Annotated in this window: 54 protein-coding genes and 1 tRNA gene (1 of these 55 cut by a window edge); 24 read left to right on the top strand and 31 right to left on the bottom strand. The window is 70.3% G+C overall.

Annotation, left to right across the window (positions count from 1 at the left end):
- On the bottom strand, positions 1-483 hold the beginning of the coding sequence (locus D8Y23_RS05770) for an alpha-ketoacid dehydrogenase subunit alpha/beta (protein WP_128217213.1). It extends 1707 nt beyond the left edge of the window; the window shows 483 of its 2190 coding nt (coding positions 1-483); its start codon is at positions 481-483; the stop codon falls past the left edge of the window.
- A gap of 149 nt (positions 484-632) precedes the next feature.
- Between D8Y23_RS05770 and D8Y23_RS05765 the strand changes: the two genes are divergently transcribed.
- Both D8Y23_RS05765 and D8Y23_RS05760 read left to right on the top strand, forming a co-directional pair.
- Positions 633-1157, top strand: a complete 525-nt coding sequence (locus tag D8Y23_RS05765) for a VOC family protein (protein ID WP_128217212.1) — start codon at positions 633-635, stop codon at positions 1155-1157.
- On the top strand, positions 1154-1834 hold the full coding sequence (locus D8Y23_RS05760) for a GntR family transcriptional regulator (RefSeq protein WP_128217211.1): 681 nt from the start codon (positions 1154-1156) through the stop codon (positions 1832-1834). The genes D8Y23_RS05765 and D8Y23_RS05760 overlap by 4 nt, the downstream gene beginning before the upstream one ends.
- A gap of 120 nt (positions 1835-1954) precedes the next feature.
- Here the strand turns inward: D8Y23_RS05760 and D8Y23_RS05755 are convergent, their stop codons facing one another.
- From D8Y23_RS05755 to D8Y23_RS05715, 9 genes are all read right to left on the bottom strand, one after another.
- Positions 1955-3178, bottom strand: coding sequence for a hypothetical protein (locus D8Y23_RS05755; protein WP_128217210.1), 1224 nt, complete (start codon positions 3176-3178; stop codon positions 1955-1957).
- Positions 3179-3554: 376 nt separating this feature from the next.
- Entirely contained in the window at positions 3555-4259 is a 705-nt protein-coding gene (locus D8Y23_RS05750; protein WP_128217209.1) for an SDR family NAD(P)-dependent oxidoreductase, read from the bottom strand.
- On the bottom strand, positions 4256-5161 hold the full coding sequence (locus D8Y23_RS05745) for an NAD(P)-dependent oxidoreductase (RefSeq protein WP_128217208.1): 906 nt from the start codon (positions 5159-5161) through the stop codon (positions 4256-4258). The genes D8Y23_RS05750 and D8Y23_RS05745 overlap by 4 nt, the downstream gene beginning before the upstream one ends.
- Positions 5161-6543: a M24 family metallopeptidase gene (locus tag D8Y23_RS05740; protein ID WP_128217207.1), complete on the bottom strand. Its 1383-nt coding sequence runs from the start codon at positions 6541-6543 to the stop codon at positions 5161-5163. The genes D8Y23_RS05745 and D8Y23_RS05740 overlap by 1 nt, the downstream gene beginning before the upstream one ends.
- A 56-nt stretch (positions 6544-6599) precedes the next feature.
- Positions 6600-9110, bottom strand: coding sequence for an ATP-binding cassette domain-containing protein (locus tag D8Y23_RS05735; RefSeq protein ID WP_128217206.1), 2511 nt, complete (start codon positions 9108-9110; stop codon positions 6600-6602).
- Positions 9110-10288 carry a substrate-binding domain-containing protein gene (locus D8Y23_RS05730; protein WP_128217205.1) on the bottom strand — a complete coding sequence of 393 codons (1179 nt, stop codon included), beginning with the start codon at positions 10286-10288 and terminating at the stop codon, positions 9110-9112. Before D8Y23_RS05730 ends, D8Y23_RS05735 begins: the two co-directional genes overlap by 1 nt.
- 104 nt (positions 10289-10392) lie before the next feature.
- Positions 10393-11418, bottom strand: coding sequence for an ABC transporter permease (locus tag D8Y23_RS05725; protein ID WP_128217204.1), 1026 nt, complete (start codon positions 11416-11418; stop codon positions 10393-10395).
- Positions 11415-12794 carry an amidohydrolase family protein gene (locus D8Y23_RS05720; RefSeq protein ID WP_128217203.1) on the bottom strand — a complete coding sequence of 460 codons (1380 nt, stop codon included), beginning with the start codon at positions 12792-12794 and terminating at the stop codon, positions 11415-11417. The genes D8Y23_RS05725 and D8Y23_RS05720 overlap by 4 nt, the downstream gene beginning before the upstream one ends.
- A 134-nt stretch (positions 12795-12928) precedes the next feature.
- The gene (locus tag D8Y23_RS05715) at positions 12929-14374 is read right to left on the bottom strand and encodes an amidohydrolase family protein (protein ID WP_128217202.1); all 1446 of its coding nucleotides are present in this window, start codon (positions 14372-14374) and stop codon (positions 12929-12931) included.
- A 124-nt stretch (positions 14375-14498) separates the two neighbouring features.
- Between D8Y23_RS05715 and D8Y23_RS05710 the strand changes: the two genes are divergently transcribed.
- Both D8Y23_RS05710 and D8Y23_RS05705 read left to right on the top strand, forming a co-directional pair.
- On the top strand, positions 14499-15539 hold the full coding sequence (locus D8Y23_RS05710) for a ketopantoate reductase family protein (protein WP_128217201.1): 1041 nt from the start codon (positions 14499-14501) through the stop codon (positions 15537-15539).
- Positions 15540-15658: 119 nt separating this feature from the next.
- Complete coding sequence (locus tag D8Y23_RS05705) at positions 15659-16351, top strand: helix-turn-helix domain-containing protein (protein WP_240663803.1); 693 nt, start codon at positions 15659-15661, stop codon at positions 16349-16351.
- Positions 16352-16372: 21 nt separating this feature from the next.
- Here D8Y23_RS05705 and D8Y23_RS05700 read toward each other — a convergent pair whose 3' ends face one another.
- The 3 genes from D8Y23_RS05700 to D8Y23_RS05690 are packed head-to-tail and all read right to left on the bottom strand — an operon-like array spanning position 16373 to position 19227.
- Positions 16373-17434 (bottom strand): zinc-dependent alcohol dehydrogenase, encoded by a 1062-nt coding sequence (locus D8Y23_RS05700; RefSeq protein WP_240663804.1) that lies wholly within the window; start codon positions 17432-17434, stop codon positions 16373-16375.
- Between the two features lie 5 nt (positions 17435-17439).
- Positions 17440-17751, bottom strand: coding sequence for a Dabb family protein (locus tag D8Y23_RS05695; protein WP_128217198.1), 312 nt, complete (start codon positions 17749-17751; stop codon positions 17440-17442).
- Positions 17752-17760: 9 nt separating this feature from the next.
- Positions 17761-19227: an amidohydrolase family protein gene (locus D8Y23_RS05690; RefSeq protein WP_128217197.1), complete on the bottom strand. Its 1467-nt coding sequence runs from the start codon at positions 19225-19227 to the stop codon at positions 17761-17763.
- 144 nt (positions 19228-19371) lie between these two features.
- Between D8Y23_RS05690 and D8Y23_RS05685 the strand changes: the two genes are divergently transcribed.
- Positions 19372-20376 (top strand): ketopantoate reductase family protein, encoded by a 1005-nt coding sequence (locus D8Y23_RS05685; protein WP_128217196.1) that lies wholly within the window; start codon positions 19372-19374, stop codon positions 20374-20376.
- A gap of 4 nt (positions 20377-20380) precedes the next feature.
- Here D8Y23_RS05685 and rlmB read toward each other — a convergent pair whose 3' ends face one another.
- A complete protein-coding gene (gene rlmB, locus D8Y23_RS05680; RefSeq protein WP_128217195.1) occupies positions 20381-21379 on the bottom strand; it encodes a 23S rRNA (guanosine(2251)-2'-O)-methyltransferase RlmB in 999 nt (332 codons plus the stop codon).
- Positions 21372-22757, bottom strand: coding sequence for a cysteine--tRNA ligase (gene cysS / locus D8Y23_RS05675; RefSeq protein WP_128217194.1), 1386 nt, complete (start codon positions 22755-22757; stop codon positions 21372-21374). The genes rlmB and cysS overlap by 8 nt, the downstream gene beginning before the upstream one ends.
- A gap of 68 nt (positions 22758-22825) precedes the next feature.
- Between cysS and D8Y23_RS05670 the strand changes: the two genes are divergently transcribed.
- On the top strand, positions 22826-23287 hold the full coding sequence (locus D8Y23_RS05670) for a GNAT family N-acetyltransferase (RefSeq protein ID WP_128217193.1): 462 nt from the start codon (positions 22826-22828) through the stop codon (positions 23285-23287).
- On the opposite strand, the gene ispD is transcribed toward D8Y23_RS05670, so the two are convergent.
- Both ispD and D8Y23_RS05660 read right to left on the bottom strand, forming a co-directional pair.
- Positions 23284-24486 (bottom strand): 2-C-methyl-D-erythritol 4-phosphate cytidylyltransferase, encoded by a 1203-nt coding sequence (gene ispD, locus D8Y23_RS05665; RefSeq protein ID WP_128217192.1) that lies wholly within the window; start codon positions 24484-24486, stop codon positions 23284-23286. The two genes, D8Y23_RS05670 and ispD, sit on opposite strands and share 4 nt — an antisense overlap.
- A 41-nt stretch (positions 24487-24527) precedes the next feature.
- Entirely contained in the window at positions 24528-25010 is a 483-nt protein-coding gene (locus tag D8Y23_RS05660) for a CarD family transcriptional regulator (protein WP_056229249.1), read from the bottom strand.
- 157 nt (positions 25011-25167) lie between these two features.
- On the opposite strand from D8Y23_RS05660, the gene D8Y23_RS05655 reads away from it, so the two are divergent.
- Complete coding sequence (locus D8Y23_RS05655; RefSeq protein WP_240663801.1) at positions 25168-25746, top strand: DNA modification methylase; 579 nt, start codon at positions 25168-25170, stop codon at positions 25744-25746.
- A gap of 59 nt (positions 25747-25805) precedes the next feature.
- Here the strand turns inward: D8Y23_RS05655 and D8Y23_RS05650 are convergent, their stop codons facing one another.
- Together D8Y23_RS05650 and D8Y23_RS05645 are read right to left on the bottom strand one after the other, a co-directional pair.
- Positions 25806-26489, bottom strand: coding sequence for a response regulator transcription factor (locus D8Y23_RS05650; protein ID WP_128217190.1), 684 nt, complete (start codon positions 26487-26489; stop codon positions 25806-25808).
- Positions 26486-27703 (bottom strand): sensor histidine kinase, encoded by a 1218-nt coding sequence (locus tag D8Y23_RS05645; protein WP_128217189.1) that lies wholly within the window; start codon positions 27701-27703, stop codon positions 26486-26488. The genes D8Y23_RS05650 and D8Y23_RS05645 overlap by 4 nt, the downstream gene beginning before the upstream one ends.
- 171 nt (positions 27704-27874) lie before the next feature.
- On the opposite strand from D8Y23_RS05645, the gene phoU reads away from it, so the two are divergent.
- On the top strand, positions 27875-28549 hold the full coding sequence (gene phoU, locus D8Y23_RS05640; protein WP_128217188.1) for a phosphate signaling complex protein PhoU: 675 nt from the start codon (positions 27875-27877) through the stop codon (positions 28547-28549).
- A gap of 64 nt (positions 28550-28613) precedes the next feature.
- Here the strand turns inward: phoU and D8Y23_RS05635 are convergent, their stop codons facing one another.
- Positions 28614-29360: a phosphoglyceromutase gene (locus D8Y23_RS05635; RefSeq protein ID WP_128217187.1), complete on the bottom strand. Its 747-nt coding sequence runs from the start codon at positions 29358-29360 to the stop codon at positions 28614-28616.
- A gap of 59 nt (positions 29361-29419) precedes the next feature.
- Here D8Y23_RS05635 and D8Y23_RS05630 point away from each other — a divergent pair, with 59 nt between their 5' ends.
- Complete coding sequence (locus D8Y23_RS05630) at positions 29420-30208, top strand: class I SAM-dependent methyltransferase (protein WP_128217186.1); 789 nt, start codon at positions 29420-29422, stop codon at positions 30206-30208.
- A gap of 1 nt (position 30209) precedes the next feature.
- Here D8Y23_RS05630 and D8Y23_RS05625 read toward each other — a convergent pair whose 3' ends face one another.
- The 4 genes from D8Y23_RS05625 to D8Y23_RS05610 form a co-directional block, all read right to left on the bottom strand.
- Complete coding sequence (locus D8Y23_RS05625; protein ID WP_205796875.1) at positions 30210-31319, bottom strand: FUSC family protein; 1110 nt, start codon at positions 31317-31319, stop codon at positions 30210-30212.
- On the bottom strand, positions 31316-32419 hold the full coding sequence (locus tag D8Y23_RS05620) for a YgfZ/GcvT domain-containing protein (protein WP_128217185.1): 1104 nt from the start codon (positions 32417-32419) through the stop codon (positions 31316-31318). Before D8Y23_RS05620 ends, D8Y23_RS05625 begins: the two co-directional genes overlap by 4 nt.
- Complete coding sequence (locus D8Y23_RS05615; protein ID WP_128217184.1) at positions 32419-33018, bottom strand: FABP family protein; 600 nt, start codon at positions 33016-33018, stop codon at positions 32419-32421. The genes D8Y23_RS05620 and D8Y23_RS05615 overlap by 1 nt, the downstream gene beginning before the upstream one ends.
- Positions 33019-33152: 134 nt before the next feature.
- The gene (locus D8Y23_RS05610) at positions 33153-33443 is read right to left on the bottom strand and encodes a hypothetical protein (RefSeq protein WP_128217183.1); all 291 of its coding nucleotides are present in this window, start codon (positions 33441-33443) and stop codon (positions 33153-33155) included.
- A 139-nt stretch (positions 33444-33582) separates the two neighbouring features.
- Between D8Y23_RS05610 and D8Y23_RS05605 the strand changes: the two genes are divergently transcribed.
- Genes D8Y23_RS05605 through D8Y23_RS05590 form a run of 4 tightly spaced genes read left to right on the top strand, consistent with a single transcriptional unit; the run spans position 33583 to position 37925 of the window.
- Entirely contained in the window at positions 33583-34275 is a 693-nt protein-coding gene (locus D8Y23_RS05605; RefSeq protein ID WP_128217217.1) for a response regulator transcription factor, read from the top strand.
- 43 nt (positions 34276-34318) lie between these two features.
- Positions 34319-36487, top strand: coding sequence for an RNA degradosome polyphosphate kinase (locus D8Y23_RS05600; RefSeq protein ID WP_128217182.1), 2169 nt, complete (start codon positions 34319-34321; stop codon positions 36485-36487).
- Complete coding sequence (locus tag D8Y23_RS05595) at positions 36484-37422, top strand: NUDIX hydrolase (RefSeq protein ID WP_128217181.1); 939 nt, start codon at positions 36484-36486, stop codon at positions 37420-37422. Before D8Y23_RS05600 ends, D8Y23_RS05595 begins: the two co-directional genes overlap by 4 nt.
- Positions 37419-37925 (top strand): 4'-phosphopantetheinyl transferase superfamily protein, encoded by a 507-nt coding sequence (locus tag D8Y23_RS05590; RefSeq protein ID WP_205796872.1) that lies wholly within the window; start codon positions 37419-37421, stop codon positions 37923-37925. The genes D8Y23_RS05595 and D8Y23_RS05590 overlap by 4 nt, the downstream gene beginning before the upstream one ends.
- 16 nt (positions 37926-37941) lie before the next feature.
- On the opposite strand, the gene D8Y23_RS05585 is transcribed toward D8Y23_RS05590, so the two are convergent.
- Complete coding sequence (locus tag D8Y23_RS05585) at positions 37942-39240, bottom strand: M1 family metallopeptidase (protein WP_128217179.1); 1299 nt, start codon at positions 39238-39240, stop codon at positions 37942-37944.
- The gene (locus tag D8Y23_RS05580) at positions 39237-43172 is read right to left on the bottom strand and encodes a Pls/PosA family non-ribosomal peptide synthetase (RefSeq protein WP_428844467.1); all 3936 of its coding nucleotides are present in this window, start codon (positions 43170-43172) and stop codon (positions 39237-39239) included. The genes D8Y23_RS05585 and D8Y23_RS05580 overlap by 4 nt, the downstream gene beginning before the upstream one ends.
- 164 nt (positions 43173-43336) lie before the next feature.
- On the opposite strand from D8Y23_RS05580, the gene pstS reads away from it, so the two are divergent.
- From pstS to pstB, 4 genes are all read left to right on the top strand, one after another.
- Complete coding sequence (gene pstS, locus D8Y23_RS05575; protein ID WP_128217178.1) at positions 43337-44449, top strand: phosphate ABC transporter substrate-binding protein PstS; 1113 nt, start codon at positions 43337-43339, stop codon at positions 44447-44449.
- Between the two features lie 77 nt (positions 44450-44526).
- On the top strand, positions 44527-45471 hold the full coding sequence (gene pstC, locus D8Y23_RS05570; RefSeq protein ID WP_128217177.1) for a phosphate ABC transporter permease subunit PstC: 945 nt from the start codon (positions 44527-44529) through the stop codon (positions 45469-45471).
- Between the two features lies 1 nt (position 45472).
- On the top strand, positions 45473-46582 hold the full coding sequence (pstA, locus tag D8Y23_RS05565; RefSeq protein WP_128217176.1) for a phosphate ABC transporter permease PstA: 1110 nt from the start codon (positions 45473-45475) through the stop codon (positions 46580-46582).
- 33 nt (positions 46583-46615) lie between these two features.
- Entirely contained in the window at positions 46616-47395 is a 780-nt protein-coding gene (gene pstB / locus D8Y23_RS05560) for a phosphate ABC transporter ATP-binding protein PstB (protein ID WP_128217175.1), read from the top strand.
- 54 nt (positions 47396-47449) lie between these two features.
- Here pstB and D8Y23_RS05555 read toward each other — a convergent pair whose 3' ends face one another.
- The 4 genes from D8Y23_RS05555 to sigK all read right to left on the bottom strand — a co-directional run bounded on the left by D8Y23_RS05555 (position 47450) and on the right by sigK (position 50732).
- Positions 47450-48334, bottom strand: coding sequence for an aminodeoxychorismate lyase (locus D8Y23_RS05555; protein WP_128217174.1), 885 nt, complete (start codon positions 48332-48334; stop codon positions 47450-47452).
- Positions 48335-48635: 301 nt separating this feature from the next.
- On the bottom strand, positions 48636-49274 hold the full coding sequence (locus tag D8Y23_RS05550; protein ID WP_128217173.1) for a DNA-directed RNA polymerase subunit beta: 639 nt from the start codon (positions 49272-49274) through the stop codon (positions 48636-48638).
- Between the two features lie 52 nt (positions 49275-49326).
- The gene (locus D8Y23_RS05545; protein ID WP_128217172.1) at positions 49327-50133 is read right to left on the bottom strand and encodes an anti-sigma factor; all 807 of its coding nucleotides are present in this window, start codon (positions 50131-50133) and stop codon (positions 49327-49329) included.
- Positions 50130-50732, bottom strand: coding sequence for an ECF RNA polymerase sigma factor SigK (gene sigK, locus D8Y23_RS05540; RefSeq protein WP_205796878.1), 603 nt, complete (start codon positions 50730-50732; stop codon positions 50130-50132). The genes D8Y23_RS05545 and sigK overlap by 4 nt, the downstream gene beginning before the upstream one ends.
- Before the next feature lie 321 nt (positions 50733-51053).
- Here sigK and D8Y23_RS05535 point away from each other — a divergent pair, with 321 nt between their 5' ends.
- From D8Y23_RS05535 to panB, 6 genes are all read left to right on the top strand, one after another.
- Positions 51054-51716, top strand: a complete 663-nt coding sequence (locus D8Y23_RS05535; protein WP_128217170.1) for a fasciclin domain-containing protein — start codon at positions 51054-51056, stop codon at positions 51714-51716.
- 157 nt (positions 51717-51873) lie between these two features.
- Positions 51874-51949 (top strand) — tRNA-Lys (locus D8Y23_RS05530).
- Positions 51950-51969: 20 nt separating this feature from the next.
- Positions 51970-52458, top strand: a complete 489-nt coding sequence (locus D8Y23_RS05525; protein WP_128217169.1) for a hypothetical protein — start codon at positions 51970-51972, stop codon at positions 52456-52458.
- 275 nt (positions 52459-52733) lie between these two features.
- On the top strand, positions 52734-53495 hold the full coding sequence (locus tag D8Y23_RS05520; RefSeq protein ID WP_128217168.1) for a DUF2520 domain-containing protein: 762 nt from the start codon (positions 52734-52736) through the stop codon (positions 53493-53495).
- A complete protein-coding gene (panC, locus tag D8Y23_RS05515) occupies positions 53492-54382 on the top strand; it encodes a pantoate--beta-alanine ligase (RefSeq protein WP_128217167.1) in 891 nt (296 codons plus the stop codon). Before D8Y23_RS05520 ends, panC begins: the two co-directional genes overlap by 4 nt.
- Entirely contained in the window at positions 54379-55263 is an 885-nt protein-coding gene (gene panB, locus D8Y23_RS05510) for a 3-methyl-2-oxobutanoate hydroxymethyltransferase (protein WP_128217166.1), read from the top strand. The genes panC and panB overlap by 4 nt, the downstream gene beginning before the upstream one ends.
- A gap of 1 nt (position 55264) precedes the next feature.
- Here the strand turns inward: panB and D8Y23_RS05505 are convergent, their stop codons facing one another.
- A complete protein-coding gene (locus tag D8Y23_RS05505; protein ID WP_128217165.1) occupies positions 55265-55720 on the bottom strand; it encodes a hypothetical protein in 456 nt (151 codons plus the stop codon).
- Between the two features lie 169 nt (positions 55721-55889).
- Between D8Y23_RS05505 and D8Y23_RS05500 the strand changes: the two genes are divergently transcribed.
- On the top strand, positions 55890-56443 hold a 554-nt coding region (locus D8Y23_RS05500), incomplete at its 3' end, for an ABC transporter ATP-binding protein (RefSeq protein ID WP_164878150.1).

The following is a 56443-nucleotide window of genomic DNA, read 5'->3' as shown; positions in this document are numbered from 1 at the left end:
CCCGCCGACGATCGCGTTCGTGCCCAGCGCTCCGGCCTTGAGCCACTGCAGGTGCATCGAGCCGCCGCGGCCGCCCGAGAAGCCCGAGGCCAGCCCGAGGATCTCGGCGAGCGTGCGATCGAGCAGCGTCTGCACGTCCGGCGTCACGAGGGCGGCCGGGTCGAGCGCACCGCCGGAGACGTACGCGAGCGTCTTCGCGAGGAACTGGTGGTGTCCGCGGTGCGAGCCGTTCACGGCATCCTCGGGTCGAAGCGACACGATCGAGCCGACCGCGCCGCCCTCCTGACCGATGCTGGAGTGCGCGGGGCCGTGCACGAGGCCCGCGCCCGCCAGGTCGAGCACCGCCTCTTCGAAGGCCCGGATGAGATGCAGCTGGCCGAGCATCGTCCCGAGCAGTTCCGGGTCGGCCGCCTTCCAGTCGGCGGCCGTCGTCTCCAGCTGCACCCACTCGACTCCGGTGTTCAGCCGTTTCCGCTTGGCCATGTCGCTCCTCACGCGTCGTTGCGTCCACCTATACAGACCGTTCGCTCACACTGTACGATCCGATTGTCTCCAATACAAGACGTCGACGCCGCGAGATACTGTCGAGAGGTGTCTTCATCGGCACTAATGGATCCAATGAAGGATGCAACATGGGACTTCCGGGACTGCGCGGCAGCGACCACATCGGCTTCACCGTGCCCGATCTCGACGAGGCCGAGGCTTTCCTCGTGGGCGTCCTCGGCGCGGTGCCGGTGTACACGCTCCCCGGCCGCAGCGGAGAGGGCGACTGGATGACGCGGCAGCTCGGCGTGCACCCGCGGACGGCGATCCGTGAGATCCGGTTCTACCGCCTCGGCAACGGCACGAACCTCGAGGTCTTCGCCTATGACGCGGCCGACGGTCAGGCGCCTCCCCCGCGCAACAGCGACATCGGCGGCCATCACCTCGCCCTCTACGTCGACGATCTGGATGCCGCGGTCGCCCACCTGCACGCCCACGGCGTCGACGTCATGGGCGAGCCGGTCGTCAGCGGTTCCGCGTCGGCGGGCCAGCGGTGGATCTACTTCCGTGCCCCGTGGGGCATGCAGTTCGAACTCGTCAGCTACCCCGACGGCAAGGCCTACGAGCAGAATGCCGAGACGTTGCTGTGGCACCCCGCGAGGCCCGCCGAATGAGCGGCCCGCTCGCCGTCGCCCGCGACCACGGACGCGCCGGATCGGGGATCGCCGACACGCTGCGCGACGAGATCCTCCGTGGCATCCACCTGCCCGGAACCCGGATCCGACAGGAAGACCTCGCGGCCCGGCACACGACGAGCCGCATCCCGGTGCGCGAGGCGCTGCGCATCCTGCAAGCCGAGGGACTCGTGACGCTCGTCGCCAACTCGGGCGCGTGGGTGTCGCGTCTTACCCTCGCCGAGTGCGAGGAGCTCTACCTCGTGCGCGAGCGCATCGAACCCGTGCTGCTCGGGATGAGCGCTCCCCTGCTCTCCGCGGCCGATCTCGACGCTCTCGACGCGCTCGCCACGCGCATGGAGCACGCCGATGCCGAGGACTTCCTGCGCGATGACCGGGAGTTCCACTTCGCCACCTACGCGCCGGCGCGCACGGTGATGCTCGGTGACACGGTCGTGGGCCTGTGGAACCGGACGCACCACTACCGCCGCGCCTTCGTCACGGCGGCGCACGCCAGGCACGACGGCACCGCGCACCTCGACCACCGACTGCTCGTCGCCGCCCTCCGCCGCGGCGACGCCGAGGAGGCCGCCCACGTGCTCGCGCGGCACATCCGGCGCACGCGCATCGAGCTGGAGCGGCATCCCGAGATCTTCGGCGAGAGCGGAGCACACTGAGGGAACGTTGGAACTCAGAGGCGTGGAGCAGGACCGCTGCAGCTACCAGGGCGCGCAGTCGTCGACCTGCCTGCGCTATTGGATACCCGAGTCGGCCTGACCATGAGATTCGCGTCCGATCTATGAGTCGCGCCGGATCCGATTCAGGATGTCGGGATCGTGGAGCTCCTGGAGCCAGATATCGCGCACACGATTGGCGCTGCGGCGGTTTGGCACCCGGGCGATGACCGCTCCCGCTTCGGAGTCATACATGATCGACTGCCGAAGGCCGCGGGAGCCACGTAACGCCACTGCACGGCGAAGTGTCTGTTCCACTTCCTCGGTCGAGGGGAGATCGAACTCGTCAGGGCTGAGGGATGCGGCGAGGTGATTCCACTCGTCGAAAGTGACTTCGTAGGCGCCACCGTCCCAGGCCTCCGAGATACGAATGATTTCCGCCGGTTTGGAGACCGGGCTCACCGACCAGGTGAGCCCCAGTTCCTTCGCCCTACGAATCAGGGCGGGATCCAGGGCAGGGGTTCCCCATGCATGCACACCGCTGTGGTCCAGGGCGAGCAGCCTTTCCGGCTCCTCCAGTTTGGTGACAAAGGCCATCTGCACCTCTCTCAAGGACGGCAGCTGCCTCAGCCCCTCCACACCCGTCACACGTTTGCACAGGCGCAAGGACAAATTCTCCAGCGAGATGAGTTCCGGCAAGGTGTTCAGGTCGACGTGACGAGCTCTCTCGACCTGGAGGGTACGAAGTCCGCTCGAGTTCTCGAGAATCTTCGCATCGAAGCGCGCGACGTCGAGGACCGCGTATGCCACGGCAGGCCCCGTGCGGATGCCGTCAGGCAAACTATTGCCCATGTAATGGAGGTCCTCCAGCCGCGGCAGCCCAAATCCGCTGAGGAACGCAGTCTCACCGGTCACGAGCTTGCGCAGCTCGATCAAGCCGGAGACATCGATCACGCCGTCGACACCGACGAACGGCGTCATGAGACACCTGAGCGATGAAGCCTCCTCAACCCGTTCGAGGTGGCCCGTCCCTTCAGCCGCCGGAGAGCACACGAGGGCGGTGATGTACCGGATGTCGGAACCGAGCCACTCGAGATCGAAGTACGACCCCCACGCGACCCCCACCCCCATTCTCGCCGCCTCCCGCACCTCGTCCAACGAGGGAGATCCTCCCGGAGTCCACCCGTCCGGGAGGCGCATCACGATGCCCCCAAAATCCTGACTGGGAAGCTCAAACGGGTCCCAAAGGAGCTCGATGACGCTGTCCGGAAGACCACGCAGCCTGGAAACAAGGGACTCGAGAGAGAACATCTCTTCGTCGCCAGGTACATTCATCGGAGCATTCATCCTGACAACCCCAAATCCATCCCAGGCAAAATACCTCCTCGCATGAGACTCCTCTCCAGCCGAGTGGGACCCGCGGCATCCAGAATGGTCGAGCAGGCGACGCCGGGCGCCACGGCTGTGACCTGAAGAGCCCTGGGTCTTATGGAGACTCGCGCTATTCGATTCCCACCAGCTAATCGTGGTCAGCATAGAGCGGGTACTCGAACTCGACTGGCGGGAAGTCGCCGATGTAGCCGAGGAGCCGCCCTGCGTCGTGCCCGCGCACCGGGCCGAGCGTCGCTAATTCGACGGCGATCTGCCGGAGATCCACAGCGAAAGAGCCCCCGACGACCCTTCAGGCGACAGGGGTTCCAACGGGACTTACCCGACCAGGGCCTCAGGTGATGCGCCACCCGCGGTCGACGTAGAGGTTGGTCGCCGAGACACCCTCGTTGTGGAGCAGGAACCGGGTGGCATCCACGACGTCGCGCATCGTCGCGAGCTCGCCGCCCGGGGTGCGGGAGGAGTAGCCCTCGAGGACTCCCGCGGGCTTCCCGGCCCAGAACGGGCTGTCGCCGATGATGCCCGGATGCAGCGCGTTCACGCGCAGCGGGGCGAGTTCGAGCGCGAGCGCCGTGGTGAGCCCCTCGACGCCGCCGTTGATGGTCGAGACCGTGATCGACCCGGGGTACGGCGCGTCCTTCGCGCGGCCGCCGAACAGCACGATGCCGGTCGAGCGCTGCGGCACGAGCCGGTCCAGCAGCGTGTGCACGGTCTCGGTGTACCCCACGAGCTTGAGGGTCACCAGGCGCCGGGCGCGGGCGATGTCGTAGTCGCGCACGGTGTTCGCGTCGCGCTCGATCGCGGCGAGCACGAGGCCGTCGAGTTCGCCGACGTCGGCGAGCGCGGGCGCGATGTCTTCCGGCTCCGAGATGTCCACCGAGATGCCGCGGACGTTCGGCCCGATCTCGCGGGCGATCGCCTCCGCCGCCACCGCGTCACGGCCCGTGAGCGTGACCTCGTGACCGTCGGCGGCGAGCGAGGTGACGATCTCCCGTCCGATCCCCGATGTGCCCCCGACCACCAGATACCTGCGGCTCATGCCGCACCTCCCTCTCGTTCTTCTGCGGATGCCGGCAGGAGACCCCGCCGGGTGACTTCGGCGGCCGCGCCCCAGTCGAGGCGGGCGAGGTCGGGCTCGGCCAGTGCGCGCTCGAACACCGCGGTGAGCGCGGCGAGGGTCGGCAGATGCGTGCCGGTCTCCCCCGCGATCTCGGCGCTCAGCCGCAGATCCTTGTACCCGAGGGCCACGTCGAACCCCGGCGGGTCGTAGGACTGCCGGGCGATCATGCCCCCGTAGCCGCTGTACACGACACCGGCGAACAGCGTCGAGGTCAGGATCTCGATGAACAGGGTCGGGTCGACGCCCCGCGCCTCCACGAGGGCGACCGATTCCCCCATCGCCTGGATGGCGTGGATGATGTCGTAGTTCACCGCGATCTTGACGGCGTTCGCGGTCGACGGCTCCTCACCGAGCGGCCACAGGCGCGCGGCAAACAGGTGCAGGAACGGCTCGACCTCGGCGACGTCGCCGGGCGCGCCCGCGACCAGGACGTTGAGCTTGCCCTCCGCCGCGACGGTGGGGCGCCCGAGGACTGGAGCGGCGACGTAGCGCGCCCCGGCCGCCGCGAACCTCCGCTGCAGCTCCCCCGCCCCGGCGGGACTGATCGACGCCATGTTCACGTGGACCCCGCCCGACGCGGATGCCACGGACTCGGCATCCAGGACGGAGAGCGCCGCGGAGTCGTCGGCGAGCATCGAGAACGACACCGGCTGCGCGAGCGCCTCGCCGGGCGTCGCGCGGGCCACGGCGCCGGCTGCCACGAGCTCGTCCACCGGACCCCGCGAACGGTTCCAGACGTGCACATCGTGACCGGCGTCGACGAGGCGACGGGCGAGCGCCGCCCCCATCGAGCCGAGGCCCAGGAAACCGACCGACGCCATCACGCCTCCCCGCGGCCCCACGTCGTGTTCAGGTGCGATTGCGAGTCGCGCTGATTGTTCAGCGGGCCGCCGACCGCGATGTACCGGGGACCGGCGATCAGCAGCTCTTCGGCGGGGAACTTCGTGATGACCTCGCACCCGGTCGCGGTGACCACGACCTCCTCCTCGATGCGCGCGGCGCCCCAGCCATCCGCGGAGGGCCAGTACGTCTCGAGGGCGAAGACCATGCCCTCCTTGAGCTCCTCGGGGTGCTCGAACGAGACGAGCCGCGAGAAGATCGGCTTCTCCCAGATCGACAGGCCGACGCCGTGGCCGTACTGCAGGGCGAACGCCGCTTCCTCATCGGCGAAGCCGAACTCCTGCGCCGTCGGCCACACCGAGACGATGTCGGCGGTCGTGGCGCCGGGGCGCACGAGGGCGATCGCGCGGTCCATGTATTCGCGGGCCCGGGTGTAGGCATCCTTCTGCTTCGTGCTCGCGGATCCCACCGCGAAGGTGCGGTAGTAGCACGTGCGGTAGCCGTTCCAGCTGTGCAGGATGTCGAAGAACGCGGGGTCGCCGGGCCGGATCAGGCGGTCCGAGAACACGTGCGGGTGCGGGGAGCAGCGCTCGCCCGAGATCGCGTTGACGCCCTCGACGTACTCGGACCCGAGGTCGTACAGCGTCTTGGCGACGAGTCCCACGGCCTCGTTCTCGCGAACGCCGGGACGCAGGAAGCGGTACAGGTCCTCGTACGCCGCGTCCACCATCGAGGCCGCCTGCGTCAGGAGCCGGATCTCGTCGTTCGTCTTGATGCGCCGGGCCTCCATGAAGACCTGCTGGCCGTCGACGACCCGGATGCCGACCTTCTGCAGGGCGAAGAGGATCGGGAGCTCGATGACGTCCACGCCGAGCGGCTGGTCGGCGACGCCGAACTTCTCGAGCTCCCGCTTGATCTTGCGCGCCACCTCCTCCGCGATCCCGGCATCCGGCGGGAAGGCTCCGCGAAGCGTCGAGATGCCCGCCCGTGCACCCGACTCGAGCCGCGGACGCTTGGTGCCCTCGTGCGGCGCGTGAGGATCGGCATCCATCTCGGACGAGGTGACATCCAGCCACGGGTTGTACAGCGCGTGGTGCTTGGCCGCCGAACCGAAGTCCCACGAGATCGGGTCGGTGTTGCGGGTGAGCAGGCTGAAGCGGATCAGCTTGTCCATCGCCCACGTGCCGATGTGCGTCGCGGTCATGTAGCGGATGTTGGAGAAGTCGAACGCGAGCACCGCACCGAGTTCGGAGCGCTCCAGCTCCGCCTTCACGCGCGCGAGACGCTCGTCGCGGAGGCGGTCGAAGTCGACGCGCGCCTCCCAATCGACACCGTTGGTGCCGGTGGTTCCGGTGTTCTTCATGATGGCCTTTCCGAGAGGTCTGAGGGTTCCGAAGGGGATGCCGATGCGGTGGCGGCTCAGCCGGGCCGCACTCCCGGTGAGCGACCGCGCCGCACGAGCGCCACGACGAGCGGGACGACGGCGGCGAAGAGGACGAACGCGCCCTGCAGCCAGTACTGCCACGACAGTCCCAGCGACAGGAACGCCAGCGCGCTCGTCACCGTCTGCAGCAGCAGCCCGGCGGCGGCGACCGCCAGAGCCGAGCCCGAGCCGCCGAAGATGCTCGCCCCGGCGATCACGACCGCCGTCACGGAGGTGAGGGTGAGCGCTTGCGCGGCATTCGCGTCGCCGATGCCCGAGCGCGAGTACACCGCGAGGCCGGCGACGGCGGCGAGAAGACCGGCCGTCACGGAGGCGAGAAGGCGGGTCCGCGGAACCAGGACGCCCATGCGGTTGGCCTTCACCGGGTCGGATCCGGCCGCGCGCAGGGCGCGACCGCCGCGCGTGCGCTGGATGACGAACCACATCGCGACGGCGACCGCCACGGCGAGCGCGAGAATCAGGGGCACGCCGGCGACCGCGAGACCGAGGGTCGTGAGGACGTCGGCACGGGCCGAACCGCCGGGACTCGGCCGCAGGACCTGCGCGACGCCGAGCACCGCGATCGAGCTGACCAGCGTCGCGATGACGGGCGGGAGAGACAGGCGCGTGACGAGCAGACCGTTGATCCACCCGACCGCGGCCCCCGCGGCGAGCGCGAGAACGACGCCGATGAGGAAGAAGCCGAGACCCTGCTGCGCGAAGAACGACAGGATCACCGCCGACAGCGCCGTCACCGAGCCGATGCTCAGGTCGATGCCGCCGGTCATCACGACCACGAGCTGCGCGAGTCCCACGAAGATGAGCACGCTCGTCGCCGCGAGCAGCTGACTGATGCTCAGGGGGCTGAGGAACGCCGATGACACGAACGAGGTCACGATCGACAGAGCGACGGCGAGCCCGAGCAGGACGACGGCCTGCGTCTCCCCCGCGAGGATGCCGCGCGAGCGCCGACGGGCGTTCTTCGCGACCTCGACGGCGGCCGTCTCGTGCGACAGCACGGCCGCTCCCGTGATGGCACGCTCGTCGACGTCGTCGCCGACGAGGGTCGCCTGGACGCGGCCGCGCGAGAACACCACGACCCGGTCGCACAGGCCCTCGAGCTCCACGGCATCCGTCGACAGCACGACGACCGCGACGCCCGAGGCGGCGAGTTCGCGCAGGAAGGCGTAGATGTCCACGCGCGCGCCGGCGTCGACGCCCTGCGTCGGGTCCTCGACGAGGAGCACCTTCGGGTCGCCGAGGCGCCCGCGGGCCAACAGGACCTTCTGCTGGTTGCCACCGGAGAGCGCCGAGACCGACACCTCGAAATGGGGTGTCTTCACGGCGAGCCCGGCGACGCCCTCGCGCGTCAGCTCGTACTCACGGCTGCGACGGACGAAACCGCCGGGCATCGCGGCGCGCAGGGCTCCGGCGACGGCGTTCTCGCGGATCGACATCTTTCCGAACATCGCCTCGCCGATGCGGTCGCCGGGGAGGAACACCACACCCGCGGACGCCGCCGAGCGGCGCGAGCGCGCGGAGATCTCCCGGCCGTTCACCAGGACGCGGCCGGACGTCGAACCGCCGCCCGCGATCCCGCGCAGGACGCGACGCTGCCCATTGCCCTCCACGCCGGCGAGACCGATGATCTGGCCCGGGTACACCGAGAACGAGACGTTGTCGTAGCCGGGGCCGCTGAGTTCCAGGACCTCGAGCGCGGGAATCGCGTCCGCCGCCGGCGCGGCGGGCTTGTCGGGGAACGTGGTCTCCAACGACCGACCGACGATGAGCTCCACCACCTGATCCGCGGTGAAGTCGGCGACCAGGCCGCGTCCGACGACACGGCCGTCGCGCAGCACGGTGAGGTCGTCGCCGATCTCCATCACCTCGGGGATCCGGTGAGTGATGTAGACGATGGCGACGCCCTGCTCGAGCAGGCCCCGCACCTGCCCGAACAACCACGCGGTCTCCTCAGGGCCCAGCGCCTCCGTCGGCTCGTCGAGCACGAGCACGCGAGGATCGGATGCCAGGGCGGCGGCGATCTCCACGAGGTGCGCCTCGCGCAGCGACAGCGACGACACGAGAGCGTGCGGATCGATCTTCAGGGAGAGCCGCTCGAAGTGCGCCGTAACCCAGGCGGCCGCCGAGCGGCGGGAGGGGCGTTTGCTCTCGGGGAGCAGCAACAGCACGGCATCCACCACGCTCAACGAGGGAGCGAGCGCGGGGATCTGGTACACGATGGCGAGCCCGGCCTCCCGCGCCTCGGCGGGACGGATGCGATCGAACTCGCGCCCGGCGAGGCCGATGGTGCCGCTATCCGGCACCACCGACCCGGCCGCGATCCCCACGAGCGTGGACTTCCCGGCGCCGTTCTCGCCCAGCACGGCGTGCACGCGACCGGCGGCGATGTCGACCGATACCGCGTCCAACGCGGTGACACCGGGGTAGGTCTTGGTAATGCCCGAGAGGGTGAGGGCGGATGCCACGGTCGTGGGGGTCCCGTTCATCAGCCGAAGAGCTTCGTGATCTCGTCGGCGGTCAACAGCGTCGAGGGCGTCGCGTCCGAGGGAGCCGACGAAAGGCACGCCTCGTCCGGGGTGATGGCCCCGGCCGTGGAGCCCGTGGAGTCCTCGAAGAGCGCGAGCTCGTACAACGAGGGCTCGGCATCCGACGTCCCGAACTTCGCGGCCAGCGCCTTGCGCAGTGCCACGCGGCCGATCCAGGTGCGAGACGAGACGGTCGCCAGCTCGTACTGCGGGTTCTTCGCCTTGAGGTCAGAGAAGCCGCAGCTCAGGGAGTTGTCGTCGGTCGAGGTGAGGATGGGCAGCGGCTGACCCGCGGCCTCGTAGGCGCGGATGACCCCCGACGCCGAGGCGCCGTAGTCGGCGATGATCGCGTCGATGGGCTGGCCCTGCGAGAGGACGCCCGCCATCGCCTGCTGCGCCTGCGCCGGATCCCAGTTGGTCCAGATCGGCTCGGAGTTGACGAGCGTGATCTGCGGGTTGGCGTCGAAGACCTCCTTGGCGCCGGCGAACTCCTGCGTCGAGACGAGGGCTCCTGAGGGGCCACCGAAGAACACGACGTTCCCGCCCGCGTCGCCCAACTGGTCGACGATCCACTGCGCCTTGGACTTCCCGACGAACGCGGGGATCTGGTCGGTGTAGTCGAGGTAGTCCGTGCCGGCGGTGCCCTGCGGGTCGGACGCGAAGTTCACCACGATCGACCCGGCCTGGGTGGCCTGGCGGATCGCGGGCAGGTGCGCCTCGCCGGGACCGGCGTCGGGGATGACGAGGATGATGTCGGTGCCCTTCGCGGCGAGGCTGGTGATGCCCGATGTCGTGGCCTCGAGGTCGCCGCGACCGGCGATGAACTCGACGCCCGAGATCGCGGCGCACTTGGCCGCTTCGCTCTCGATCTCGGCCAGCACGGTCTTCGACCAGGTGTTCGTGCCGTACCCGTCCACGACGCCGACCGAGACCTGCTCGCCATCGGCGGGGCAGATGTCCGAGATGTCGGCGAACTGGTCCATGGTGCCGGTGCTTCCGGCCGCGATGTCGGCGGTGAGGTTGTTGGCGTCGTCGGTGCCGCCGCCGGCGCTGTTGGTCGACGAACAGCCGGCGAGCACGAGCGCGCCGAGAGCGATGACGGCGAGACCGGCTCGCCGTGCGGGTGCTGTGGGGATCATGGGGGTACTCCTCTTCGAGTGGGTGATCGGGTATGCAGGGTCGGGTCAGGGCGCGACGAACCGCCCGTCGACCCGGGCGGGTCGCGGTGGGCGAGAGGCCGCTGTCAGCCTCCGGGTCGCCGTCGCATGAGGTTCCGGATGCGGGAGGTGGTGCCGCCCAGCTGCAGCTGGGCGACGATGCCGACGCCGATGATCAGCGCCTGCACGATGTTCTGCACGGCGGTGGCCTGCGTGAACGTCTGCACCAGCTGGGTGAGCTGGGCCAGGAAGAGCGCGCCCAGGGCGGTGCCCACGACGCTGCCGCGGCCACCGGTGAGGGCGGTGCCGCCGAGGACGACCGCCGCGATGGACGGCAGGAGGTAGTCCTCCCCCGCCGTCAGCGTCGGCGTGCGCAGGAGCCCGGCGAGGAGAACGCCGCCGACGGCGGCGAGTCCGGCCGACAGCACGTAGGCGGTGATCGTGTATCCGCGCGTGCCGATCCCGAGGTTCGCGGCGCTGCGAGGGTTCTCGCCGACGAGCTCGAACCGACGGCCGAGGCGCGTGAGCTTGAGCACGACGTGGGCGGCCACGGTGAGCGCGAGAGCGAAGAAGACCAGGACCGGGATGCCGCCCCACCGGCTGAGAGCGAATTGGTTGAGCGCATCGGGACTCTGCGTGGCGAACCCGCCCGACAGCGCCTGGACCGTGCCGATCATGAGTGCGTTGACGGCAATCGTGACGACGAGCGGGGGGAGACCGAACAGCGTGATCACGAGACCGCTCGCCAAACCGAACGCGGCGGTGGCGAGGATCGCCGCGGTGATCGCCGCGGGGAGTCCGAGGGCGTCGTCGCCTCCGAAGCGGGCGACGATCAGGGCGCCGAGCGTCACGGCACCGGGGATCGACAGATCGAGGCCGCCCTGCTGGATGACGAGGGTCTGGCCGATCGCGACGATCGCGATGAGCGCCGCGAACGGCAGCATCGACACGATCGCGGTGGGCCCGACGCTCCCCGGGGCGATCAGCGGGCTGATGAGGAACAGCGCCGCGACCGCGATGAGCGCCCGGGTGCCCGGCCACGCCAGCACCATCCGCGCCGTGGGACCGTGGTCCTTCGGCGCGAGGCGTGCCGGCGCGGCGAGGTCGGTCATGCCGTCACCAGCGCGGGGTGCCACGTACCGTCGAGACGCGCCTCGGGCATCTCCCCGAGGAGATAGCTGCGGGAGGCCTCGGCATCCGCCTTCAGCCGCGCGATGTCCACGCCTACGAGCACGCCGTCCTTCTTCACCCGGCGTCCCTGGACGAACACGTCCCGGACGAGACCGGGGTGCGCCGAGTAGACGAGGCTGCCGATGGGGTTGTTCAACGGGGTCAGGGCGAGCGAGCGGTCATCGAGCACGACGATGTCGGCCGCTTTGCCCACCGCGATCGAGCCCGTGGTATCGGCGAGGCCCGCGGCGTGCGCGCCGTCGATCGTGGCGAACTGCACGACGTCGGCGCACGTGAGGCTGATGCGCTCGAGCACCACGCCCGTGTCGACCGACGGGGCGTTGTCGAGAGCGCGCTGCATGCCGATCGCGGTGCGCATCGTGGCGAACATGTCGCCGCCGTTCGAGCTGCACACGTCGATCGAGAAGGTGGGGCGGATACCGGCGCGCAGCAGTCGGCCGGTGGCGGGGAACCCGTGGCCCATCTGCATCTCGACGTCGGGCGCGACCGAGGCGGTGCCGCCGCTGTCGGCGATGAGCGCGAGCTCGTCGTCGCCGAGGGTGCAGCAGTGCACGTAGGTGATGCGGTCGGACAGCAGGCCGTCGGCGTGCATCTTGCGGATCGGGCCGGACTTGCCCCAGTAGCCGTCGCCGGCGTGCATCGTGACGCGGAGGTCCAGGTCGGCGGCGAGACGGAAGTCGGCGACGTTGACCTCCGGGGTCACGAACTGCGGGCCGCGGAGCGCGAGCGCCATGGTGACCAATCCGTCTCCCGAGGAGAAGTGCTCGTCGCGCACGCGACGCGCGTCCTGCGGGTGCGGGTTCGCCGACGGCAGGATCCCCCACTGCTCGGCTCCGCCGCCGTGGGCGAAGACGGCGCGCATCCCGGTGTCCTTCAGCGCCGCGACCGCGGCGTCGGCGTGCTCCGGGGTGGCGAGGTTGTGCGACCAGTCGACGAGCGTGGTGATGCCGGAGTCGAGCGCCTCGAGCGCGCCGAGGTAGTTGCCGGTGTAGGTGTCCTCGGGACGGAAGTGCTTGCTGAGCCCGGTGTGCAGGCCCGCGAGGTACTCGGTCAGCGACCAGTCGGACGCGAGGTTGCGCACGACCGACTGCCACGTGTGACGGTGGGTGTCGACGAAGCCCGGGTGCACGATGCGGCCGCGGACGTCGATGACCTCGGCGTCGCCGGCATCCAGGCCCTGTCCGATGGCCTCGATCGTTCCGTCCGCGCCGATCAGGATGTCGGTGTCGGTGAGGACCTCGCCGGGGCGGACGGCCGTGATGACGGTCCCTCCCCGCAGCAGCGTGCGCGTGCTCATGTGGTGGTGACTCCCTCGTCGAACCGGAGCGTCATCGCGCCGGTGGTGTTCGTTGATTGGATGCTAGAAAGCAGGACTGAACGTGTCAAGTATTTGTTATCACTGTGCAACCGAACGTCCAGCACCGGTGAAAATCAGGCGCGTTCGCGGTACAGCGGGATGTCGATCGGCGGCTGCGGAATGAACGCCCCCGCGCCGCCCATGCGGTCGTAGAGGGCCTCGTGCGACCGCTCGAGCGTCGCCCTCGCCGCTGCGACGTCCACGTGGGTGAGGACACCCCCGCACTTGACGATGCGACCGTCCACGAAGACGGTGTCGATGCAGCCGGCGTGCGCCTGGGACACCACCGCTCCCGACGGGTCGGCGCGGTTCCATCCGACCTGGCTGATGCCAGACATGTCGACGAGCACGATGTCGGCGCGCTTGCCCACCGTCAACGAGCCGACGAGATGGTCGACACCGGCCGCCCGCGCCCCGTTCAGCGTCGCCCAGCGCAGGGCGTCCTTCGTCGTCCACGCCATCGTCTGCGGTGCCCTCATCGCGGCGTACCCCGGCTCGTCGGCACGGTACCGCGTGGCCTGGAGAACGAGACGGCTGTGCGAGACCATGTCGCCGCCGTTCCCCGAGACGCAGTCGATGCCGAGACTCGGACCGGCCGTGTGGGCCGTGGCCTCGGCGATCGCCGGATACCCCATGCCCATCTGCATCTCGGTCTCGGCGCAGACCGACACCGTGACGCCGCTGTCGTCCAGCAGGTCCCACTCGTGCGGGGTGTTGAAGGTGCAGTGGACGAGCAGAAGGTCGTCGGCGAGCAGCCCGTGGGCGTGCAGCACCTCGACGTCCTGGAAGAGCTGCCGCACCATGACCTGGTTGGCGTGGAAGGTGATGCGCGCCCCGAGTTCCCGGGCGAGGCGGAACTCTGCGGCCACGTCGGCGACGGGCGCGATCGCGAGCTCCTGCGGAGCGATACCGAAACGCAGCAGCTGGTCGCCGCTGGAGAAGTACTCCCCACGGATCTCACGCGCTAACCGGGCGCGGGTGGCCAGGGCGGACGGATCCGACCCGACCTCGGATCCCCCGCGCGACTGACTCCAGGTGTTCGTCGTGATCGGGGTCAGTCCGTGAGCGTAGAGCGCCCGGATGCCGGCATCCCGGAGGCCCGTCACGGCCGCGTGCGCGCCGTCCGGGTCGAGGATGTTGTGGCAGTAGTCCACGATCGTGGTGATGCCGGAGTTGAGGGCGTCGAGCGCACCGACATAGTTGCCGGCGTACATGTCCTCGGCGCGGTAGAGGGGCGCCATGTGCAGCCGGATGCCACGGAGGTAGTCGGGGATGTTCCCGTCCGCCAGGATGCCGCGCAGCGCGGTCTGCCACGTGTGCCGGTGCGTGTCGACCATCCCCGGGATGGCGATCTTGTCGCGTCCGTCGATGACCTCTCCGTCGAAGGACGCGTCGTCGACGGCGATGTCCGCGCGGATGCCGCGGATGACGCCGTCCTCGATGAGGATGTCGGTGCGGGCGAGGTCGCCCAGCTCCGGGTCGACGGTGGCCGCCGCCACGTTGCGGATGAGTGTGCGCATGGTCGCTCCCTCGCGATCCGATCGGGTCCTCATCGACCCGACGTTGTGCTGAACTAGACACGACTGTACAGTCGCTCTCAGATTTGTAAAGCAAGAGCGAACGCGTCGGAGTCGAGGAGGACCCATGACACGAACCACCCCCCGAATCGCCGTGCTTGGCACCGGGGCCCAGGGCGCGAGCGTCGGCGCGGACCTCCTCCGCGCCGGTCTCGACGTCACCTACATCGAGCAGTGGCCGGCGCACGTCGAGGCCATGCGGGCACGCGGCATCGAGGTGCGCCTCCCGGACGAGACGCACGTCACGCCCGTCCACCCGCTCCACCTGTGCGAGGTCGCGACCCTCCGCGAGCCGTTCGACATCGTCTTCATCGTCGTCAAGGCCTACGACACCCGCTGGGTCGCGGAGCTCATCGCCCCCCACGTCGCCGAGGACGGCCTCGTCGTGGGGCTGCAGAACGGGATGACACAGGATGCCATCGCCGCCGCCGTGGGCGCGCACCGCACGATGGGCGCGGTGATCGAGGTGGCATCCAATATGTTCGAGCCCGGCATCGTGAACCGTCAGACCCCGGTCTCGGGCTCGTGGTTCGCGGTGGGCGCCTACGACGACGCCGCGCGCGGACGCGAGTCAGAGGTGCAGGCCGTGCTTTCGCACACGGGCCGCGTCGACATCTCGCCCGACATCCGCTCGTCGAAGTGGATGAAGCTCGTCGCCAACGCCGGCGAACTCGTGCCCTCCGCGATCCTGGATCTTCCGCTCGCCTCGGCCGTCGCCCTCCCCGGCGTGCACGATTTCATGATCGAGTGCGGCAAGGAGGCCGCGCGAGCGGCGCTTGCCGACGGCAGCCGTCTCGTTCCGATCTTCGGCCTGTCCGACGACGCCGTGACCGACCCCGACCGTTACGCCGCCGATCTGCTGGGCGCGGTTCTCGACAGCTTCTCCCTCCCCGACACCAACACGACCGTTCTGCAGGACTGGATGAAGGGCCGTCACGCCGAGTACGAGGAGGTGAACGGCCTCATCGTCTCGGTTCTCGCCGCGGCGGGGCAGGAGGCGCCGTTCAACGCACACACGGTTCGGCTCGCGAAAGAGATCGAAGCCGGCCGGATGCCCCGGTCCGCGACCAACGTCGACGCCCTCCTGGACGTCCCCGGACGGGCGTGAGGCCCATCCGTGTTCAGGCGCGGCGCACGGGATGTGTGCGAAGCGGCCGGTAGCGTTGTCTCCCGACGAACGCTCTCCCGATGATCGGGTTCACGTCCGTCGGACGAGGAGGCGCCGACATGACCGACGACATCGGCGGCAGGCTGCGCGACGCGCGGCTGCAGCAGGGCATGAGTCTGCGCAGCGTCGCGAGCGCCCTGGGGGTGTCCGCGAGCCTCATCTCGCAGGTGGAGACCGGAAAGACGCAACCGTCGGTGTCGACGCTGTACGCCATGGTGACGCACCTCGGCATCTCCATCGATGAGCTGCTCGGAGTCTCCCCCACCCCGCCGGTGGGCGCGGCGGCTCCGGTGCCCGAGCCGCTCACGGCGAACGCCACGGTCCAGCACTCGGCCGAGAACGCGGTCCTCGACATGGAGAACGGCGTGCGCTGGGAGCGTCTCGCGGCCGGTGCCGGTCCCGCCGACGCTCTCCTCGTGACGTACCAGCCCGGGGCATCGAGCTCCATCGAGGGCAAGATGATGCGCCACGCCGGCATGGAGTACGCCTACCTGCTCGAGGGCGAGCTGACGCTGCGCCTCGAGTTCGACACCTTCACGTTGCGCCCGGGCGACAGCCTCCACTTCGACTCCGTCCGCCCGCACCTCTACGTGAACGAGAGCGGAGCGATCGCCCGGGGCATCTGGTTCGTCGTGGGACGCCGAGAGCACAACCAGGCGATGCCCTCGGCGGGGAACCACCTCGCTGCGCCGCGCGAGACGATCGGGTCGGCGGTCGACGTCCTCCGGGCGATGGACGACCTCGACCGCTGACCCCTCGCCGGGGTCGGTCCGTCAGTCCGACGCGGTGGAACCGTGGCGGGCGACCCGCCGACGCGTCGCGGTCGGATCGATCACGGTCTTGATCTGCCGGGAACCGCCCCGCGTGAGCGGCTCGAGAGCGCCGTCCGCCACCTCCTCGAGGGGCAGCACCTCGTCGGCGACGTCGGTCCAGTCACCCCGGGCGGCCAGCAACTCCACGGCGCGGGGAAGATCCGCGGCGATCGCGTGCGCCACGGTGCCGACGATCGTGTACTCGCGCAGAGTCCACGCGCCCAGCGGCACGGGGACGTCCTCGCGCTGGATGCCGACGGGCACGAGCACCGCTCCCAGGAGCGCCGCAGCGACGATCTCGTCCCAGCCCGCGCGCGAACCGGTCACCTCGAACAGCACGTCGGCCTCGCGCCCCGACGCCGAGAGCTCGGCCACGACGGAGTCCTCCCCCGCGAGCAGCGTGCGCTCGGCGCCGAGGTCGCGCGCGAGCGCCAGACGCGCCGGGGACCGGTCGACCGCGAGCACGCGCGCGCCGACGGAGGCGGCGGCGTACGTGAGGAAGGCGCCGATCCCGCCGACCCCCAGGACCACGGCATCCTGGCCCGCCTTCAGACCGCTTCGCGAGACGGCGTGCACGGCGATGGCCATGGGCTGCGCGAGCGCGAGAGTGTCCGAGCCAAGGCCCGACGCGCTGACGTCGAGGAGCGTCGCGGCAGGCACGCGAACGTACTCCGCGAGCCCGCCGTCGACCTGGAGTCCGGCCGTGCGATACCGGCGGCAGAGGTTCGTGCGACCGGTGAGGCACGGCTTGCACTCGCCGCACGAGATGCCGGCGCCGCAGACGACCTGGGCGCCGAGGGGCAGGTCGACGTCGTCACCGACCGCCTCGACGGTGCCCGTGAACTCGTGCCCGAGCACAACCGGCAGGTGCGTGAGGACCGGACCGCGGGAGTACTCCGTGGCATCCGATCCGCACACCCCGCACCCGGTCACCCGGACGAGCGCCTCGCCGGGTCCGGGGACGGGGACGGGGCGGTCCTCGATCCGCAGGTCGCCCACGCCGTGGAGGACGGCCGCGCGCATTCGCGTCACAGGGCGGCCCCGTCCGGCACCGCGAGCTGCACGGCCTGGCGCGACTCGATCATGCGCGAGAGATGAGCCTCGTACACGGCGGCGTGCGCGGGCGAATCGAGGTACGCCGCGAGGGCGTCCTCGTCTGCGACGAGCGCGACGACGGCGTAGTCCGCGGGGCTCGGGCGCAGGCGCAGGTTCACGCCGCAGCGGTACCCGCTCAGCATCGGAAGAGCGGATGCCATCTCCTCCAACGCCGCGGTGAGCGCCTCGACGTCCTCCTCCCCGACCTCGGGCCTCCAGGTGAACAGTGCGGCGTGCAGGATCATGGGGTCCTCTCAGTCGGACGAACGGGCCACGACGCGCGCGTCCCCCTCGGTGTAGCGGTACGGGTTCTCGATCTCCTCGTCGACGGGGATCTCGGGGTGCATGCCCTCTTCCCACGCCTGCTCGCCCAGCTTCGAGCGCACGTACTCGACCGACGCGGCGACCTTGTCGCGGATGGGCGCGAGCGGAAGTCCGATGCGCTTCCCCTCGTACTTGACGACCTTGCCGTCCACGACCACGGTGTGGACGTCGGCCGTGCCGGCCTGGTAGACGACATGCGCGTAGGGGTGGAGGATCGGCGTCATCGCGGGCGACTCGTCGTTCTTGATGAGCACGATGTCGGCCCGTTTTCCGGGGGTGAGCGAGCCGATCCGGTCCTCGAGTCCGATCGAGCGCGCGCCGCCCATCGTCGCCATGCGCAGCACGTCCTCGGCGCGCAAGCGGTTCGCGACGATCGTCTCGCCGCGCGCGTGCGCCTCGAGGTGGTCGCGGGACCGGTCCGCGCTGAGGGTGGCGCGCATGGCCGAGAAGAAGTCGGCGCTCCACCACACGCTCGTGTCCATGGACAGGGATGCCGGGATCCCGTGCCGACGGATCGCCCACGTCGAGGGATACCCCTGGCCCGCGCTCTGCTCCGACTCCGTCGCGACCGAGACGGTGCCGCCGGTGGCGGCGATCTTCTGGTAGCTCTGCTCGTTGAGGGAGGCCGAGTGCACGTAGGTGATCTCCGGCGTCATGAAGCCGGCCTCGTACATCTGGGTGATCGCGGTGTCGGTGGTCGCGCCCCACACCCCCGCGTGCGTGGTGACCCGAACCCCCAGGTCGCGCGCGGCTTCGAACGCGCCGCGCTCGGGGAAGTCGGAGGCGCCCGGGACGTCGAAGGCCAGCTGCAGTGTGAGCATGTCGTCGAACGAGGAGAAGTTCTTCGACACGAAGTCGCGGAACTCCGGGGCGTTGGCCCACTCCCACGGCGCCCCGAGGTAATTGCCGTATCCCAGGACGAACCTCCCGGGGATCTCGCGCAACGCCTGCAGCGCGGCCTCGCCGTACTCCGGTGTGCGGAGGCCGTGCGACCAGTCGAGCGTGGTCGTGACACCCGTGTCGACGGATTCGAGGGCGCTGAGGAGGTTGCCGGCGTAGACGTCCTCGGGACGGAACACCTCGCCCCAGTTGAGGTAGTAGAAGACGAAGTACTGGCTGAGCGCCCAGTCGCCGCCGTAGCCGCGCAGGGCGGACTGCCACATATGGCGGTGGGTGTCGACGAAGCCGGGGGTGACGATGCCACCGGTGGCGTCGATCTCGAGCGTGCCCTCGGGCACCTCCAGGCGATGGCCGACCGCGGCGATGTCGCGGCCGATCACGAGGACATCGGCGTCGTCCAGGACCCCCTGCTCATCCATGGTGATGACGGTGGCGTTGCGGAAGACGAACGGGCGGTCCGCCGAGAACTGCTCGGCGGCGGGTGTGGTGTCTGTCATGGCCTTCTCCCCATCGAGAATGTTCGTTCCTGATTTACACTCTCCTCAGGTCCGAGGCAAGAGGCCGTTCTCCGTTCAGCGCAGTTGCATGAATGGCCGACGGGTCGCCCGGTGCGTTCGCTGACACTCCAACGAAGGAGCGAGATGTCCACTCCGTCCATCGCCGTCCTGGGCGCCGGCGCCAACGGCGCATCGATCGGGGCCGATCTGATCGACGCCGGGCTCGACCCGGTGCTCATCGAACAGTGGCCCGCGCACGTCGAGGCCATGCGCCGCAACGGCCTGCGCATCGAGATGCCGTCGGGCACGCGACACGTGCGTCCCCGCACATTGCACCTGTGCGAGGTCGCGACGCTGCGCGAGCAGTTCGACCTCGTGCTGCTCGTGACCAAGGCCTATGACGCGCGCTGGGCGGCCGCTCTCATCGAGCCGTACCTCGCCCCCGACGGAGCGATCGCCGCCGTCCAGAACGGCATGACCACCGAGACGGTGGCCGAGATCGTCGGCACCGACCGCACTATCGGCACCGTCATCGAGATCTCGTCCACCATGGTCGATCCCGGCATCGTGCACCGTCACGTCGACCCGGAGAGGTCGTGGTTCGCCGTGGATGCCACGGCCCCGCGCGGAAACGATGTCGCCGACGTCCTGGCGCATTCGGGCGAGGTCGCGCGCGTCGACGACATCGCGTCGGCGAAATGGATGAAGCTCGTCAGCAACGCGTCGGTGCTCGTGCCCACGGCGGCACTGGGCCTTCCCATGGTGGACGCGATCGAGGTGCCCGGGATGCGCGAACTCATGCTGGATGCCGGACGCGAGGCGCTCCGGGTGGCGGGCGAGCACCGCGTGCTGCCGATCTTCGGCCTCACGCCCGCGTCGATCGCCTCCTCGCCCGACGTGGTCGAGACCATGCTCGACGCCCTCTACGCCCGCTTCACCGTCCCCGGAGCGACGACGACCGTACTGCAGGACTGGCGCAAGGGGCGCCACAGCGAAGTGGACGACATCAATGGTGCCGTCGTGGCCGCGGGCCGCCGGCTCGGCATCCCGACACCCGTCAACCAGGCGATCGTCGAGGTCGGCCACGCGATCGAGCGCGGCGACCTCGAGCCGTCCCTCGCCGCGCTGCGACTCCTGCAGCGCGGCTGAGGGCTCAGTCGGCGTTGCGGAGCGTCGACACCTGGTACAGGGCGACGGATGCCGCGATACCGGCGTTGAGCGACTCCGTCGCCGCCGAGATCGGGATCGACACGACCTGGTCGCACGTCTCGGTCACGAGGCGCGACAGGCCCTTGCCCTCCGAGCCCACGACGATCACGACGGGACGGTCGGCCAGCTCGAGCGCGGGCAGCGACACCTCGCCGTCGCCGGCGAGACCGAGGACGAACACGCCCTGTTTCTTGAAGTCTTTGAGCGTCGCGGTGAGGTTCGCCGCGAGTGCCACCGGCACCCGCGCGGCCGCGCCGGCGCTCGTCTTCCACGCCGCCGAGTTCACGCTCGCGGATCGGCGCTGCGGAAGCACGAGCCCCTGGCCGCCGAACGCGGCGGTCGAGCGGATGATCGCGCCGAGGTTGCGGGGGTCGGTCACACCGTCGAGCGCGACGAGGAGCGGCAGTTCGCCGCGGTCGATGATCTGCTCGAGCATGTCCTGCGGGTGCGCGTACTCGTACGGCGGCACCTTCAGCGCGACGCCCTGGTGCACGCCGTCGAAGCCCGCCATGCGGTCGAGCTCGGGGCGCGTGACCTCCAGCACTGGGATGCCGCGGTGCGTGGCGATCGAGAGCATCTCCTTCACGCGGTCGTCCATCTCGACGCGCTGCGCGATGTAGAACGCGGTCGCGGGGATCTTCGCGCGCAGCGCCTCGAGCACCGAGTTCCGGCCGGTGACGGTCTCGGTGTCGTCGGCCTGCTTGGATCGGGGACGCCCCTGCGACGACCCGACCGGACGCACGCCCGGCTTGCCCTTGCCGCCGGCGGCCGCGTACCGCTCCTGGGCGGCCTTGCGCTTGCCGGCGACGTGCCAGGCGCGGTCCTCGGCCTTGGGCGTGGGGCCCTTGCCCTCGAGCGCCTTGCGCGAGTGTCCGCCGGTGCCCTTGAGCGGGCCCTTCTTCTTGCCGGGGTTGCGGGCTCCCGGACGTCCAGGCTTAGGCATCGATACTCCAATTGGTTCCGGCCGGAGTGTCCTCCAGCGTGATTCCGGCGGCGGCGATGGCATCACGGATGCGATCGGCAGCGGCCCAGTCCTTGTCGGCGCGCGCGCGGGCGCGCTGCGCGATGAGTTCGGCGACGAGCGCGTCCAGGGCGGCGTCGGTCCCGCCCGGGACGGCGGGCGCGTCGGCATCCAGCCCCAGCACCGTCAGCATGGCCGCCACCGAGCGACCGGCGGTCGCGGCCGTCTCGAGGTCTCCGGCATCGATCGCCACGTTGCCGCCGCGGACGCTCTCGTGCAGCACGGCGAGGGCCTGCGGGACGCCGAGATCGTCGTCCATGGCCGCGGCGAAGGCCTCGGGGACCTCCGGGCGTCCGATCGGGGCCGATCCGGCCGCGCGCTCGACTCGCTGCAGGAAGGTGTCGATGCGGTCGAGTGCGCTCGCGGCCTCGTCGAAACCGCGGTCCGAGACGTCGAGGCTCGAGCGGTAGTGGGCAGCGGCGAGCGCGTAACGCACCACCCGGGGCTCGCGTGCGGCGAGAACGTCGGCGGCGAGGGTGAAGTTGCCGAGCGACTTCGACATCTTCTGCCCGTCCACGGTCACGAGGCCGTTGTGCACCCAGTACCGCGCGAACGCGTCGCCCGCCGCGGTGGACTGCGCGATCTCGTTCTCGTGGTGCGGGAAGCGCAGGTCGAGTCCGCCGCCGTGGATGTCGAATTCCGGGCCAAGGTAGCGCCGCGACATCGCCGAGCACTCGATGTGCCACCCCGGTCGTCCCGCACCCCAGGGAGATGCCCAGATTGCCGAGGCGGGCTCGCCCTCTTTCGCGCCCTTCCACAACGCGAAGTCGCGGGGGTCGCGCTTGCCGCGCGGGTCGGCGTCGGCGGCGGACTCCATGGCATCCACGCTCTGGCGCGTGAGCTCGCCGTAGGCGGGCCACGACCGCACGTCGAAATAGACGTCGCCGGCGGCGGCGTACGCGTGACCGCGGTCGATGAGCTCGGCGATCAGCTCCTGCATCTGGGTCACCGATGCGGTCGCGCGCGGCTCGTAGGTCGGGGGAAGGATGCCGATGGCGGCGTAGGCCCGCGTGAACTCGAGCTCCATGCGGTACGCCAGAGCCCACCACGGCTCGGTCTCGGTGGCGTTCGCGAGCACCTTGTCGTCGATGTCGGTGACGTTGCGGACGAACGTCACCCGCCCAAAACGGTGGGCGAGCCAGCGGCGCAACAGGTCGAAGGCGAGGGCGGCCCGGACGTGGCCGATGTGCGGACCCGACTGCACGGTGGGGCCGCAGACGTACATCGTGACGTTCGCGGGGTCGACGGGGACGAAGTCGCGCAGAGCCTGCGCTTTCGTGTCATACAGCCGAACGGTCACCGCACAAGCCTACCGGCCGCCCCTGACGGCGACCCGTGCCCGAAACACGCCGGCGCTAGGGTCGCAGCATGCCGCTGGAGATCCGACTCGACGACGTGTCCGTCGCCGACACCCGCGCGCTCGTGACCGCGCACGTGTCGGGGATGCTCGAGAACACCCCGCCCGAGAGCTGCCACGCCCTCGACGCTGACGCGCTCGTCGACGCGGGTGCCCTGCTGTGGTCCGCACGGATCGACGGCGAACTCGCCGGTATCGGCGCCCTGTCCCCGTTCGGCGAGGACGCGGGCGAGCTGAAGTCGATGCGTGTGACCGCGGCGTTCCTCGGGAAGGGCATCGGCCGGGCGATCCTGCGCCACATCATGGCCGAAGCGCGCGAGCGCGGCATCCGCAGCCTCTGGCTCGAGACGGGCAGCGGTGCGGACTTCGCGGCGGCGCGCGGTCTCTACGCGAGCGAGGGGTTCGTCGAGTGCCCGCCGTTCGGGTCGTACCGACCCGACCCGTTGTCGACCTTCATGACCCGCGAGATCTAGGCGGGGACCACGAGCGCGGTCGCGAACGCCGCGACGCCCTCGGTGCGGCCGGTGAAGCCGAGACCGTCGGTCGTCGTGGCGCTGACCGAGACCGGAGCGCCGCCGAGAGCGGCCGACAGCACCCGCTCGGACTCCACGCGTCGTCCCGCGAACCGGGGCCGATTGGCCTGTACCTGGACCGATACGTTGCCGACGCGCCACCCCGCCTCGGCGAGGAGGTTTCGCGTGTGGGCGAGGAAGGCCCCGGCGTGCGCTCCGGCGAACTCCGGTCGATCGGTGCCGAAGTGCGTACCGATGTCGCCGAGGCCGGCCGCGGCCAGGAGGGCGTCGACGATCGCGTGCGCGACGGCGTCGCCGTCGGAATGCCCCGAGAGCGGATCCTCGCCGGGCCACTCCAGGCCGGCGAGCCACAGCGTGCCCGCACCGCCGAAGGCGTGCACGTCGGTACCGATTCCGACGCGCGGCCCGCGCGGCATGGACTCGGCGGGAGCGGCCGGCGGCGGGGCGGTCGCCAGCAGCGAGCGCGCCCGCTCGAGATCGGGGCCGGTCGTGATCTTGAAGGATGCCGCGTCCCCGGCGACCGTGATCACGGGGTGTCCCGCGGCGGCCACCAGAGCGGCGTCGTCGGTGTGGTCGGCGTCCGCCGCCGTGAGCGCCTCCGCCAGGATCTCGCGACGGAAGCCCTGCGGCGTCTGCGCGGCCGCCAGCTCGGACCTGTCGACGGCCGCGACGATGGCGCCCGTGGCATCCACGCGTTTCATCGTGTCGACCACCGGAACCGTCGGGATGACCGCGTCGGCGCCGTCGTCGAGGGCGGCGATGACCCGCTCGAACACCTCCGGCGGGGTGAGGGCGCGCGCCGCGTCGTGCACGAGGACGGTGTCCACGTCGGCCCACAGCGCCCGGAGGCCGGCGGCGACGGACGATTGACGCGTGTCGCCACCGGCGACGACGGAGACGAGGTCCAGCCGATCGCCCGCGACCTCGCGTGCGTCGGTCAGCGCGGCGCCCTCGAACCCGGCGGGGACGACCACGACGACCTGGGCACGCGGAGCGGCGAACACACCGCGGAGTGCGTGGCGCAGGATCGTGTGCTCATCGAGACCGACGAACGCTTTCGGCGCACCCCCGTTCAGACGGGTGCCGGAGCCTGCGGCCACGACGATCACGGCCAGACGCGGAACGGGTGCGGGAATCACCCGACCACGCTAGCGCGGACGCGGAGCATCACCACGCGGCGTCAGGACGCGAGAACCTCGTCGAGGACGACGCTGGCGCGGTCTTCGTCGGTCTTCTCGGCGAGAGCGAGCTCGGACACCAGGATCTGACGGGCCTTGGCCAGCATGCGCTTCTCGCCGGCCGAGAGACCGCGGTCCTGGTCGCGGCGCCACAGGTCGCGCACGACCTCGCTCACCTTGATGACGTCACCGGACGCGAGCTTCTCGAGGTTCGCCTTGTAGCGGCGCGACCAGTTGGTCGGCTCCTCGGTGAAAGGCGCACGCAGCACCTCGAAGACGCGGTCGAGACCCTCTTTGCCGATCACGTCACGAACGCCGACCAGATCGACGTTGTCTGCGGGGACCTCGATGACGAGGTCGCCCTGCGTGACATTGAGCTTCAGGTATTTCTTCGTCTCACCCTTGATGACGCGTTCCTTGACCTCGATGATCGTGGCTGCGCCATGGTGCGGGTAAACGACGGTCTCGCCAACCTCAAAAAGCATGGAGTTATGTCCTTTCGGCAACATCCAGGATACCACAGGCCCCCATGCGCTAAGGTTCCGCCCCACCCCGGGACACCCGCTCTCCCCGCGTACGTGTGGCCCGCGTGGGCGCCGACGGCGGGCGGGCGCGTCGCGGCGACCCCGTAGGATGAACGGGATGCCGTCTGTCGTTCCGGGAGGATCCGTGAAAACGCGCCTGTTCGCGTCCCTGGCCATAGGTGCCGCCGTCGTTCTCGGAACGACGGGGTGCAACCTGATCGCCCCCCAGGCGACCACCATCGACTACTCCGCCTCCGACGGCGTGAACGTCCCCGAGTCCGGCCCCCTGCAGGTGCGTAACGCCCTGATCGTGGCCGATGACGAAGGATCGGCCGGCAATCTCGTCGCCGCCGTCGTGAACGACTCCACCCAGGCGCACACCCTGCGGGTCGAGATCGGCGAGGGCAGCGACATCGTGCGCGCCTCGGTGAACGTCCCCGCCGGTCGCACACTGAGCCTCGGCGATCTCGCGAACGGCGTCGAGCCGCTCGCGCTCGAGGGCTTCGAAGGCGCCCCGGGGTCCACGGTCCCCGTGTACTTCCAGTCCGGTGACGGCGAGGGCGCACTGATCCAGGTGCCCGTGCTCGACGGAGCGCTGGAGTACCTCAGCCCGCTGGCTCCCACCCCGAACCCGACGGGCCTGCTGGCTCCCACCCCGACGCCCTCGGCCACTCCGTCGCCGACGCCGTCCTCCTGACGTCCACGACGAAGGCGCCGACGATTCCTCGTCGGCGCCTTCGTCGTTCATCCGGGTCGTCAGGCCTCGAAGCGGTAGCCGAGACCGCGGACGGTGACGAGCATCGACGGCTCGCTCGGGCTCTGCTCGATGCGGGAGCGGATGCGCTTGATGTGCACGTCCAGGGTCTTCGTGTCGCCGAAGTAGTCGGTCCCCCAGACACGGTCGATGAGCTGACCTCGCGTGAGCACGCGTCCGGCGTTGCGCATCAGGACCTCGAGCAGCTCGAACTCCTTCAGGGGCATGTTGATCTCGGCCCCGTCGACCGACACCGTGTGCCGGTCGATGTCGAGCGTGACGCGCCCTCCGGTGAGGATGCGCTCGTCGATGTCCGATTCCTCTGGGCTCCGCCGCCGCAGCACCGCCCGCATGCGGGCGAGGAGCTCCCGCGTCGAGTAGGGCTTTGTGACGTAGTCATCGGCGCCGAGTTCCAGCCCCACGACGATGTCGACCTCCGAGTCCTTCGCGGTCAGCATGATGATCGGCACCTGCGAGGTGAGCCGCAGCTGACGGCACACCTCCGTTCCCGGCATCCCGGGGAGCATGAGATCCAGCAGGAGGATGTCCGCGCCGCGTTCGCGGAACGCGGCGAGAGCGAGCGCACCGTCCTCGGCGATCTCGACCTCGTAGCCCTCCCGGCGCAGCAGGTAGGCGAGCGGGTCGGCCAGGTCGGGTTCATCCTCGACGACGAGAACGCGGGTCATGCGGTGTCTCCCTTCACGGGTGCGGGACGCGGGGCAGGGCTGCTCTTGCGGCTCTTGCGACGCGCCTTGGGACGAACGAGGTCGAGGTCGGGTGCCTCGGACCGGGGAAGTCGGATGGTGAACGTGGATCCGCGCTCGGGTCGTGACCACAGGCGCACTTCGCCGCCGTGACGCTGGACGGCGTGCTTGACGATCGACAGTCCGAGACCGGTCCCGCCCGTGCGACGCGAGCGTGCCTGGTCGGCGCGGTAAAAGCGTTCGAACACGCGATGCTGGTCGCTCTCCGGGATGCCGATGCCCCGGTCGGTCACGGCGATCTCCACGACCTCCTCGTCGAGCTTGATCCCCACACCGACCTTCGAGCCCTGCGGCGAGTAAGCGATGGCGTTGGCGATGAGGTTGCCGACCGCCTCCGTGAGGATCTGCGGCTCACCGCGCACCCAGAGCCCTTTCGTCCCGCCGCGGACCACCGTGACCTGCGCGGAGTCGGCCTGGATCGTGTGCGCCTCGACCGCGGCCGTCACGACCTCGTCGATGGAGACGTCGCGCACGTCGCGGAGTTCGTCGGACGCCTGCAGCCGGGAGAGGCTCAGGATGCGATTCGTCAGAGCTGCGAGGCGCTGGATCTCGGCCTGCATGCGGCCCGAGAAGTAGCGCACCTGTGCCGGATCGTCGGCGGCGGATTCGATCGCCTCGGCGAGCAGGCTCACCGCACCGACGGGTGTCTTGAGTTCGTGGCTCGTGTTGGCGACGAAGTCGCGGCGCATCTCCTCGACGCGCTCGCGCTCGGTGATGTCGCGCAGGACGAGCAGCACCAGCCGCGGTGTCACGGGCGCCGCGCGAACGGCCACGAGCCGCGGCTCGGCGGGGGCCGCTCCCCGTCGCAGCCGCAGCGTCTCGCTCACGGGGGCGCCGTTCTCGCGGGCCGCACGGGCGACGCGGCGCAGATCCTCGTCGGCGATCGTGCTCCCGGCATCCAGTCCGAAGACCTCGGCCGCGGGGGAAAGTGCCAGCACCGTCGATGAGGTGTCGCACACGACGGCGGGGTCGTCGAGGGCACCGAGCATGGATTCCACTCCGTCGGGAAGCTGCGAAGAGTTCTCGGCGAGAGCACGGGTCCGGGCACGCTGCGCGACGACGAGGAGGCCCACGACGGAGCTCCCGACGATGATTCCCACGAGGAGCGCGAGCAGCGAGAGCTGCGTCTGATCCATGGCTCCAGCGTAGGGCCGCCCGTCGGACGTCACCGTCCGTTCAGACGGGGGCGGTGATCCGGAGCGGCTACTATTCACTGTCACAGCACCACTCGTTAACCTTCGCTGGGAAGAATCCCGGAGGGTCGCGGGACGTATGTGTGCCGTGCCGCCGACGAGGAAGGTATCGCGATGCGCGAAGTGTTCCACCAGTCCCTCGAGGACGTCCAAGGTCGACTGGTCGAGATCGCAGATCTGGTCGCGGTCGCCATCGACCGCGCCACCCGCGCCTTCGGCACGAGCGACGTCTCGCTCGCCGAGGAGGTCATCGAGGCCGACGCGATCATCGACGAGAAGGCGGTCGCCCTCGACGAGCTGGCGATCGAGATCCTCGCCCGCCAGCAGCCGGTCGCCCGCGACCTGCGCATCGTCGTCACCGCGCTGCGCGTGAGCGCGTCGCTCGAGCGCATGGGCGACATGGCCGAGCACATCGCTCAGCTCGCCCGCTCGCGCTTCCCCGAGCGCGCCATCCCCAAGGGCCTGAAGGGCACGTTCACCCGGATGGGCGAACTCGACGTCCAGGTCGCCCGCAGCCTCGCCGAGCTGCTGCGCACGCAGGACCTGCGCATCGCGGACGAGATCCGCGACGTCGACGACGACATCGACGAGCTGCACGTCAGCGTGTTCGAGAAGGTCCTCGGCGACTCGTGGAAGGGCGAGGCCACGGCCACGGTCGACGCGACCCTCGCCAGCCGCTACCACGAGCGCTTCGCCGACCACGCGGTCTCGGTCGCGAAGAAGGTCGTCTACCTCGCCACAGGCGATTGGGCCGGCGCCGACGAGGTCACTCCGACGCCGGTCGGCTGACGCCGTACACGTCGAAGGGGGTGGATGCCAGTGGCATCCACCCCCTTCTCGTTGCGCCGGGGGCTTACTTCTTGTTGCCCTGGGCGGCGACCGCCGCAGCGCCGGCGGCGGCGGCCTCGGGGTCGAGGTACTCGCCCGGGCCGAGCGGCTTCAGATCGTCGTCGAGCTGGTAGACGAGCGGGATGCCGGTGGGGATGTTCAGCTCGGCGATGTCTGCGTCGCTGATGCCCTCGAGGTGCTTCACCAGGCCGCGCAGCGAGTTGCCGTGCGCGGTGACGAGGACCGTCTTGCCCGCCTGCAGGTCGGGGACGATGTCGCTGTGCCAGTACGGCAGCATGCGGTCGATGACGATCTTGAGCGACTCGGTGTCGGGCACCTCGCCATCGATCCCGACGTAACGCGGGTCGCCGATCTGGCTGTACTCGTCGTCGGCGGCGAGCGGCGGCGGCGGCACGTCGAACGAGCGACGCCACAGCATGAACTGCTCGTTGCCGAACTCCTCGAGGGTCTGCGCCTTGTCCTTGCCCTGGAGAGCGCCGTAGTGGCGCTCGTTGAGACGCCAGGAGCGCTTCACGGGGATCCACAGGCGATCGGCCGCGTCGAGCGCGATGTTCGCCGTCTGGATCGCCCGGCTGAGGACCGAGGTGTGCAGGACGTCGGGCAGCACACCCGACTCCTTGAGGAGTTCGCCGCCGCGCTGGGCCTCGGCCTTCCCCTGGTCGGTGAGCCGGACGTCGACCCAGCCGGTGAACTGGTTGGTCTTGTTCCACTCGCTCTGCCCGTGGCGGAGGAGGATCAGCGTGTGAGGCATGCCTCCATGCTAGCGACGCCGCGGGGGCCGATCCGAGCGGCGCCTGGCATCATGTCCGAGTGACTCCTTCCCCCGTCGGCCGGCCCACGCGCGGGACGACGGGGGTCAATCGCCTCCGCCGCGTCGACCGGTGGATCGCGCGGCATCCCGTGCTCCGGCGCACGGACGACCCGCTGATCGTCGATCTCGGATTCGGGGCCAGCGCGGCGACGCCCCTCGAGTTGCACGCGCGGCTGTCTCGCGTGCGACCGGATGCCGAGGTGTGGGGCCTGGAGATCGACCCCGAGCGCGTCGCCCGGGCGCGCGCGCAGGCCGACGGCGTCGCCGGCGTGGACTTCGGGCTCGGTGGGTTCGAGGTGCCGACGCCGGGTGATCGCCGTCCCGCGATCATCCGGGCCATGAATGTCCTGCGGCAGTACGACGAGGCCGACGTCGCCGACGCGTGGGCGCGGATGTGCGCGCGCCTCGCGCCGGGCGGCATCCTCGTCGAGGGCACGTGCGACGAGATCGGCCGCGTCGTGACCTGGGTGGAGGTGGGGGCGGATGCCGTACCTCGCTCCCTCACGGTGTCGCTGCGCCTCGCCGACCTCGACGACCCGGTGATCCTCGCGGAACGCCTGCCGAAAGCGCTCATCCACCGCAACGTTCCGGGCGAGCGGGTGCACGCCTACATCGCCGCTCTCCAGCGCGAGTGGCACCGAGCGGCGGTCGTCGCCCCGTTCGGTCCGATCCACCGCTGGCGCACCGCTGTGGCGGCGCTGGCGGCCGACGGGTGGCCCGTCTCCGGACGATCGCGCTGGCGGCTGGGAGAGGTCGGCGTCGACTGGAGCGCCGTCGCGCCGGCTTGACTCACACGCGCGGCAGCAGGGCCTGCGCTTCGGCGGACGGCATCCCCGTCGCCACCAGCAGGTCGACCGTGAGCGGTCGCAGTGCCGCGACGAGGTTGAGCTCGCCGACACTGCCGTCGGGCAGGATGCTCGCCGGGTCGAGCCGCGCCGCCAGCGCCGCGAGCGTCGCCCGCGCCGCGGGCTCGAGGGAGACGTCGTCCAGCGCGTCGCGGACGAGTCCCGCGCCGCGTTCGATCTCGGCCAGGAGATCGGCCGGAACGGCGCGCGACCGCCCGTCGGCGCACAGGTAGGCGGCGCGGCGGGCGACGACGCGGAGGTTGCGGGTCGCGAGATCCATGGCGGCGCGCACGCGCGCGTGCCGCTCCAGTTCGGTGCGCTGGCGCCGCAGGAACGGCGAGATGCGAGCCACCTCCTGCCCCGACTCGAGCGAGCCGCTCCACGCGTCGACGTAGGTCTGGAGCGCCCGCGCGCGTTCGAGACCCCGCTCTGCGCGGGCACGGTCGCCGCGCCGGAGGGCCCGCACGATCGTGGCGGTGGCGACGTCGAAAGCGTCGAACAACTCGTCGGCGTCGCGGAGTTCCGTGCGCCGCAGCGTCCGCGGGATGAGCGCCGTGACCAGCAGCGCCGCCACTCCCCCGACCGCCCCGTCGATGAGCCGCACGAACGGCGCGCCCGATACGAACACGAGCGCGATGAGCGACTGCACCACCGCCGCGAGCGCGAACCCCGGCTGCGGGGAGAGGAAGCGCGACACCACCAGCGTGACGAACATCGCCACCGCGATCTGCCACCAGCCCGCCCCCGCCACCAGCAGGACGAGCTCGGCGAGGAGGATGCCGACGAGCATGCCGGCGACGGTCTCCGCGACCCGCCACGGGCGCGCGTGGCGCACGAGTCCGAGACTCGTCACGGTCACGGTCGCGGCGAGGAGCGGCACGGGATGCCCGAGCACGAAGTGGGCGAACGCGAAAGCCGCGGTGGCGGCGACGACGATCTGCAGGATGGCCGGAAGCGATTCCCGGACGCGGGCCGCTCGCCGCCGCAGCGTCGAGCGCAGACGGGAGCGCGGCACGACGACACCGACCGTCGTAGAGGACTCCTCGGCGCTCATTCCGCCGCGCGTCGACGCCCGAGGCGGGGCAGGCGCGGCACGCCGGCGGTGGCTCCGGCGTCGGCCGGCACGACCGTCTCGACCGCGGCCGCGATCGGACCGTCGGCGGTGTCGACCACGTACGGCACCTCGGAGGGCGCGGTGCGCTTGACGAGGGCGAGCGCGATCGGCCCCTCCTCGTAGTGCACCGCGACCGAGGTCACGGCTCCGATCACGGAGTCTCCGGCGCGGACGACGTCGCCGCGGGCGGGCAGCACGCTGTCGCTGCCGTCGAGCTGCAGAGCGACCACCCGGCGCGGGGGGTGCCCGAGGTTGTGGACCTTCGCCACCGTCTCCTGGCCGCGGTAGCACCCCTTCGTCAGGTGCACGGCGGTGCGGAGCCAGTCCATCTCGTGCGGCAGCAGCCGCTCGTCCGCGTCGACCGCGACCCGCGGACGCCACGCGGCGATCCGCAGGGCTTCGACGGCCTCGCGTCCGGCCAGCGCCACCTCGCCGGCCGCGGCAGCGGCGACGACGCGGGCGAACTCCTCGGCATCCACGACGGCTTCGGCCCAGTCGCGTTCGATGCCGGGGTGATCCTCGACGCGGGCATACGCCCAGCCTCCCGGGGAGACGTCCGGCCACGGGTCGATCCACACCACCGGCACGCCCGCCGGAGTCACCGCGGTGAGCGCCGCGACGGCGGCGCGCGTCCCGCCGATCACCGACAGCTCGTCCGACCGGTCGCGCACCTCGACGCGCAGACGGAAGCGCATGCGGCCGAGCCAGGTCGCAAGGGGTTCGGCGTCGGCGGCATCCACGAGCAGCCACGCGGTCTCACCGTCGTCGATCACCGCGGCGGCGTGCTCGACGCGCCCGTTCGGGTCGAGGATCAGCATCTCGGTCGACACACCCGGCGCGAGGTGCGTGAGCGCCTGCGACGACAGCGAATCGAGCCAGCTCAGCCGATCCGGACCCGCCACCGACAGCACGCGCCGGTCGCCCAGCGGGGCGAGAGCGGAACCGGATGCCAGCCGCCGCTGCTCCGCGAGCGGCGAGCCGACGTGACGAAGACCGGCGTCGTCGACGACGGCTCCGGGAACATCGGAGAGGGCGGCCATCACTCGACCCGCGCCAGACGTGCGGAGGCGTGGGAGGCGAGCTCGCGTCCGAAAGCGGAGATGTCCCACGCCCACAGCAGGTGGTCGTCGACGAGCCCGTACAGGCGCGTCGCCGAGCCGTACGGCTTGGCGCCGGCGGTGCGGACGACCGCATCCGTCGCGAGATCGACGCGGGGGCCGCGCACCTGGCCGAGGTACAGCTCGAGGACGCCGTCGGCGTGCGCCAGACTCACCTCGAGCGGGAAGCCGCCCTCGGCTGTCCGCAGCGTCTCGACGTCGTCGGCGGTGCGACGGGGTGCCGGGGCCGTCGGCGGCAGCAGGGCAGGACCCGGGTCGGCGTCCGTCGCCGGTCGGGCGACACGCCAGTAACCGGTCTCGGCCACGAGAGGACGGCGATCGTCGCCGTCGAGCAGCCACGCGTGCGCGGAGTAGTTCAGGACGTCGCCCCCGTCATGGCTGAAGCTCACGCGGTGCGCGAACTCGCCCGAGAACGTGCGGCCGTCAGCCTCGTAGTCGATGACGCCGGTCCCCTCCCACACGCCGATCAGCCACGAGAGCGGGACGAGGTCGGCGGGAAGGTCGGTCGGAATCTCGATCACGACGGCGCTCGTCAGCGCTGGCCGCGGTAGAGGTTCCAGATGACGGTGCCGGAGACGAAGGCGATCGCCAGCGAGGCGAGACCCAGAAGTCCCACGAAGAAGAGTTCGAGCGCGAGGAGGTCCATGGCCCAACTCTACCGGGGAACGATGGATGCCAGCCCGAACCCGGCCGTGATGACGCCGAGCACGACGAGGGCTCCGAGAACGCTCGCGGCGACCCGCTGGATGAACGCCTGCGAGCGCCCGTACCAGAGCTGTATGGCGAAGGCCGCGACGACGCAGCCCCCCAGGGCGACCGTGATCCACTGCGCCCGCCAGTCCGTCGGGACGAAGAGCCCGATGGCGACGCCCGCCGCGAGGGCGAGCACCCAGACCGCGACGATGCCGCCGAACGTGCGTCGCGGCGCGAGGTCGGGAGTCGACATGCTGTCCATCATCGCGCACACCGTGGTCTTCGTGCGAGCCGCGACCCGCGCGGCGCGGTCTCGGCGAGGCCGTGACAGCACCCCGGCGCGCCTCACCCTAAGATGGGCGGGTGCGGCAGGCCCGCACGAGGAGGTCCGTTTGGCTCAGCTTCTCGTTCTCAGCTCCGCCCCCGGCGGCAGCGCCGTTCTGCCTGCCCTCGAACTGCTGAGCCACCGCGTTCGGCAGATTCCGGCCGAACCCGCGCAGCTCGTCAACGCACCGAGCGCCGATGTCGTGTTCATCGACGCACGCATCGACCTGGTCGGCGCCAAGTCGCTGTGCAAGATCCTCACCACGACCGGTATGGAAGCCCCCCTGGTGCTCGTGGTCACCGAGGGCGGCCTCACGGCGGTGTCGACGGACTGGGGCGTGGATGACGTCGTGCTCGTAGGCGCGGGCCCCGCCGAGATCGACGCGCGCATCCGTCTGGCGATGGGGCGCCGCAGCGCCGAGCAGGTCTCGTCGCGCATCTCGACGTCCGGAATCACGATCGACGAGTCGTCGTATTCGGCGAAGGTGCACGGCAAGCCGCTCGACCTCACCTACAAGGAGTTCCAGCTCCTGCACTTCTTCGCCACCCACCCGTCTCGCGTGTTCACGCGCGAACAACTGCTCAGCGAAGTGTGGGGCTACGACTACTTCGGAGGCACGCGCACGGTCGACGTGCACGTCCGACGCCTCCGCGCCAAGCTCGGTGACCTCGAGCAGCTCATCGGCACGGTGCGCAACGTCGGCTATCGCTTCAACGTGTACGAGGACGACCAACCTCCCGTGCCCGCCCCGTCCACCTGATCCCGTTCACGCGTGCGTCACCGACCCCTGCAATGATGAGGGAATGATCGAACACGACGTACTCGACGCCGGTCTAGGCGATGCGGACGACGACGACTTCGACGAAGCGATCGAAGCCGCGGACGAGCAGCTGCCCGACAGCCGCTACCTCGACCGTGAGATCAGCTGGCTGGCCTTCAACCAGCGCGTGCTCGAGCTCGCCGAAGACCCGACGGTCCCGGTGCTGGAGCGGGCGAACTTCCTCGCGATCTTCGCCAGCAACCTCGATGAGTTCTTCATGGTGCGCGTCGCGGGACTGAAGCGCCGCATCGTCACGGGCCTGGCGGTGCCGACCAACGTCGGTCGCGCTCCGCAGGACGTGCTCGCCGACATCTCGGCCGAGGCGCATCGCCTGCAGCTGCGCCACGCCGCCGCGTGGACCGACCACGTGCGTCCGGCCCTCGCCGACGCGGGCATCGAGGTCGTGTCGTGGCAGTCGCTGGACGGCGACTCCTCCGCGCGCCTCACCGAGTACTTCCAACGCAACGTCTTCCCGGTGCTCATGCCGCTCGCCGTCGACCCGGCGCACCCGTTCCCGTATATCTCGGGCCTGTCGCTGAATCTCGCGATCCGCATCCGCAACGCCCGCACCGGTCGCCAGGAGTTCGCGCGCCTGAAGGTGCCGCCGATGCTCCCCCGCTTCGTCGAGGTGCCCGGAGACGGTCCCGGTGTGCGGTACCTGCCCCTCGAAGAACTCATCTCCAACCACCTCGGCGACCTCTTCCCCGGGATGGAGGTGCTCGACCACCACGCGTTCCGCCTCACCCGTAACGAGGACATGACGATCGAGGAGGACGAGACCGAGAACCTCATCCAGGCGCTCGAGGCCGAGCTGCTGCGACGCCGCTTCGGCCCCCCGATCCGTCTCGAGATCACCGAAGACATGGATGACGTGACGCGCGAGCTGCTGCTCAGCGAACTCGACATCACCGAGCAGGAGGTCTACCGCCTTCCGGGCGCGCTCGACCTGCGCGGCCTGTTCGACCTTTCGCGCATCGACCGTCCCGACCTGCACTACCCGCCGCACGTGCCCAAGACGGCCCTGGCGTTCCAGCCGGCCGAGCAGAACGGCCGCGCCGACCTGTTCGGCGCGATCCGCAAGGGCGACGTGCTCGTGCACCACCCGTACGAGTCGTTCGCCACGAGCGTGCAGGCCTTCCTCGAGCAGGCCGCCCGCGACCCGCACGTCCTCGCCATTAAGCAGACGCTGTACCGCACCTCGGGCGACAGCCCGATCGTGCAGGCGCTGATCGATGCGGCCGAGGCGGGCAAGCAGGTGCTCGCCCTCGTCGAGGTCAAGGCCCGTTTCGACGAGGCGAACAACATCGTGTGGGCGCGCAAGCTCGAAAAGGCCGGTGTCCACGTCGTCTACGGCCTCGTGGGCCTCAAGACCCACTGCAAGCTCGCGCTCGTCATCCGCGAGGAAGACGGTCGGCTCCGCCACTACAGTCACGTCGGCACCGGCAACTACAACCCCAAGACCAGCCGCATCTACGAAGACTTCGGTCTCTTCACGGTCGACGACCAGGTCGGTCGCGACCTCACGCGACTGTTCAACGAACTCAGCGGCTACGCGATCGAGAAGAAGTTCAAGCGGCTCCTCGTCGCCCCGCTCCACCTGCGCAAGGGGCTTCTCCGCCACATCGAGCGCGAGCGCGCCAACGCCCTCGAGGGCAAGCCCTCGGGTGTGCGCATCAAGGTCAACTCGATGGTCGACGAGCAGATCATCGACGCGCTCTACCGGGCGAGCCAGGCCGGCGTCCCGGTCGAGGTGTGGGTGCGCGGCATCTGCTCGATCAAGCCGGGCGTCGCTGGTGTGAGTGAGAACATCCGGGTGCGCTCGATCCTCGGTCGCTACCTCGAGCACTCGCGCATCTTCGCGTTCGTCAACGACGGTGACCCGCAGGTCTTCATCGGCAGCGCCGACATGATGCACCGCAACCTCGACCGTCGCGTCGAGGCGCTCGTGCGCGTGGTCGATCCGAAGCAGCTCGAGGAGCTCTCCGACCTGTTCGACCTCGCGATGGACGACGGTACGAGTTCGTGGCACCTGGGTCCCGACGGCGAATGGACGCGCCACAGCCTCGATGCCGACGGCCGACCGCTCATCGACCTGCAGGAGCACACGATGTCCCGCGTCCAGCGCAAGCGCCGCTCGCGGGCGGTCCGGTGACCGAAACCGCCGTCTACGCCGCCGGCGGCGTGGTGTGGCGGGTGGTCGAGGGCAAGTACCGCGTCCTCCTGATCCACCGCACCAAGTACCGCGACGTGACGCTTCCCAAGGGCAAGGTCGACCCGGGCGAGACGCTGGCCGAGACCGCCGTGCGCGAGATCCGGGAAGAGACCGGCATCCGGGTCGCGCTCGGCGTCCCCGTGGGCGTCTCGCGGTACCGGATGCCGAACTCGCGTACGAAGATCGTCCACTACTGGGCCGCGGAGGCCACGGATGCCGCCGTTCGGACGTCGACGTTCCTGCCCAACAAGGAGATCGCCGCGATCGAGTGGGTGGGGCTCAAGAAGGCGCGCAAGCACCTCAGTTACCCCGTCGACATCGAGATCCTCGACGAGTTCGTCCGCCTCGTCGACGAGCAGGCGCTCCCCACGTTCCCGATCATCGCACTGCGGCACGCGAAGGCACGGTCCCGTGAGGAGTGGGATGCCGACGATGCCGCGCGGCCGTTGAGCCCGCGCGGTCGGCGACAGGCGAACGCGATCGTCGGACCGCTGCTCGCGTTCGGGGTGCGACGGATCGTCTCGAGTCCGGCCGAGCGCTGCGTCCGCACCGTCGTGCCGCTGTCGTCGGCGCTCGCGCAGCGTGTGCAGGTCGCGGAGGCCATCAGCCAGGAGGCCTGGGAGAACGGGCGCAGCGATGCGCGGGCGGTCGTCGGCGAGCGCGTCCGCGCCCGCAAACCCGTGGTGCTGGCCAGTCACGGCCCGGTGCTCCCCGACATCATGCACGAGCTTGCGCTCGCCACCGGCACGATGCGGGGGTCGTATCTCGGCAGTTCGTCGGCGCTCGAGCCGGCAGCGTTCTCGGTGGCGCACATCCCCGTGGCGCACCCCGGGTCGGGGATCGTGGCGATCGAGACGCACGAGCCTCAGGTGTGACGCTCCCCGCGGGTATCGAGGTTCGGTGGCGGGGCGTGGACGACGGCGCCCGTCCACGCGAGGTCTCCCGCGCGCTCCTCGCCGAGATGCTGCCGGGGGCGTCCTTCCATGCCCGATGCGTCCGCTGCGGCGGAGAACACGGACGGCTCCGGGTCAGCGGAGCGGATGCCACCGTCTCGGTCTCGTATGTCGCGGGGTGGGCGTTCGCGGCCGCGGGGCCCGCCGCGATCGCCCTCGGCCTCGACGCCGCGCCCGACGTCGAGGCTTCCCTCGACCGCGTGCTACCCGGCGCCGATGCCCGCTCGTGGGCGCGCGTCGAGGCAGTCCTGAAGGCCGACGGGCGTGGTCTCACCGTCGATCCGATGCGTGTCGTGGTCGAGGACGCTCCGCCGGCGGGGGCGGACTGGGTCGCGCGCATCGACGACGACCGGCCCTTCACGGGGTGGGACGTGCCGGGACCGGCGGGTGTGGTCCTCGCCGTGGCCGCGCGCAGCCCGAGCTGAGACGGCACCAGCCCGGTCACCCGAGCGCGGGCAGCTCCACGCGGTCGATCCACTGCGACAGCAGGTTCTCGGCATCCACGCCGCCGGCCGACCGAACCGCGGCGCGGAAGTCATCGGTGGTGACGAGGGCATGGCGGTGCTCGGCCGTCCAGCCGCGCACGAGATCGAAGAACACGGCGTCGCCGACGCGGAGTCGGAGGGCGTGGAGCGCGAGCGCCCCGCGCTTGTAGACCCGGTCGTCGAACATGTCGTCGGGGCCGGGGTCGACGAGAAGAAGGTCGCGGGGTTTCGCGGCGAGCCGCGTGTAGTGTCCCCGCGCGCAGTCGTCGGCGGAGCGACCACCCGACGCCTCCGACCACAGCCACTCGCTGTAGCAGGCGAATCCCTCATTGAGCCAGATGTCGCTCCACCGGCCGATTCCGACGCTGTTGCCGAACCACTGGTGCGCGAGTTCGTGTGCGACGAGGCGCTGCGCCGCCGGAACGAGGTGATTCATGCCGAACACGGCGAGGCCCTGGGCCTCGAGCGGGATCTCGAGCTCGTCGGCGGTCACGACGAGCGCGCAGGCCTCCTGCGGGTACGGCCCGAAGAGCCCCGAGAACACCCGCAGCATCTCGGGGACGGGCGCGAAGGCCCGACCCGCCGCCGCGGCGAGGGCGGGCGGCGCGGTCACGGTGACCGGGGGGATGCCGGCGACACCGGACCCCGCCAGCGGACCCGTGCGGTACCGACCCACGTGGACGGCGGCGAGGTACGTGGCGGTCGGCACGGTCGACGTGAACGTCGTCGTGACGCGTCCCGCGCGGCGGGTGGCAGCGTTCGGCACGCCGGTCGCCGCGACCGTGTAGCCGTCGTCGACCGTGATCCGCATCGTCATCCGGGCACGGTCGTCCGGGCGGTCGTTGCACGGGAACCAGGTGGGGGCACCGGTCGGCTGCCCGGCCACCAGGGCGCCGTCGGTGAGTTCCTCCCAGCCGACCGCCCCCCAACGCGAACGCCGCGGGCCGGGGGCACCGGCGTAAGCGACCTCGACCTCGAACGCCTGCCCCGCGACGATCGGCCGGGGGGAGGTGACCCGGAGCTTTCCCGCCGCGGCCGAGAAGCGCGCGGGCGCTCCATTCACGCGCACACGGCCGGCCCGGAGACCGACGAGATCGAGGGAGATCGTGGTCAGGTCGCCGACGGCGGCAGCGGCGATGACCGCGGTTCCCTGAAGGCGGTTCGTGCGGACGCGGTAGTCCAGCGTGAGGTCGTACGAAGCCACGTCGTAGCCGGCGTCGCCGCTCTGCGGAGCGTACGGATCGACGCCGCTCACGTGGTCGACTGGTAGGCGCGCACCTTGACCGCGCGCCAGGGGCCGATGGGGTTGCCGCTCCAGCGCGAACCGACCGGGACGGTCTCTCCGCGCATCACGAGCGAGGCGGGACCGACGGTCGCGTGCGCTCCCAGGGTCGATGCGGGGAGCACCACGCTGTGCGGCCCGAGGGTCGCACCGGGCTCGAGTTCGACGGTGTCCATACTCATGATTCGATCATGGAAGAGGTGGGTCTGGACGACGCACCCGCGGTTGACCGTCGACGCGTCGCCGAGCGTGACCAGATCCGGCTCCGGCAACCAGTAGCTCTCACACCACACGCCCCGGCCGATTCGCGCGCCGAGGCTCCGCAGCCAGATGGCGAGGGCGGGGGTTCCGGCGGCCGCGCGGGCGAACCACGGGGCCGCGACCATCTCGGTGAAGGTGTCGGACACCTCCGTCCGCCACACGAAGCTCGACCACAGCGGCTGCTCCCCCGCGCGGATCACGCCGACGATCGCCCACTTCGCGAGCGTCGACACCGTGGCGGCGACGGCGCCGGCCGCCAGAAGCACGAGGCCCGACAGCAGCAGGGTCCAGACCGGTCCGACCGTCTGCCAGAGTCCGGCCAGGACGAACAGGACACCGAGTCCGATCCCGCACGTCACGACGACGGGGACGAACCGGCCCAGCTCCCACAGCGTCCGCGCGAAGCGCAGGGCGGGGGTCGGACGGTACGTGCGCGATTCGTCGCCCTCGGCCGACAGCCGGCGCAGGCGCACCGCCGGCGAGCCGAGCCACGAGGAGCCGGGTTTGGCCTTGAGCGGTGCGGCCGACAGTACGGCGACCAGGCCGTCGCGCGGGACACGGTGCCCGGGCGCGGCCATGCCCGAGTTGCCGAGGAACGCCCGCTTGCCGATGCGCACCGACCCGACGCGCAGCCACCCGGCGCGCAGCTCGTACGACGCGACCATCGTGTCGTCCGCGAGGAACGCCCCGTCCTCGATCCGCGTCATCGTCGGTAGGAGAAGGACGGTGGATGCCTCGACGTCTCGGCCCACGCGCGCGCCGAGCATCCGCAGCCAGACGGGGGTGAACAGGCTCGAGTACAGCGGGAAGAGGATCGTCCGCGCGGAGTCCAGCAGACGTTCGATCGTCCACGCCTGCCAGGCGACGCGGCTGCGCACGGGGAACGTCCCCTCCGTCAACCCGATCGAGAACAGACGCACGAGAAGCACCACGGATGCCGCGAACACCAGGCCCGTGACCGCGACGGCGGGCACCAACCACACGAACGCCGCGCCCGCTGCGGCGGCGAGCGACTCGGCATCCCGCATCCCCTGCGCGACGACGAGGCCCCCGACGGCGAAGGACAGCAGCGGAAGGACGGCGAGGAGAACGGCCGACGCGGCGTACGCCCACAGCCAGCGTGTGGGGGCCGTGGGTCGTCCGGCCGGCCACCCCTTCGCCGTGCCGCCGACGCGGACGGCCGGCGAGCCCGCCCACGACTGGTCGGCCTTGACCCGACCGAACACCGCGGAACCGGGCGCGATCTCGGCGCGACGCCCGATGCGCGTCCCCGGGGCGAGGGTGGAGCGCGCGCCGACCGTGGCCTCGGCGCCGATGCGCACCTCGCCGATGCGGACGAGGTCTCCGTCGATCCAGTAGCCGGTGAGGTCGACCTCGGGTTCGATCGAGGCCCCGTCGCCGACGACGAGCATCCCGGTCACCGGGGGCAGGGCGTGCAGGTCGACATTGCTGCCGATGCGGGAGCCGAGGGCGCGGGCGTAGTACGACACCCACGGGGCCCCGGCGAGTCCTACGGCGTCGACCTGAGCGGCGATCTGCTCGGCGAGCCAGAGCCGTACGTGCACCCCGCCGCCGCGGGGATAGTCGCCGGGCCGCACGCCGGCGAGCAGGAGGCGGGCGGACACGACCGCGATCGCCATCCGTCCGAAGGGCGTGGCGAACAGCAGCAGGCCGACCACGAGAACCGGCCAGGGCACGGAGGGGAGCACCTCGAAGCCCGGGGCGAGCTGCAGGATCGCCGACGCCGTGAGGAGATAGAGCAGCCAGCGCACGCCCGACAGGATGAACAGCGGTGCCCCGAGGAGCGTCTGGACCCACTGCGTCGCCCGCGGCGTCGGCGTGGGGCGGTGGAACTCCGCCGGCGCGTCGTCGGTGAGCTGCGGTCCCAGCGCCTTCGCCATCGCACCCAGTCGCGGCACGTCGTAGATGTCGGCGACCGAGAACTCGGGCACGCGTGCACGGATCCGCGAGACCAGCTGCGCCGCCGAGAGCGAGCCGCCTCCGAGGTCGAAGAAGTCGGCCTTGCGGTCGGTGACCGGAAGGCCCAGCACGGCCTGCCACTGCTCGGCGAGCCAGGCCTCGTCGGGGGAGAAGTCGGTCGCGGCGGGGGCGTCCACGCCGGGGAGAGGCCACGGCAGAGCCGCGCGGTCGACCTTGCCGGACGTGCGCACGGGGAGTTCCTCGACGACGCCCAGGAGCGGGATCGTCGCGGCGGGCAGGCGCTCGGCGAGGGCCGCGCGCGCGGCGGCGCGGTCGAGCTCGACGCCCACCTCCAACACGAGGTACCCGACGAGCACGGGCACCCCGGCCTCGGTCGTGCGGACGGCGACCGTCGCCGCGTGCACCTGGGGCAGATCCTGCAGCGCCGATTCCACCTCGCCGAGCTCGATGCGGCGGCCGCCCACCTTCACCTGATCGTCCGCCCGCCCCTGGAAGACCAGGCCCTCGCTCTCGAAGCGAACCAGGTCGCCGGAGCGGTAGGCACGCCCCCACCCGAGGGTCGGCATCGGCGCGTACTTCTCGGCATCCTTGGCGGGATCCAGGTACCGGGCCAGGCCCACGCCCCCGATGATCAGCTCGCCGACCTCGCCCTCGGCGACCGGCTGCCCCTCCGCGTCGACGACGGCCAGGGCCCAGCCGTCGAGCGGGAGTCCGATGCGCACGGGCGGCGTTCCGTCCAGGAGCGCGGCGCACGCGACCACGGTCGCTTCGGTGGGTCCGTAGGTGTTCCACACCTCGCGCCCCTCGGCGACGAGTCGCGCGGAAAGCTCGGGCGGGCAGGCCTCCCCGCCGAAGATCAGCAGGCGGACGTTCTCGATCGAGTCCGCCGGCCACATCGCCGCGAGCGTCGGCACCGTGGACACGACCGAGATGCCCTGACGCAGCAGCCAGGGCGCGAGGTCTTCGCCGGAGCGCACGAGCGACCGCGGAGCGGGGACGAGACATGCGCCGTGCCCCCACGCGAGCCACATCTCCTCGCACGACGCATCGAAGGCGACCGAGAGTCCGGCGAGCACCCGGTCGCCGGGTCCGAGCGGGTCGCGCTGCAGGAACAGTCGCGCCTCCGCCTCGACGAAGGCCGCCGCCGACCGGTGCGTGACGGCGACGCCCTTCGGCACCCCCGTCGACCCCGAGGTGAAGATGATCCACGCGTCGTCGTCGACGCCCGGGGGCGCCACGATCGGCACGGCGCTCGTGCTCGGGTGCGGCGCATCGCCGTCGTAGAGACGTACGAGCCCCTCCCCCGCCACGAACTCGCCCTCGCCCGCGATGACCCCTCTCACCCCGGCTTCGCCGAACACGAGTCGTGCACGCTCGTCGGGGTCGTCGGCATCCACGGGCACGTAGGCGGCCCCGGCCGCCATCACGGCGAGGATCGAAACGTACAGCTCCTTCGACCCCGACGGCATGCGCACGCCGACCCGGTCGCCGCGACGCACCCCCGCCTCGCGCAGCGCGGCCGCGGTCCGCCAGACCCGGGCGAGCAGTTCGCGGTAGCTCAGCGCACCCGACCCGTCGTCGATCGCGGAGGCCTCGGGATGCTGGGATGCCACCTCTGAAAGGATGTCGATCAGCGTGCGCGCGGGCGCGGCCGCGTTCGTGCGGTCGAGGAGGTCCTGGCCGGGAAACGCGGGGATCGTCACGGGGATGAAGCGTACACAGGCCAGGAAAACACCCCGGAACGGCCGCCTCGGTTTACCTTCCGTTCACCCCTGGAATGCCCTTTGGTAAAGGAGGCTGTCTAGCGTCGGTCCGGGCCCCGCACAGGGCCTGCACACAGCTCCCGATACCCCGAAGGACTTTCATCGTGAAGATCACTCGCTTCGCTCAGCTCGGCGCCATCTCGGCCGTCGCGGCTCTCGCTCTCGCCGGCTGCGCCGCGAACGAAGGCGGCAACACCGGTGGCGGAACCGACGGCGGATCGTCCTCGCTCTCCGGCGAGGTCGCCAGCGGCGGCGCGTCGTCGCAGGAGGTCGCGGTTCAGGCGTGGACCGCTGGATTCCAGACCGCCAACCCCGACGTCACCATCACGTACGAGCCCTCCGGCTCGGGCGCCGGCCGTGAGTCGTTCCAGGCGGGCGCCTTCCCGTTCATCGGCTCGGACCGCGCGTTCAACGACGAGGAGATCGCCGCGGGCGGCTTCGGCGCCTGCGCCGACGGCTCGGGCATCATCGAGCTCCCCACCTACATCTCGCCGATCGCCGTGATCTTCAAGCTCGACGGCGTCGACTCGATCAACCTGGACGCCGCGACGGTCGCGGGCATGTTCGCCGGCACCATCACCACGTGGAACGACCCGGCGATCGCCGCCACCAACCCGGGCGTCACGCTGCCCGACACGGCCGTCACCCCGGTCCACCGCCAGGACGACTCGGGCACCACCGAGAACTTCACCGACTACCTCTACCAGGCGGCCCCCTCCGTCTGGACCTCGGAGCCCGACGGCGAATGGCCGCTGACCTCGGGTGAGGCCGCGAACGGCACCTCGGGCGTCGTCTCGGCCGTGGCCGGCGCGAACGGCACCATCGGCTACGCCGACGCCTCGCGCGCCGCGCAGGAGGGCCTCTCGACGGCCGCGATCAAGGTCGGCGAAGAGTTCGTCCCCTACTCCCCCGAGGCTGCCGCCGCCATCGTCGACGCGTCGCCGTTCGTCGAGGGCCGCTCCGAGGGCGACCTCGCGATCGAGCTCGAGCGCACCTCGACCGACGCGGGCGTGTACCCCATCGTCCTCGTCAGCTACATGATCGCGTGCGAGGAGTACGCCGACGCATCGGCCGCCCCGATCGTGAAGTCCTTCCTCGAGTACGTCGCGAGCGAAGAGGGCCAGCAGGCCGCTGCGGACGCGGCCGGTAACGCCCCGATCAGCGACACCCTGCGCGAGCGCGTCAACGCCGCGATCGACCTGATCGTCGCCGAGTAAGAACCCCTAACCGACACCCGGCCCGATACTCTCCGTATCGGGCCGGGTTCGGCCCGTTTCGACCGAGACAGGAAGCCATGACGTCCACTACGGCTCCGGCACCCGATAAGCCGAAGCAACGCCCCGGAGATCGCGTCTTCTCCGGTACCGCACTGTTCGCAGGGTCGATGATCCTCGTCACGCTGGCCGCGGTGACGATCTTCCTCGTCGTCCAGTCGCTCCCCGGCTTCACCGCGACGAGCGAGAACGCCTCCATCCTCCAGTCGAACTTCTGGGCCTATGTCGGTCCCCTCGCGTTCGGAACGATCTGGGCGTCGATCCTCGCTCTGATCATGGCCGTCCCGCTCTCGGTGTGCGTGGCACTCTTCATCTCTCACTACGCACCGCGCCGGCTGGCCCAGGGCCTGGGCTACCTCGTCGACCTGCTCGCCGCGGTTCCGTCCGTCGTCTTCGGCCTCTGGGGCATCCTGGTCCTCGCCCCCGCCATCCAGCCCGTGTACGCGTGGCTGAACACCAACGCCGGGTGGTTCCCCCTGTTCTCCGGCACCGTCTCGGCGACCGGGCGCACGATCCTCACCGCCGCCGTGGTCCTCGCGGTCATGATCACCCCGATCATCACCGCCATCTGCCGCGAGATCTTCCTCCAGACCCCGGTCCTCCACGAGGAGGCGGCCCTCGCCCTCGGCGCGACGCGCTGGGAGATGATCCGCATGGCCGTCTTCCCGTTCGGCCGCAGCGGCATCGTTTCGGCGTCCATGCTCGGCCTCGGTCGCGCGCTCGGCGAGACCATGGCCGTCGCCCTCGTCCTCTCGGCATCCGGCGTCATCAGCCTCCAGCTGTTCACGTCCGAGAACCCCAGCACCATTCCCGCGAACATCGCGCTGACGTTCCCCGAGGCCTACGGCTTCAACGTCAACGTCCTCATCGCCACCGGCCTCGTGCTGTTCATCGTGACCTTCGCCGTCAACGCGCTCGCTCGCTACATCGTGAGCCGGCGCAAGGAATTCTCGGGAGCGAACTGACATGACCTCGACCAGCACCGCTCCTCGCACTCCCGCCACGGCGACGCCCGTGGCGAAGGTCGACGGCCTTCGCGGCGGTCACCTGCCCTCCTGGTCCCCGTGGGCCGTCCTCGGCGGTGCCGCCGCCCTCAGCGCCGCACTCTTCGGCATCGTCGCCCTCGGGGGCGGCGGTGCGTTCAACATCGCCGGATGGGCCGTCGTCACGGCGATCATCTACCTGATCATGATCACGGTGCTGTCGACGATCATCGAGGGCCGCCGCAAGGGCGTCGATCGCCTGGTCACCGGCATCGTCGTGACCGCGTTCGCCATCGCGATGGTGCCGCTCGTGTCGGTGGCCGTCACGGTGGTCACCAACGGGATCAACGGCATCACCCCCGAGTTCTTCACCTCCTCCATGCGCAACGTCGTCGGAGAGGGCGGTGGGGCGCTTCACGCCATCGTCGGAACGCTGATGATCACGCTGGCCGCCGCGGTCATCTCGATCCCGATCGGCATCTTCACCGCGATCTACCTGATCGAGTACGGAGCCGGGAACCGCATGGCCCGCGCCATCACGTTCCTCGTCGACGTCATGACCGGCATCCCGTCCATCGTCGCGGGTCTGTTCGCCTACGCGCTGTTCGCCCTCATCTTCGGCCCCGGCATCCGCATGGGCATCATGGGCGCGATCGCCCTGTCCGTGCTGATGATCCCGGTCGTCGTGCGCTCCACCGAAGAGATGCTCCGCCTCGTGCCCAACGAGCTGCGCGAGGCCTCCTACGCGCTCGGCGTGCCGAAGTGGCTCACGATCAGCAAGGTCGTTCTGCCGACGGCCGTCGCCGGCATCACGACGGGTGTCATGCTCTCGATCTCGCGCGTCATCGGCGAGACCGCGCCGCTCCTGCTCACGGCGGGCGTGGCGACGTCGGTGAACTACGACCTCTTCAACGGTCGCATGAGCACGCTGCCGGTCTTCGCCTACTCGCAGTACATGAACCAGGGCATCCCGGCATCCGCGTTCATCGATCGCGCGTGGGGTGCCGCGCTCGTTCTGATCGTCATCGTCATGGTGCTCAACCTCGTCGCGCGCCTCGTGGCGAAGGTCTTCTCCCCCAAGCTCGGCCGCTGAGCCCCTTTCCATCCCGAACAAACCCGAGGAATCGTGTCCAAGAGCATCGAAGTCAACGACCTGAACGTCTACTACGGCGACTTCCTGGCCGTCGAAGGGGTCTCCCTCGACATCGAGCCCCGAAGCGTCACCGCTTTCATCGGGCCGTCCGGCTGCGGAAAGTCGACCTTCCTCCGCACGCTGAACCGCATGCACGAGGTCATCCCCGGCGCGCGCGTCGAGGGCAGCGTGCTGCTCGACGGTGACGACCTCTACGGCTCGGGTGTCGACCCCGTGCTCGTGCGTCGTCAGGTGGGCATGGTCTTCCAGCGCCCGAACCCGTTCCCCACGATGTCCATTCGTGAGAACGTGCTGGCCGGTGTGAAACTGAACAACCGCCGCATCAGCAAGTCCGACGCGGACGCCCTCGTCGAGAAGTCGCTCCAGGGGGCGAACCTCTGGAACGAGGTCAAGGACCGCCTCGACAAGCCCGGCTCGGGCCTCTCCGGCGGCCAGCAGCAGCGTCTGTGCATCGCTCGCGCCATCGCGGTCTCGCCCGACGTCATCCTGATGGACGAGCCTTGCTCGGCCCTCGACCCGATCTCGACGTACGCCATCGAAGAGCTGATCGGCGAGCTGAAGAGCGAGTACACGGTCGTCATCGTGACGCACAACATGCAGCAGGCCTCGCGCGTGAGCGACAAGACGGCGTTCTTCAACATCGCCGGCACCGGCAAGCCGGGCAAGCTCATCGAGTACAACGACACCGCGACGATCTTTACGGCGCCCACCGTTCAGGCGACGGAGGACTACGTCTCGGGACGCTTCGGGTAAGCCCCACTCCCCCACGACGGCCCCGCTTCGGCGGGGCCGTCGTCGTTCGAGGGGTCAGTCCCGCGGGGACAGCAGGTAGGCGTTGATCTCGTCGGTCAGCGTGCGATCGACGGCACGTTCGCGACCGTCGACGGCCGAGATCGGCGCGGCCAGTCGCACGCTCGACAGAATCCACGCGGCGTCCGCGCGTACCAGGTCTTCCGCGGGCACCGTCGCGTAGTCCGTTCCGAAGCCCCGACGCTCGAGGAAGGCGAACAGGCTCCGCTGCGTCGTCCCGTGCAGGATCCCCGCGCTCGGCGTGGGCGTGACGAACCTGTCGTCGAGCCGCAGAACGATGGATGCCGTGGGCGCCTCCAGCACGAACCCGTCGCTGGTGACGAACACGGCGTCGTCGGCGCCGCGACGCTTCGCCTCGCGGATAGCGGCCATGTTGACGGCGTACGACAGCGTCTTGGCGCCCAGGAGGAGCCACGGGGCGCGCTCGGGAACGTCCGAGGCGTACCCGCGGTCGAGCGTGACGACGCGGACTCCCTCGGTGCGGGCACCGGCGCTGTCGGGGGCCTCGGCGAGCGTGATCCACGCCGTGGGAGCGGAACCGTGCTCGATGCCGCGACTGAGGATGAGTTTGATGGCACTCTCTCCCGGGCCTGCTTCGGCAGCAACCCGCTCGATCGCCGCACGCCACTGATCGAGGTGCGGCGCCGGAAGGTCGCACAGACGCGCGGAGTTCGCCAGACGGGCGAGATGCGGCTCGATCTCCTGCACGTGTCCGTCGACCACACCGAGCGACTCGAAGATGCCGTCCCCGCGTTGCGCGCTCAGGTCTCCCACCTGTACGGCCGGGGCGGCCGGATCGATGACAGTGAACGTGTCGGAGAACTCGTGTCGTCGGTCCTCGGATGCCACGGGGTCGACCACGAGAGCGAAGCGCAACATCATGGGATGAGCCTATGCCCCGCCACCGACACGCCCGGCCCGTGTCAACCTCCGGGCTCGAGGGAATGCTCCGGGGCCTCGCTTGTTACACTCCTATAGCCGGGCCGCAGTAACCCCGGGCTCCATCTTCTGCCGCTATGAGCGGCCTTGCGCCGAGAGGCGTTCTGCGGCCCGGCACTTTCTTTGCCCGCGGCGCATCTTCGCCCCGCGGCGCCCCGCTCCCTCCCGCGGCCGAGTGTTCACGACACGCCGCACGTCTCGCCCCCGAAGCGGCGTCCTCCGGACGCTCGACGCCGGGCGCGTGTCAGGTCAGAGCGTCGCGGCGCCACAGCGCGGCGGCCGCGGTGAGGTCGTCGGCGTACGTCGACAACCGCAGTGCGCGGGTGGTGAGCGCCGTCGCGCGCTCGGATTCGGTGATCTCGTAGTCGTCGGCGAGGTGGGTCGCCCCCGAGGCCTGAACACGGCAGAACGCCGCCGCACGGTCCAGCGCGACTGCGAAGTCACCCTCGAACAACCCGCGCAGGATCGTATCGATGAGGCGGACGAGCTCCTCGGGGCCGGCGGGCGCGGGGGCACCCACGACAACAGGATCGACCGTCGCCATCTCCACACGTCCGCGCTCGAACAGCATGGCCGCCGTCGCAGCGTCGTCGTGGATCATGAGCTGCAACAGGTAGAGCCGCCACAGCGCACCGGGGAGGGACCGCGCGGGCGAGCGCGACCAGAGCTCGGCGATGTCGTCGATCCCATGATCGTCGGTGAACGCCACGAGACGTTCGACGACATCGACCGTCGGGTCGGCGCGCACTCGAGACAACAGCGCCTGGGCTGTACTGTGCGCGACGCGCGACACCTCGGCCGGATCGTCCGCGGCGAAGAGGCGGTCGAACAGCTCAGCGGGACGCCGTACGGGCTTGTGGAATTCGCGAGGGGAATCGCTCATCGTTCCAGGCTAGAGCGTGTGCTCCCGAGCCCGGGCCGGGGTGGTCGGCCGTTCAGGCGGTGGCCACCGCGACGACCGGGGCCGAGCTCGGCGTGCCGTCGGGCGAGCCCCCCGCGGGTTCGACCGTCACCGCGATGACGTCGCCCGAATGGAACTCTCCCTCGAGCACCGCGGTCGCTCGACCGCTGGCATCCGTCGAGAAGATTCCGGCGGCGATCGGGGTCTCGTCGCGGACGAACCACAGCTCGTACGTCTGCTCGTTCGAGAGGGCGGGCATGCCGTCGGTGACGAGCACGCTCTGCCCGGTGGAGGCCGACCAGTGGGCGGTCACCACGGCACCGTCGGGCATCGTCGCGGTCGCGGACTGCGCGTCCGGCGCGGAGGTCACCTGCTCCAGCGCGACGATCGACGCGGGGCGCGTGAGCTGCTGACCGATGGTGACCGCGCCGAAACCGAGCACCAGCACGGCGACGAGCGAGGCGGCCAACGTGAACCAGCGGCGCATGCCCCAGCCGGATCCCTCCCACGATGGCGCGGAAACGATCTCGGCCTCGGGCTCGATCGGGGCGGGACCGGCCGCGGCGTAGTCTTCGGCGTCGACGGGGTCACCCTCGGGCACAGCGGAGCCGGCCTGGGGCAGATCGGTGATACGTGCGAGGAGCGAAGCGCGGATGGATGCCGGCGGCTCCACGGGCACGACGGTTTCGCTGATCGCGGCGACGGCGTCAGCGGCATCCCGCGCGTGGGAGGACCAGTGCGGGTTGCCCGCCAAAGCCTCCTGGTACGCGCGTTCGTCTGCTTCGGGAAGCGCGTTCAGCGCGTGACCGGCAGCGAGGTCGGCGAAATCCCTCTCGTTCACTTGTCCACCCCCATCTCCATTCTCAGGCGCGACAGACCGTCACGCATCCTCGTTTTGACCGTACCGAGCGGCGCCCCGACGAGGGAAGCGATCTCACTCTGGCTGTACCCGCCGAAATAGGCGAGGGTGAGTGCTTCCTTCTGGGCGTCGGGAAGCGTCGCGAGTGCATCGACGACGCGGCGCCCTTCGATTTTGAGTTCTACTTTCTCAGAGACGTCATCGTGAGCGACGTCCATATCCCGGAATCCGACGCGGATGTCGCGATCGACGCTCGACTGCGACGACCGCACGCGGTCCACCGCTCGTCTGTGCGCGATCGTGAGAACCCACGATCTTCCTTGCCCTCTGTTCGGAGTGAAGCGCGCGGCGGATTGCCAGATCTCCAGGAACACCTCCTGCAGCACTTCTTCGCTCTGCGACCGGTCGACGAGCACCCGCAGGATGAGACCGAACGCGCGAGCAGACAGAGTGTCGTACAGCTCGGCGAAGGCGGTGCGATCACCGGTGGCGATCTTCTGCAGCAATTCTCCGACGTGGTCGACGTGGTCCGCCCCGTCACCGGGGAGAGAGATTCCGTCGATCACCATGAATCCCAGCATGCCGCACCGGGCGGATACTTCCCTTCCTCGTGCGCGCGTGGCGCGCATGAGGTACGCAACCGTGACCGTCGGAGCGTTCGGAGCAGGCCGCAGCGGCCGCTGCATGGCATCTGGAAAATATTCTTGGGAATATTTAGACGCTGCTGACCTGGGATTTGTCCACCTATCGCCGCTCCGCAGGGGTGATTTCGACACAAACTGCAATCCGAAGACGGAGGGGTCCCGAAGACCCTGTGTACGCCGCAACACGGCGAACCGCCCCCCGCACCGGGGTGTCCTAACGGGTCGCAGCCGCGGTCCGAACGATTTCGGAGGAATGTCATGCTCACCAAGAAGAAGCCTGTCGTCGCCGGTCTCGCCCTCGTCCTGGGTTCGGCCTTCGCTCTCACCGCATGTTCCGGCGGCACCACCGCCGGCGAGTCGACCGACGAGTCGATGGCTCCCTCGATGGAGGCCAGCCCCTCGGCCACCGCCGAGATGATGGACCCGGCCGCCAACCTCGTCGGCCCCGGCTGCGCGGACTACGCCGCCGCCGTTCCCTCGGGTGCTGGTTCGGTCGAGGGCATGTCGGCTGACCCGGTCGCCGTCGCCGCCTCGAACAACCCGCTGCTCACCACGCTGACCGCTGCCGTCAGCGGCCAGCTGAACCCCAACGTGGACCTCGTCGACACCCTCAACGGTGGCGAGTTCACGGTCTTCGCTCCGGTCGACGACGCGTTCGCCAAGATCGACCCCGCCACGATCGAGACGCTGAAGACCGACACCGACCTGCTCACCAAGATCCTCACGTACCACGTGGTCCCCGGTCAGCTGACCCCGGACGAGATCGAGGGCGCGCAGGCCACCGTCGAGGGCCAGGAAGTCACCGTCGCCGGCTCGGGTGACGCGATCACCGTCAACGACGCCAACGTCATCTGCGGTGGTGTCCAGACCGCCAACGCCACGGTGTACCTCATCGACACGGTGCTGATGCCCCCCATGTAAGTCCTCGGAGCGTGAGCATCACGCTTCCGACCGATCGATGACCGATCGGACCTGACGGCGAGCGCCGGACCCCAGGCGAGGGGGTCCGGCGCTCGCTCTTTTCGTGTGTCCGCACCTGCGCGAGCGGCCCTCTGCGGGCCGGTAGGGTGGATGCCACGGGCCTCTAGCTCAGTCGGTAGAGCATCGGACTTTTAATCCGCGGGTCGTGGGTTCGAGCCCCACGGGGCCCACCATGTTGCGCTTACTCGAAATCGTGGCGATCTTCATCCTCTTCCTCGGCGTCACCGCCGCCCTCAACCAGATCGAGGTCGCGACCTTCGTCACCACGCCGATCCTGATCGCCGTGCTCGCCATCATCGCCGGCGTCATCATCGTCGGGGCCGGCGGCGGACTCATCAAGCCCATGCAGCAGCGCTGGGAGGCGATGCTGACGAAGGCAGAGGACGAAGCGCCGAAGATCCAGCAGCAGGTTCAGGGCGCCCCGAGCGTCACGGACCAGGCGAAGCAGGCCGCGAGCCAGGTGCAGTCCGCCACCCGCACCCAGCAGCAGCGCCCCCACTGCCCCCGCGTCCCTAACCCCGAAACCACGGTGCCGACGCCACGTCCGGTGGCGTCGCACCGTCCCTACATCCAGGAGCTCCCCGTGTTCAAACTTCTTCGTTTTCTTCCTCTCGTTCTTCCGCTCGTCATGCGCTTCATTCGCTCGCGTCGCGGTGGCGGGACGACCACACGCCGACCGTAGACAGAACGGTCCCGGTGACGAGGTGCCCTCCGATCGACTGATCGGCCGGGATCGGCGGCCGCCACGGCGGAACGCCCGACCTCATTGGTCACCCGCAACACGGTGGTCGCAACACCTCATGTCCTGGGAGGTTGCGGCCACCCTGTCATTCAGGGAGAGTCTGCTGCGGTCGGGCGCCACGGGCTGCGCCCACCGGCGCCTCGCCGCCTCCTCCCCGCTCCCGCCGGGATACCCTGGAATCCGGCGCAGCCGCCCGTGCGGGCCCGCCCCACGTTATGAAGACCTTCTCGCTCTCCGTCCTGCGCCACGACGCACCGGTGCTCGTCGTCGGTAACGGCCGCATGGGTCGCGCCCTCACCGCCGCACTCTCCGACGCCGGCGTGCCCGTGCTCGGCCCCGCGAGCCGCGGCGAGAACGGCGCGGACGCCGGCATCGTCCTCCTGGCGGTGCCGGATGCCGCGATCGCCGACGCCGCACGAGCCATCGCGCCCGGTCGACTCGTCGGACACCTCTCGGGCGCGCTCGACCTGTCCGTGCTCGCGCCGCACGAGGCGTTCGGCATCCATCCGCTCATGACCGTCACGGGGGCCGGAGCGTCCTTCACGGGAGTGACCGCCGCGCTCGCCGCTACAACGCCCCGCGCGCACACCGCAGCCGAAGCGCTCGCGGACGTGCTCGAGATGACGGGGATCACGGTGCGCGACGAGGATCGCGCCGCGTACCACGCGGCCGCCTCGATCGCCGCGAACTTCCTCGTCACGCTCGAGGGCATGGCCGAGGACCTCGCCGCCACCGCTGGGCTCGAGCGCGACGCGCTGGTTCCGCTCGTCCGCGCGGCCGTCGAGAACTGGGCCGACCGCGGGGCGGCATCCGCCCTCACCGGTCCCGTGTCGCGCGGCGACGACGTCACCGTCGCTCGCCAGCGCGCCGCGATCGCCGAGCGACTCCCCGACCGCCTGGCGCTCTTCGACGCACTCGTCGACGCGACCCGCGACCTGGCCGTCGCGCAGCGCGCCGGAACGACGGCCGCCTCGTGACCCCCCGGATCGTCCGCACCGTCGCCGAGCTGCGCGCGGCCCTTGCCCTGCATAGGGCAGACGGCGTCGGGTTCGTCCCCACGATGGGAGATCTGCACGAGGGGCACCTGTCGCTGCTGCGCGCCGCCCGGAACGACAACGGCACCGTCGTGCTGTCGATCTTCGTGAACCCGACGCAGTTCGGCGAAGCCTCCGACCTCGACGCCTACCCGCGCACCGAAGCGGCCGACGTGGCTCTCGCCGCGGAGGCGGGCGTCGACGTGGTCTTCGCGCCGTCCGTCGCCGAGATGTACCCGGCCGGTTTCGCCACGACGGTGTCGGTGGGCGGGGCCATCACCGGCACGCTCGAGGGCGCGGAACGCGGGCGGTCCCACTTCGACGGCGTCGCCACGGTCGTCGCGAAACTCCTGCTCGCCGTCCAGCCCGACCGCGCCTACTTCGGCGCGAAGGACGCCCAGCAGGTCGTCGTCGTCCGCCGCATGGTGGCGGACCTCGGCATCCCGGTCGAGATCGTCACGCGGCCGACGTCCCGCGACGCGGATGGCCTCGCACGCTCCAGCCGCAACACGCGCCTCTCCCCCGACGACCGCGCGGTCGCGGCGGCGATTCCGCGAGCGCTCCGAGCGGCGCAGGATGCCTTCGCCGACGGCATCCGCGATCCTCATTCGCTCACGGACACGGTGCGTGTCGAGCTCAACGGCCTCGACCCCGAGTACGTCGAGATCGTGGATGCCGACAGCCTCGAGCCGATCGAGAAGATCGAGCACCCCGCGCTCCTCGCGCTCGCCGTGCGCGTCGGTCCGGTACGGCTCATCGACAACGTGGTGCTTGTCCAGGGCCAGGACGACCGCATCTCCCTCGGCCCGAACGGAAGCGATCACGCATGACGCGCTCGAAAGTCACCCTGCGCTCGCTGCGCGAACTCGCCGACGCCGGGACGCCGATCGTCATGGTCACCGCCTACGACTTCGCGTCTGGTCGGGTCGCCGAGCGTGCCGGCGTCGACATGGTGTTGGTGGGCGACTCCGGCGCCCAGGTCGTCCTGGGTCTCCCGGACACGACGTCGGTCACGCTCGACGAGATGCTGACGCTCGCCAAGGCGGTCCGACGCGCGGTGCAGACGCCCCTCGTCGTGTGCGACCTCCCGTTCGGCACGACCGAGCTGAGCGACGAGCAGGCCGTCGCGACCTCCGTGCGCTTCGTGCACGCAGCCGGTGCCGAGGCCGTCAAGCTCGAGGGCGCGAATCCCGCGCGGCTGTCGCGACTGCGGGCGATCGTCGAGGCCGGCATCCCCGTCGTCGGTCACGTCGGCCTCACACCGCAGACGGCCACGGCTCTCGGCGGACTCCGCGCGCAGGGCCGCACGTCCGACGACGCGATCCGGGTCGCACGGGATGCCCTCGCGGTTCAGGATGCCGGAGCGTTCGCGGTCGTCATCGAAGCCGTTCCCGCCGATGTGGTCGACGAGATCCGGCGGGCGCTGCGCATCCCGGTGATCGGGATCGGGGCGGGCCCGGCCGACGGGCAGGTGCTCGTGCAGCACGACCTGCTCGGGATCACGGAGGGACGCGCGCCGGTATTCGTGAAGCGGTACGCCGCCGTCGGCGACGCGATGGTGGAGGCTGTTGAGACGTACGCGCGGGAGGTGCGGGAGGGGGCGTTCCCGGCAGCGGAGCACGTGTACCCGGCGGCCGCGGAAGTCGCCGCGTCCGTGCGCGCGTTCGTCGACGGGCGGGGTCGCCGCGACGAGGACAGCACGGGCCTCTGAATCACGACGACCCCGAGCTCGGCGACTGCGCCATTTCGTCGGCGCTGTTCGGCGTCCACCCGTACCATCCGTCGTCCGTGGGGATGACCGACCACGTGCCGCAGGCGAAGACACGGGCGTGTCCGTAGACGTCCGGTGCGGTGTCGACGTTCACCGTCGGCGCTGACCGGCGGTCGACCTCGACGCACGTCTCGGGGTCGAGGAGGCTGGGGCTGTGCGCAATCAGCGCCGCGACCTCACCATCGGGCTTCTCCTTGGCGATGATCTCGGTGGCATCGGCGGGAAGCCACGGCACCTCGGTGTCCCATCGGTCGGCGACGTCGTTCGCGGTGGCGAATTCCGTCGTGATCTCCTGCGAGAAGGCTTCCTGGATGGCCGTGCATCCGGACAGCGTCAGGGTGAGGGCCCCGCCCGCGGCGACGGCGAGGGCGAGCAATGAGGTGCGGTGCGATGTCATGGATCGAGCGTCGTCGAGGACGCCGGCCCGATCGTCCGCCGAACGGATGATCCGTGTCCGTCGATGGAGGTACCTGTTCGACGGCGCGGGTGGATGTCATCCCTGAGATGTATGGCGATGCGACCGGGGGCCGATCCGGATCGGACGGCACATTCCTAGCGTTGGGGACATGCAGATTTCGCCTCACGACACCCGTGACATGGCCGCTCGAGTTCACGACCTCACCAAGATCTTCGGCGCCGGTGACTCGCGCGTGCACGCGCTGGACAATGTCTCCCTCGGCATCCGTCGCGGAGAATTCACCGCCATCATGGGACCTTCCGGGTCGGGCAAGTCCACTCTGATGCACATCATGGCCGGGCTCGACAACGCCACCTCGGGACGGGCATTCATCGGTGACACCGAGATCACGGGAATGAGCGATCTCGATCTGACCGTGCTGCGCCGCTCGCGCGTCGGATTCGTCTTCCAGTCGTTCAATCTCGTGCCGACCCTCGATGTCGCAGACAACATCGCCCTGCCCTTCGAGTTGGCCGGCCGCGCTCCGTCCGCGATCGCACGCCGCCGTATCGACACGCTGGTCGAGACCATGGGGCTGGGGAGCAGACTCCGCCACCGGCCGCACGAGTTGTCGGGGGGCCAGCAGCAGCGCGTGGCGATCGCGCGTGCGCTCGCGACGCAGCCCGATCTCGTCTTCGCCGACGAGCCGACCGGCAACCTCGA

The organism is Microbacterium enclense (assembly GCF_004022425.1).
Classification (GTDB): domain Bacteria; phylum Actinomycetota; class Actinomycetes; order Actinomycetales; family Microbacteriaceae; genus Microbacterium; species Microbacterium enclense_A.
This window is presented reverse-complemented; position numbering and strand designations above follow the sequence as displayed.

What these genes read in the sequence shown, in the direction of transcription:
- D8Y23_RS05670 (WP_128217193.1), top strand. Translation starts at nt 22,826, where the DNA reads ATGCCGCTGGAGATCCGACTCGACGACGTGTCCGTCGCCGACACCCGC.
- D8Y23_RS05610 (WP_128217183.1), bottom strand. Translation starts at nt 33,443, where the DNA reads ATGTCGACTCCCGACCTCGCGCCGCGACGCACGTTCGGCGGCATCGTC.
- D8Y23_RS05730 (WP_128217205.1), bottom strand. Translation starts at nt 10,288, where the DNA reads ATGATCCCCACAGCACCCGCACGGCGAGCCGGTCTCGCCGTCATCGCT.
- D8Y23_RS05645 (WP_128217189.1), bottom strand. Translation starts at nt 27,703, where the DNA reads ATGGATCAGACGCAGCTCTCGCTGCTCGCGCTCCTCGTGGGAATCATC.
- D8Y23_RS05725 (WP_128217204.1), bottom strand. Translation starts at nt 11,418, where the DNA reads ATGACCGACCTCGCCGCGCCGGCACGCCTCGCGCCGAAGGACCACGGT.
- D8Y23_RS05600 (WP_128217182.1), top strand. Translation starts at nt 34,319, where the DNA reads ATGATCGAACACGACGTACTCGACGCCGGTCTAGGCGATGCGGACGAC.
- sigK (WP_205796878.1), bottom strand. Translation starts at nt 50,732, where the DNA reads ATGCTGGGATTCATGGTGATCGACGGAATCTCTCTCCCCGGTGACGGG.
- phoU (WP_128217188.1), top strand. Translation starts at nt 27,875, where the DNA reads ATGCGCGAAGTGTTCCACCAGTCCCTCGAGGACGTCCAAGGTCGACTG.
- D8Y23_RS05655 (WP_240663801.1), top strand. Translation starts at nt 25,168, where the DNA reads ATGCCGTCTGTCGTTCCGGGAGGATCCGTGAAAACGCGCCTGTTCGCG.
- D8Y23_RS05635 (WP_128217187.1), bottom strand. Translation starts at nt 29,360, where the DNA reads ATGCCTCACACGCTGATCCTCCTCCGCCACGGGCAGAGCGAGTGGAAC.
- D8Y23_RS05705 (WP_240663803.1), top strand. Translation starts at nt 15,659, where the DNA reads ATGACCGACGACATCGGCGGCAGGCTGCGCGACGCGCGGCTGCAGCAG.
- D8Y23_RS05660 (WP_056229249.1), bottom strand. Translation starts at nt 25,010, where the DNA reads ATGCTTTTTGAGGTTGGCGAGACCGTCGTTTACCCGCACCATGGCGCA.
- D8Y23_RS05685 (WP_128217196.1), top strand. Translation starts at nt 19,372, where the DNA reads ATGTCCACTCCGTCCATCGCCGTCCTGGGCGCCGGCGCCAACGGCGCA.
- D8Y23_RS05620 (WP_128217185.1), bottom strand. Translation starts at nt 32,419, where the DNA reads ATGGCCGCCCTCTCCGATGTTCCCGGAGCCGTCGTCGACGACGCCGGT.
- D8Y23_RS05765 (WP_128217212.1), top strand. Translation starts at nt 633, where the DNA reads ATGGGACTTCCGGGACTGCGCGGCAGCGACCACATCGGCTTCACCGTG.
- D8Y23_RS05740 (WP_128217207.1), bottom strand. Translation starts at nt 6,543, where the DNA reads ATGAAGAACACCGGAACCACCGGCACCAACGGTGTCGATTGGGAGGCG.
- D8Y23_RS05535 (WP_128217170.1), top strand. Translation starts at nt 51,054, where the DNA reads ATGCTCACCAAGAAGAAGCCTGTCGTCGCCGGTCTCGCCCTCGTCCTG.
- D8Y23_RS05745 (WP_128217208.1), bottom strand. Translation starts at nt 5,161, where the DNA reads ATGGCGTCGGTCGGTTTCCTGGGCCTCGGCTCGATGGGGGCGGCGCTC.
- D8Y23_RS05695 (WP_128217198.1), bottom strand. Translation starts at nt 17,751, where the DNA reads ATGATCCTGCACGCCGCACTGTTCACCTGGAGGCCCGAGGTCGGGGAG.
- D8Y23_RS05735 (WP_128217206.1), bottom strand. Translation starts at nt 9,110, where the DNA reads ATGAACGGGACCCCCACGACCGTGGCATCCGCCCTCACCCTCTCGGGC.
- panB (WP_128217166.1), top strand. Translation starts at nt 54,379, where the DNA reads ATGACGCGCTCGAAAGTCACCCTGCGCTCGCTGCGCGAACTCGCCGAC.
- D8Y23_RS05650 (WP_128217190.1), bottom strand. Translation starts at nt 26,489, where the DNA reads ATGACCCGCGTTCTCGTCGTCGAGGATGAACCCGACCTGGCCGACCCG.
- D8Y23_RS05720 (WP_128217203.1), bottom strand. Translation starts at nt 12,794, where the DNA reads ATGAGCACGCGCACGCTGCTGCGGGGAGGGACCGTCATCACGGCCGTC.
- D8Y23_RS05755 (WP_128217210.1), bottom strand. Translation starts at nt 3,178, where the DNA reads ATGAATGCTCCGATGAATGTACCTGGCGACGAAGAGATGTTCTCTCTC.
- D8Y23_RS05700 (WP_240663804.1), bottom strand. Translation starts at nt 17,434, where the DNA reads ATGCGCGCGGCCGTCCTCCACGGCGTGGGCGACCTGCGGATCGAGGAC.
- D8Y23_RS05625 (WP_205796875.1), bottom strand. Translation starts at nt 31,319, where the DNA reads ATGAGCGCCGAGGAGTCCTCTACGACGGTCGGTGTCGTCGTGCCGCGC.
- D8Y23_RS05760 (WP_128217211.1), top strand. Translation starts at nt 1,154, where the DNA reads ATGAGCGGCCCGCTCGCCGTCGCCCGCGACCACGGACGCGCCGGATCG.
- D8Y23_RS05715 (WP_128217202.1), bottom strand. Translation starts at nt 14,374, where the DNA reads ATGCGCACACTCATCCGCAACGTGGCGGCGGCCACCGTCGACCCGGAG.
- D8Y23_RS05750 (WP_128217209.1), bottom strand. Translation starts at nt 4,259, where the DNA reads ATGAGCCGCAGGTATCTGGTGGTCGGGGGCACATCGGGGATCGGACGG.
- D8Y23_RS05555 (WP_128217174.1), bottom strand. Translation starts at nt 48,334, where the DNA reads ATGATGTTGCGCTTCGCTCTCGTGGTCGACCCCGTGGCATCCGAGGAC.
- pstC (WP_128217177.1), top strand. Translation starts at nt 44,527, where the DNA reads ATGACGTCCACTACGGCTCCGGCACCCGATAAGCCGAAGCAACGCCCC.
- D8Y23_RS05710 (WP_128217201.1), top strand. Translation starts at nt 14,499, where the DNA reads ATGACACGAACCACCCCCCGAATCGCCGTGCTTGGCACCGGGGCCCAG.
- D8Y23_RS05690 (WP_128217197.1), bottom strand. Translation starts at nt 19,227, where the DNA reads ATGACAGACACCACACCCGCCGCCGAGCAGTTCTCGGCGGACCGCCCG.
- D8Y23_RS05520 (WP_128217168.1), top strand. Translation starts at nt 52,734, where the DNA reads ATGAAGACCTTCTCGCTCTCCGTCCTGCGCCACGACGCACCGGTGCTC.
- D8Y23_RS05505 (WP_128217165.1), bottom strand. Translation starts at nt 55,720, where the DNA reads ATGACATCGCACCGCACCTCATTGCTCGCCCTCGCCGTCGCCGCGGGC.
- D8Y23_RS05550 (WP_128217173.1), bottom strand. Translation starts at nt 49,274, where the DNA reads ATGAGCGATTCCCCTCGCGAATTCCACAAGCCCGTACGGCGTCCCGCT.
- pstA (WP_128217176.1), top strand. Translation starts at nt 45,473, where the DNA reads ATGACCTCGACCAGCACCGCTCCTCGCACTCCCGCCACGGCGACGCCC.
- rlmB (WP_128217195.1), bottom strand. Translation starts at nt 21,379, where the DNA reads ATGCCTAAGCCTGGACGTCCGGGAGCCCGCAACCCCGGCAAGAAGAAG.